The 56,253-nt window shown below is 59.5% G+C and carries 53 protein-coding genes and 1 tRNA gene; 25 read left to right on the plus strand and 29 right to left on the minus strand.

Annotation, left to right across the window (positions count from 1 at the left end; translation table 11 throughout):
- Positions 1–157: 157 nt before the first annotated feature.
- The 16 genes from RBR25_RS05370 to RBR25_RS05445 all read right to left on the minus strand — a co-directional run bounded on the left by RBR25_RS05370 (position 158) and on the right by RBR25_RS05445 (position 19,335).
- A complete protein-coding gene (locus RBR25_RS05370; protein WP_092058556.1) occupies positions 158–520 on the minus strand; it encodes a hypothetical protein in 363 nt (120 codons plus the stop codon).
- 25 nt (positions 521–545) lie between these two features.
- On the minus strand, positions 546–3,950 hold the full coding sequence (locus RBR25_RS05375) for a pilus assembly protein (RefSeq protein ID WP_432818512.1): 3,405 nt from the start codon (positions 3,948–3,950) through the stop codon (positions 546–548).
- A 70-nt stretch (positions 3,951–4,020) separates the two neighbouring features.
- Positions 4,021–4,620, minus strand: coding sequence for a pilus assembly PilX N-terminal domain-containing protein (locus RBR25_RS05380; RefSeq protein WP_432818513.1), 600 nt, complete (start codon positions 4,618–4,620; stop codon positions 4,021–4,023).
- A gap of 26 nt (positions 4,621–4,646) precedes the next feature.
- Positions 4,647–5,075 carry a type IV pilus modification PilV family protein gene (locus RBR25_RS05385; protein ID WP_432818514.1) on the minus strand — a complete coding sequence of 143 codons (429 nt, stop codon included), beginning with the start codon at positions 5,073–5,075 and terminating at the stop codon, positions 4,647–4,649.
- Between the two features lie 6 nt (positions 5,076–5,081).
- Positions 5,082–5,774: a prepilin-type N-terminal cleavage/methylation domain-containing protein gene (locus RBR25_RS05390; RefSeq protein WP_432818515.1), complete on the minus strand. Its 693-nt coding sequence runs from the start codon at positions 5,772–5,774 to the stop codon at positions 5,082–5,084.
- A gap of 51 nt (positions 5,775–5,825) precedes the next feature.
- A complete protein-coding gene (locus tag RBR25_RS05395; RefSeq protein ID WP_432818516.1) occupies positions 5,826–6,341 on the minus strand; it encodes a GspH/FimT family pseudopilin in 516 nt (171 codons plus the stop codon).
- Positions 6,342–6,750: 409 nt separating this feature from the next.
- On the minus strand, positions 6,751–8,352 hold the full coding sequence (locus RBR25_RS05400) for a hypothetical protein (RefSeq protein ID WP_432818517.1): 1,602 nt from the start codon (positions 8,350–8,352) through the stop codon (positions 6,751–6,753).
- A 122-nt stretch (positions 8,353–8,474) separates the two neighbouring features.
- Positions 8,475–9,902, minus strand: coding sequence for a hypothetical protein (locus RBR25_RS05405; protein WP_432818518.1), 1,428 nt, complete (start codon positions 9,900–9,902; stop codon positions 8,475–8,477).
- Positions 9,903–10,077: 175 nt separating this feature from the next.
- Complete coding sequence (locus tag RBR25_RS05410; protein ID WP_432818519.1) at positions 10,078–11,901, minus strand: FG-GAP repeat domain-containing protein; 1,824 nt, start codon at positions 11,899–11,901, stop codon at positions 10,078–10,080.
- Between the two features lie 181 nt (positions 11,902–12,082).
- Complete coding sequence (locus RBR25_RS05415; RefSeq protein ID WP_432818520.1) at positions 12,083–13,450, minus strand: hypothetical protein; 1,368 nt, start codon at positions 13,448–13,450, stop codon at positions 12,083–12,085.
- 92 nt (positions 13,451–13,542) lie between these two features.
- Positions 13,543–13,683 (minus strand): hypothetical protein, encoded by a 141-nt coding sequence (locus RBR25_RS05420; RefSeq protein WP_432818521.1) that lies wholly within the window; start codon positions 13,681–13,683, stop codon positions 13,543–13,545.
- Positions 13,684–14,142: 459 nt separating this feature from the next.
- Positions 14,143–14,643 (minus strand): TlpA family protein disulfide reductase, encoded by a 501-nt coding sequence (locus tag RBR25_RS05425; RefSeq protein ID WP_432818522.1) that lies wholly within the window; start codon positions 14,641–14,643, stop codon positions 14,143–14,145.
- A 279-nt stretch (positions 14,644–14,922) separates the two neighbouring features.
- Complete coding sequence (gene mce, locus RBR25_RS05430) at positions 14,923–15,324, minus strand: methylmalonyl-CoA epimerase (RefSeq protein WP_432818523.1); 402 nt, start codon at positions 15,322–15,324, stop codon at positions 14,923–14,925.
- 120 nt (positions 15,325–15,444) lie between these two features.
- Positions 15,445–16,455, minus strand: a complete 1,011-nt coding sequence (gene meaB, locus RBR25_RS05435) for a methylmalonyl Co-A mutase-associated GTPase MeaB (protein ID WP_432818524.1) — start codon at positions 16,453–16,455, stop codon at positions 15,445–15,447.
- Between the two features lie 80 nt (positions 16,456–16,535).
- Positions 16,536–18,680: a methylmalonyl-CoA mutase gene (scpA, locus tag RBR25_RS05440; protein WP_432818525.1), complete on the minus strand. Its 2,145-nt coding sequence runs from the start codon at positions 18,678–18,680 to the stop codon at positions 16,536–16,538.
- A 94-nt stretch (positions 18,681–18,774) separates the two neighbouring features.
- Complete coding sequence (locus tag RBR25_RS05445; RefSeq protein ID WP_432818526.1) at positions 18,775–19,335, minus strand: helix-turn-helix domain-containing protein; 561 nt, start codon at positions 19,333–19,335, stop codon at positions 18,775–18,777.
- A 267-nt stretch (positions 19,336–19,602) separates the two neighbouring features.
- On the opposite strand from RBR25_RS05445, the gene RBR25_RS05450 reads away from it, so the two are divergent.
- The 4 genes from RBR25_RS05450 to RBR25_RS05465 all read left to right on the plus strand — a co-directional run bounded on the left by RBR25_RS05450 (position 19,603) and on the right by RBR25_RS05465 (position 22,943).
- Positions 19,603–20,691 (plus strand): hypothetical protein, encoded by a 1,089-nt coding sequence (locus tag RBR25_RS05450; protein WP_432818527.1) that lies wholly within the window; start codon positions 19,603–19,605, stop codon positions 20,689–20,691.
- A 67-nt stretch (positions 20,692–20,758) separates the two neighbouring features.
- On the plus strand, positions 20,759–21,505 hold the full coding sequence (mqnB, locus tag RBR25_RS05455) for a futalosine hydrolase (RefSeq protein WP_432818528.1): 747 nt from the start codon (positions 20,759–20,761) through the stop codon (positions 21,503–21,505).
- Complete coding sequence (locus RBR25_RS05460; RefSeq protein WP_432818529.1) at positions 21,502–22,338, plus strand: 1,4-dihydroxy-6-naphthoate synthase; 837 nt, start codon at positions 21,502–21,504, stop codon at positions 22,336–22,338. The genes mqnB and RBR25_RS05460 overlap by 4 nt, the downstream gene beginning before the upstream one ends.
- Before the next feature lie 392 nt (positions 22,339–22,730).
- Complete coding sequence (locus tag RBR25_RS05465; protein WP_432818530.1) at positions 22,731–22,943, plus strand: hypothetical protein; 213 nt, start codon at positions 22,731–22,733, stop codon at positions 22,941–22,943.
- Between the two features lie 244 nt (positions 22,944–23,187).
- Here RBR25_RS05465 and RBR25_RS05470 read toward each other — a convergent pair whose 3' ends face one another.
- From RBR25_RS05470 to folK, 9 genes are all read right to left on the minus strand, one after another.
- Entirely contained in the window at positions 23,188–26,064 is a 2,877-nt protein-coding gene (locus tag RBR25_RS05470; protein ID WP_432818588.1) for a biotin/lipoyl-containing protein, read from the minus strand.
- A 60-nt stretch (positions 26,065–26,124) separates the two neighbouring features.
- On the minus strand, positions 26,125–27,849 hold the full coding sequence (locus tag RBR25_RS05475) for an acyl-CoA carboxylase subunit beta (RefSeq protein WP_432818531.1): 1,725 nt from the start codon (positions 27,847–27,849) through the stop codon (positions 26,125–26,127).
- A 542-nt stretch (positions 27,850–28,391) separates the two neighbouring features.
- Positions 28,392–29,984, minus strand: a complete 1,593-nt coding sequence (gene serA / locus RBR25_RS05480; protein WP_432818532.1) for a phosphoglycerate dehydrogenase — start codon at positions 29,982–29,984, stop codon at positions 28,392–28,394.
- A 247-nt stretch (positions 29,985–30,231) separates the two neighbouring features.
- Positions 30,232–32,283: a BCCT family transporter gene (locus RBR25_RS05485; RefSeq protein WP_432818533.1), complete on the minus strand. Its 2,052-nt coding sequence runs from the start codon at positions 32,281–32,283 to the stop codon at positions 30,232–30,234.
- 48 nt (positions 32,284–32,331) lie between these two features.
- Positions 32,332–32,910 carry an HD domain-containing protein gene (locus RBR25_RS05490; protein ID WP_432818534.1) on the minus strand — a complete coding sequence of 193 codons (579 nt, stop codon included), beginning with the start codon at positions 32,908–32,910 and terminating at the stop codon, positions 32,332–32,334.
- Between the two features lie 102 nt (positions 32,911–33,012).
- Positions 33,013–33,885, minus strand: coding sequence for an EamA family transporter (locus RBR25_RS05495; protein WP_432818535.1), 873 nt, complete (start codon positions 33,883–33,885; stop codon positions 33,013–33,015).
- Positions 33,886–33,952: 67 nt separating this feature from the next.
- Positions 33,953–35,074 carry a ribonuclease D gene (locus RBR25_RS05500; protein ID WP_432818536.1) on the minus strand — a complete coding sequence of 374 codons (1,122 nt, stop codon included), beginning with the start codon at positions 35,072–35,074 and terminating at the stop codon, positions 33,953–33,955.
- 75 nt (positions 35,075–35,149) lie between these two features.
- Positions 35,150–35,404: a YHS domain-containing protein gene (locus RBR25_RS05505; protein WP_432818537.1), complete on the minus strand. Its 255-nt coding sequence runs from the start codon at positions 35,402–35,404 to the stop codon at positions 35,150–35,152.
- 4 nt (positions 35,405–35,408) lie between these two features.
- Entirely contained in the window at positions 35,409–35,906 is a 498-nt protein-coding gene (folK, locus tag RBR25_RS05510; RefSeq protein ID WP_432818538.1) for a 2-amino-4-hydroxy-6-hydroxymethyldihydropteridine diphosphokinase, read from the minus strand.
- Positions 35,907–36,030: 124 nt separating this feature from the next.
- Here folK and RBR25_RS05515 point away from each other — a divergent pair, with 124 nt between their 5' ends.
- The 4 genes from RBR25_RS05515 to RBR25_RS05530 all read left to right on the plus strand — a co-directional run bounded on the left by RBR25_RS05515 (position 36,031) and on the right by RBR25_RS05530 (position 40,233).
- Positions 36,031–36,435 (plus strand): VOC family protein, encoded by a 405-nt coding sequence (locus RBR25_RS05515; protein WP_432818539.1) that lies wholly within the window; start codon positions 36,031–36,033, stop codon positions 36,433–36,435.
- Positions 36,436–36,474: 39 nt separating this feature from the next.
- Positions 36,475–37,437 carry an AAA family ATPase gene (locus RBR25_RS05520; RefSeq protein WP_432818540.1) on the plus strand — a complete coding sequence of 321 codons (963 nt, stop codon included), beginning with the start codon at positions 36,475–36,477 and terminating at the stop codon, positions 37,435–37,437.
- Between the two features lie 113 nt (positions 37,438–37,550).
- Positions 37,551–38,297, plus strand: coding sequence for a DUF58 domain-containing protein (locus tag RBR25_RS05525; protein ID WP_432818541.1), 747 nt, complete (start codon positions 37,551–37,553; stop codon positions 38,295–38,297).
- Positions 38,284–40,233, plus strand: a complete 1,950-nt coding sequence (locus RBR25_RS05530; RefSeq protein ID WP_432818542.1) for a transglutaminaseTgpA domain-containing protein — start codon at positions 38,284–38,286, stop codon at positions 40,231–40,233. The genes RBR25_RS05525 and RBR25_RS05530 overlap by 14 nt, the downstream gene beginning before the upstream one ends.
- Before the next feature lie 36 nt (positions 40,234–40,269).
- Here RBR25_RS05530 and pcnB read toward each other — a convergent pair whose 3' ends face one another.
- Positions 40,270–41,553, minus strand: coding sequence for a polynucleotide adenylyltransferase PcnB (gene pcnB / locus RBR25_RS05535; RefSeq protein ID WP_432818543.1), 1,284 nt, complete (start codon positions 41,551–41,553; stop codon positions 40,270–40,272).
- 164 nt (positions 41,554–41,717) lie between these two features.
- Between pcnB and miaA the strand changes: the two genes are divergently transcribed.
- From miaA to RBR25_RS05570, 7 genes are all read left to right on the plus strand, one after another.
- Positions 41,718–42,629, plus strand: coding sequence for a tRNA (adenosine(37)-N6)-dimethylallyltransferase MiaA (gene miaA / locus RBR25_RS05540; RefSeq protein WP_432818544.1), 912 nt, complete (start codon positions 41,718–41,720; stop codon positions 42,627–42,629).
- 58 nt (positions 42,630–42,687) lie between these two features.
- Positions 42,688–43,293: a nucleoside deaminase gene (locus RBR25_RS05545; protein ID WP_432818545.1), complete on the plus strand. Its 606-nt coding sequence runs from the start codon at positions 42,688–42,690 to the stop codon at positions 43,291–43,293.
- Positions 43,294–43,352: 59 nt separating this feature from the next.
- Positions 43,353–43,427 (plus strand) — tRNA-Gly (locus RBR25_RS05550).
- A gap of 966 nt (positions 43,428–44,393) precedes the next feature.
- Positions 44,394–45,326 carry a protein translocase subunit SecF gene (gene secF, locus RBR25_RS05555; protein ID WP_432818546.1) on the plus strand — a complete coding sequence of 311 codons (933 nt, stop codon included), beginning with the start codon at positions 44,394–44,396 and terminating at the stop codon, positions 45,324–45,326.
- Positions 45,327–45,443: 117 nt separating this feature from the next.
- The gene (locus tag RBR25_RS05560; RefSeq protein ID WP_432818547.1) at positions 45,444–46,412 is read left to right on the plus strand and encodes a calcium/sodium antiporter; all 969 of its coding nucleotides are present in this window, start codon (positions 45,444–45,446) and stop codon (positions 46,410–46,412) included.
- Positions 46,413–46,459: 47 nt separating this feature from the next.
- On the plus strand, positions 46,460–47,524 hold the full coding sequence (locus RBR25_RS05565) for an AI-2E family transporter (RefSeq protein WP_432818548.1): 1,065 nt from the start codon (positions 46,460–46,462) through the stop codon (positions 47,522–47,524).
- A 149-nt stretch (positions 47,525–47,673) separates the two neighbouring features.
- A complete protein-coding gene (locus tag RBR25_RS05570; protein WP_432818549.1) occupies positions 47,674–47,877 on the plus strand; it encodes a tautomerase family protein in 204 nt (67 codons plus the stop codon).
- Between the two features lie 45 nt (positions 47,878–47,922).
- Here the strand turns inward: RBR25_RS05570 and RBR25_RS05575 are convergent, their stop codons facing one another.
- The gene (locus RBR25_RS05575; protein WP_432818550.1) at positions 47,923–48,393 is read right to left on the minus strand and encodes an HAD family hydrolase; all 471 of its coding nucleotides are present in this window, start codon (positions 48,391–48,393) and stop codon (positions 47,923–47,925) included.
- A 154-nt stretch (positions 48,394–48,547) separates the two neighbouring features.
- Here RBR25_RS05575 and RBR25_RS05580 point away from each other — a divergent pair, with 154 nt between their 5' ends.
- The 7 genes from RBR25_RS05580 (at position 48,548) to RBR25_RS05610 (ending at position 53,486) form a co-directional block, all read left to right on the plus strand.
- The gene (locus RBR25_RS05580) at positions 48,548–48,832 is read left to right on the plus strand and encodes an ArsR/SmtB family transcription factor (protein ID WP_432818551.1); all 285 of its coding nucleotides are present in this window, start codon (positions 48,548–48,550) and stop codon (positions 48,830–48,832) included.
- A 33-nt stretch (positions 48,833–48,865) separates the two neighbouring features.
- The gene (gene trxB / locus RBR25_RS05585; protein WP_432818552.1) at positions 48,866–49,816 is read left to right on the plus strand and encodes a thioredoxin-disulfide reductase; all 951 of its coding nucleotides are present in this window, start codon (positions 48,866–48,868) and stop codon (positions 49,814–49,816) included.
- A 131-nt stretch (positions 49,817–49,947) separates the two neighbouring features.
- The gene (locus tag RBR25_RS05590; RefSeq protein WP_432818589.1) at positions 49,948–50,079 is read left to right on the plus strand and encodes an Rdx family protein; all 132 of its coding nucleotides are present in this window, start codon (positions 49,948–49,950) and stop codon (positions 50,077–50,079) included.
- Positions 50,080–50,101: 22 nt separating this feature from the next.
- Positions 50,102–50,734, plus strand: coding sequence for a class I SAM-dependent methyltransferase (locus RBR25_RS05595; RefSeq protein ID WP_432818553.1), 633 nt, complete (start codon positions 50,102–50,104; stop codon positions 50,732–50,734).
- 96 nt (positions 50,735–50,830) lie between these two features.
- Positions 50,831–52,039: a 30S ribosomal protein S1 gene (rpsA, locus tag RBR25_RS05600; protein WP_432818554.1), complete on the plus strand. Its 1,209-nt coding sequence runs from the start codon at positions 50,831–50,833 to the stop codon at positions 52,037–52,039.
- The gene (locus RBR25_RS05605) at positions 52,036–52,710 is read left to right on the plus strand and encodes a YkgJ family cysteine cluster protein (protein WP_432818555.1); all 675 of its coding nucleotides are present in this window, start codon (positions 52,036–52,038) and stop codon (positions 52,708–52,710) included. The genes rpsA and RBR25_RS05605 overlap by 4 nt, the downstream gene beginning before the upstream one ends.
- Positions 52,711–52,799: 89 nt before the next feature.
- Positions 52,800–53,486: a PilZ domain-containing protein gene (locus tag RBR25_RS05610; protein WP_432818556.1), complete on the plus strand. Its 687-nt coding sequence runs from the start codon at positions 52,800–52,802 to the stop codon at positions 53,484–53,486.
- On the opposite strand, the gene RBR25_RS05615 is transcribed toward RBR25_RS05610, so the two are convergent.
- Positions 53,483–53,854 carry a DUF2784 domain-containing protein gene (locus tag RBR25_RS05615; RefSeq protein ID WP_432818557.1) on the minus strand — a complete coding sequence of 124 codons (372 nt, stop codon included), beginning with the start codon at positions 53,852–53,854 and terminating at the stop codon, positions 53,483–53,485. The genes RBR25_RS05610 and RBR25_RS05615 overlap by 4 nt on opposite strands.
- 122 nt (positions 53,855–53,976) lie before the next feature.
- On the opposite strand from RBR25_RS05615, the gene RBR25_RS05620 reads away from it, so the two are divergent.
- From RBR25_RS05620 to RBR25_RS05630, 3 genes are all read left to right on the plus strand, one after another.
- Positions 53,977–54,432, plus strand: coding sequence for a FecR family protein (locus RBR25_RS05620; RefSeq protein ID WP_432818558.1), 456 nt, complete (start codon positions 53,977–53,979; stop codon positions 54,430–54,432).
- A 17-nt stretch (positions 54,433–54,449) separates the two neighbouring features.
- The gene (locus RBR25_RS05625) at positions 54,450–55,052 is read left to right on the plus strand and encodes an OmpA family protein (protein ID WP_432818559.1); all 603 of its coding nucleotides are present in this window, start codon (positions 54,450–54,452) and stop codon (positions 55,050–55,052) included.
- Between the two features lie 67 nt (positions 55,053–55,119).
- Positions 55,120–55,545 (plus strand): septal ring lytic transglycosylase RlpA family protein, encoded by a 426-nt coding sequence (locus RBR25_RS05630; RefSeq protein ID WP_432818560.1) that lies wholly within the window; start codon positions 55,120–55,122, stop codon positions 55,543–55,545.
- Positions 55,546–55,648: 103 nt separating this feature from the next.
- Here RBR25_RS05630 and RBR25_RS05635 read toward each other — a convergent pair whose 3' ends face one another.
- Positions 55,649–56,215, minus strand: coding sequence for a DUF1318 domain-containing protein (locus RBR25_RS05635; protein WP_432818561.1), 567 nt, complete (start codon positions 56,213–56,215; stop codon positions 55,649–55,651).
- Between the last annotated feature and the right edge of the window lie 38 nt (positions 56,216–56,253).

Below are 56,253 nucleotides of genomic sequence, written 5' to 3' on the forward strand. Positions count from 1 at the left end.
AAACCGGGTACCTGCCTCAGATGTACTGAGGGGAAGAATGGACAGGAGCCGTATACGAGGCCCGTACGTACGGTTCTGTGAGAGGGATGAGGCGAGCTTGATCTGCTCGCCTCACCCTACTCGATTGCCCAGAGAAGCGGGTAGCTTTCGCGGAGATTTAGTCTGCTGCTGGTCGTAGCAGGCGGATTTCGTCGGCGGTGATCTTGCCGTTTTCGATTGAACCGGTCACTAGAACCCGGTCGCGCTTTTTGAAGGTGGACAGGTTAATTTCTTTGTCCTGCGCATCAATAAACCGGGTATCCCACACTTTAATCCCTTTCTCGATGTGCGATTTCAGGTGAATTTCCTTTTCGGCAATAATCGCCAGATTATCGTCTGGAACAATGTACATGACTCCTGCGTCCAAGCGGTAAGGTTGTTGACTCGCGGTTTCAGCGGCCATTAAAAGATTTCCTCTTGCGACAATGAGGAGGAAAGCCCCGAGAAACAGGATGAAGATATTTTTTTGAATTTTATGCATGCTGTCTCCTTGATGAAAGTGTGAGTTAATTAAGGTTTAACTGCCGCCAGAAAAATCGCTCAACTACATTTTTCTTCAAGTCTGGCCAAGGGTCAATATCGTCATCCTCATCATCATCATCTGAGGGGCCTTGTGTTCCGACTAAAACGATCGGCCCCTCTTCTGTCACGATTAGTGTCGGTGCTGGTGGAATGCCGGATTTTGCCAAGGGTAAACGTCGTTCTTCAACGAGGTTAAAGGCGTCTGCGCCGGTAAGATAATCCAACGCATAAAGATAGCCTGTTCCACTGCTGCCTGGGCTGGCACAGGGATCATTCCCGGCGTCACAGCTTCCATCGGCATTTGATTCAGGGACGAAGGTAGTGAAAAGGACAATACCAGAGAAAATAAGAGGTGATGAAACCAGCTTTTCACCTACAGAACTGCCATTTTTCTCGATCAAGCGCAGGAACCATCCCCTGTTGTTTGGTTTCTTAAGAGCAGTCTTTACGAAATTATTAAAATCAATACGCACTTGTTCATCTACTTGCTGGTCATGGATCCGATTGTCAGTGACATCAAGAATGAAATATTCTTCATCAGTAATTATGTGATTGTCGGATTTTGCTTTTACTGTACCATTGTCATTTTTATCGACATAGGCTTCGATGATTGTGGGTGAATTGTCAGGCCACTGCCAGTTGTTTTTTATGGCGTAGAAAACATTAACGGTGCCTGTTTCATTCGGGCGCGAACGGTCGCCGGTGCCAAAGAATACGAAGTCGCCTACTCGGTATTCGGTACGAATCTCTTCGCTAGAGCCGCCGGTTTCGTTGGCGGGGTAGGTAAAATTAACCGGATAATATTCGTAGGTAATTTCTGGAGCGTACCAGATTTTCTTGCCTGGGGCGCTATACAGTTTCAATTTCTGCTCCCAGTTCCCATCTTCTTGGCCGTCGTATTTGCCCTCAAAATCAGCGCTTTTGCTGGCATCACGATTACGATGGAAGATGTCATCTCGGAACGCGAAAAGATTTCCATTCAGATCACCGGCGTAGATGCGGGTGCTGGTTCCTGTGTATGGGCTGGGATAAGCGGCGGCGTCAATAATGGAATGGGTCATAGAAGCATAGTTAGAGTGACTGAACAGGCAGTTACTGAACAACGCGCCCGTCTGTGCGTCAATGGCAAATACGGCGCGGCCTATGCTGTCTTCTGTTGCTTTTTCTTCCCCTTCCTTGTCTTGGTTGATGTCGTAACCGCCTGATAGGAAGAAAACATCCTTGGTTTTGTAGGTAGAGTTATCCATGTAGCCCATGCGGCACGGTTGGGGTTCTGCCCAGGATTGTCCCAAAACCTCTTGGCCACTACCGAGGTGGTCCGCATCGATACTGTATTTATATAGCGGTGCACTGTGATTGGTCACATCCAAAGTGGTGTAGCTGAAACCGCCGCGCCGCTGACCGAAGATGAGTAATTTTTTGTCAGGGGTATTGGCACTACCATCGTCGTCATAGTGATACAGACTGGCGTTGCCATCGACAAAGTAGAGCAGATCATCTGCACTGCTCAGCAGGTTGATATTGGATAACAGATCAGGCGGAATAAAGCCCCAAAGCTCTTCGCCTGTGCTGTCATCAAAACAATGCAGCAAACCATCGTTGCCACCGACAAAAATGACGGATTTGTCGCCGGAACCATCGTAGGCGCCATCGTTGTCGATATCGTAATGTTCCACCAATGGCTGAAAGTGCAACAGGCTGCCCAAGGGCCAGTCATCAGCCACGCCTTGATGCACGGCATTTATGTCATCGAGGCTGAGACCTAAGCCCGGTGGGTCGGCCTCCGTGGCGGCTGTTAAAACCGTGTTGGTGGCCGTGAACAGGTTGCTGCTGTGGTTAAGGGCGCTGTTGCTGCCCGTGTAGGTGTACAGTACCCGATCTGTTGTACGGTCGCGCAGAAGTTCGCCGGCGCCACCGGCTGCTACATTTGGCCCGTCGGCTGCTGTGCACCAATAGGAGGTGGCGCTGTCGAAAATGGTGCCCTTGTCATTGGCTGCCGGATTACCAAACTTGTCCAAAATGGCACCGTCATCGGAAAGGCCAAATTTTTTCAGATTTCCAAGCCAGTTGCTCTGATTGGTGGGTTGAAACAGGCCAAGATAGATGTGATTTCCTGAAAATACGCCGTCCGCAGTGCTTACGGGCACCGTGGAGGCCGTAAACATTTCATTAAGCTGACCAATGGTATCGATGATATTGGTCAGCGATTCTCCCAGTTCAGCGGCGCTGGTGGCGGTATAGTACTCGCCGCCACCACGGCTGGCGGTGCTTTCCAGAAGATCCTGGTCTGTCTGAAAGCCAACCGTGTAGGTTGTAACTGTCTGATCGGGGAAATCTCCAGCTGAACCGAGTTCTGGTAGAAGATCGTTGGCATTTAAAAATTCGGCGACATCATCCAAATAGCTGTTGTTACCATCAGTTCCACTTTCAGTCAAGCGCTGGTTGATAATGTAGTTTAAGCTGTCAAGTTTGTCATCATCGTGCGTTGGCTCTCCATCGGTAACCAAAATAATATAATTTTTCTGACATCGAAATTCGATGGGACTGCTCGCGTTGTAGTTTTGACAACCATCATTGTCTTGTGTACAGGAATAGCTGTATTTCCCAAGGGGATAGCTGCTGCCGGTAGATGTTCCATTGAACCAACTTTGTTTTCCGGCGAAGTAGAGCCCCGCTTCTGCCATGGTTTCAGATAACGGTGTCCAGGTTGTGGAATAAAGAGTTCCGACCGCGCCAAAATCATTCTGTTCATTATCAAGCATGACGGAGGTTCCGGGAGTATATGAACCGATCAGGGTCTGCAACTCTGCACCGCATTTAGCCACGATGTAGCCGCCATTATCAGCGTTGCCCCCTGTATTGAATGCCATCAGACCAAAATTAACTTTTTCATGGTTTTGATAAATCAGATTGGCGACTACCTCTTTGGCCACTTCCATGCGGATACGATAAGCACCGCCTGATGCCAAAAAGTTGCGATAATTACCAAGCCGGTAATCATGGGCTGAGCCCGAGTTTGTGCATGTAACAATTCCTTTTTTTAGGCGGAGCTTTCCTTTCCAGGAACCTGTGGTTTTAAGTTGTGTACGAGCGGGTTCACAGGTCCAGTTCGCCGAGTCAATATCGGAAAAATAGAAATCCCAACTTTTTCCATCCTTTTCATAAACCCGGTTGGTTTCATAGTTTCCTGAATAGGTTACATTGGGATCGTAAGGTTCTCCTGGAACGTCGTTTTCGTCCATGCTGCCTGAATTGTCCAGGATAATCAGCACGTTGGGCTTGAGGCCCTCACCAATGCCGGAAACCCCGTAGATGTCGATATCGTCTGCTTGGGCGGTAAGAGCCATCAGCAGCAGACTGACCAGAAATAAGAATCGTGAAAGTTTCATAGGGTACTCCTTGTTCGGGGTAACGCCTGCCGATGGCAAGGCAGTAAAAAGACCTCATAGTTATGGTGTCTTATTGTGGAAATGCGCGAATCAGGCCCTCTTGAAGAATGACATTACGATCGTTTCTGGGTGAATAAGCGGTTAAGGCATAGCGCCTTAACACATTACCTGCTCCGTAGCCGCTTCCAGGAACTTTGGATGCGTCGGTTTTATGTTCAAGTACCGGAATCTGATTTGCCGGATGATTGGCGGCACTGCCAAATACGTCCGCATCTTCCCACGTGCTGATAATTGCTGCTGGAGAATCGATTTTACGAGCTTTGTAGATGGCGATAACCTCCCCGGCGCTGTTGGTGATTTCACTGCGATCATCGATGCCGTTTCCGTTAGCATCTGTACCCAGGGTGCCGGGTTCTGGGAAATAAGCAGCCGTTGTACTGTCTTTAACAAACTCACTGGTCATCCAATCCCGGTAATTTATTTTTGCAACCGTCAACCCCATTTCCTGGTTGTAAAAGTTTTCTCTGGTGATGCGGTCGTTGGTAGAAATCTGCAATTCCACTGTGGTGATGTTGGTGGCTAGAATGCCAATCGTGGTCAGGATGATCAGAAATAGCATGGCGCTGATCAGTACAAAGCCTTTTTCGTTGGTTTGTAGACGGTCGTTCATGAAATCCTCGTTTGGCGGAAATGCCATTATGGGGTCTTTATGGTGGACAGGATGAGTTCCTTGCTCTGCCCCTTGTCAAACCAGATGACGGTGACATCTACAGTTTTGCTGTCCGCTACCGGGGTATTTTCCTGGACATTCCAGATGATGTCATAGTTGCCACCGGCATCCAATTGATGGCCGTCGGCAACTTGATCTGCGCCATTGGTGAGGGTATAGATGCCGTTTGTGTCTTCTTCAAGGCGGTTGTCGTTATAATCCCAGCTGAAAATCTGTTCGATCTGATTACTGGCGATGTTGGCTGCTTCTGTAACCCGGTTGGCAACGGAGTTGCCCTTGATGGCCGAAATCTGCATCAGGGCCAGCCCCAGAATGCCGACGGCAAAGATTACCAGGGTGATGAGTACCTCAATCAGGGTGAAACCGGAAGAATCGGACAAAAGTTTTGGGCACATGATTCATCACTCCATGTTGCGGCATTGCACCGTGATGATTTGGAAGCGTCGGCGGAAGTTGTCGTTGTATGGCCCCCAGACGGCGCCGGATGCCGCGGTATAGGTTTGGGTATTGGTGAACTGCATGTCAGGTCGATCTGCGCGGGCCAAAAGGGAGGTTTGCACACTGCGGATTCTGCGAAGATTCGCAGCGATGCTGGTATCAAGAATTCCGCCATCTTGATCAAAGTAAAGAAACTCGATGGCCTGAATGTTGTCTGTTACTGGCTGTAAGCCTCCCCCGGTATCTCTACCAAGAGGAGCTACATCATTGTTGTCTACTATGCCATCGGGTTCGCTATCAAACTCATCTTTGAATCCATAAATAACCGATTCATTCGGGTCTTCGATGTCGCCGTCAGCATTAAGATCCTGCGTAAATCCAAAATGCCCAATCGTAGCGACTTCAATCCCGGCTCTGTCTGTTCCTGTGGGGTCGTATCCCGCCATGCGCATTTCGCGCACCATAAAATCTATGCCTGCACGGATGTTTTGCTGTACTTCTGCAACCTGATCTTGGGCCAGATAGCTCTTCTGCTGCGACTGGAAGGCCGCATAAACTGCTGTCAGCAACAGGCCGGATATGGCCAGAGCGATAAGGATTTCAACCAGAGTGAAGCCCCGTTGTTTCATGTGCGAAGCTAAGGGTTTATTCTTCATGACATTCATTCCTATTCAGGTTATTGCCAGCTGCCATCGGCGTCGGTGAAACTATGGGTTATTGGTTATTGCGGCATAACCGGCTATAGAGAGAGCTACATCGAACGAGCGTGATCTGGCGTTTCTGATTGTGACGGTACCTATTCGGTTTCCCAGAGGTAGTCCGCGAGAATTATAGCCCGTTCTCGCGCCGTTAAAGGTTGCAGTAACCAGCGAGCAGCCGGGCGGCATGGTGATCTGGAACAGCAATCGTTCACCGCCGTCTTGAACGGCATTGCCGGGAGTGCCTCCACCTTCACCGTCATCGATAAAAACGGTGTAGCCGCCGCCCGTAGCCGGAAACACAACGGTGGTGAATGCGATGCCGATACTGGTGTTGCGTTTGACGGCCTCAGATTTTGCTTTCTGCATGTTGGAAAACAGTTCTCGCGCGGCGCCACTCAACCGGTAGTTCGGCAGCCAGTTCATGATGCCGGGAATGGCGATGGCTGCGCTGATGGCGATAATGGCGACCACGATGATCAGTTCCATCAGCGTGAACCCGGTTTGTCGGTTGCGTTGTTTCATGGCTTGTGTCCTTTTTGAATCGCTCATCATCACAAGAGGGCTGTGGCCAACTTTTATGAAAGTTTTGTGCCAGCGCCCAAGTTGCTGATTTATTTCGTTTTGGGGTGCGCGAATCGTGCAATTCCTGCATAGTGTACGCAATTTTTGCACAATAAGGCCAGTGCGGTTCGGCTGCTTTCGGGACCTGGGGATTTTGAGACGGGGAGGGTGAAAAGCGCATTCCTGCCTCAGGCATCGACGCACTTCGTCCCTTAGGTAAACTCGGCGAGCAAATTTATACGATGTGACGGTGATCGCCCTGGGGTTACCAAAAGGGCTTTTAGTCCTTCAGATAAACGCCCAGGGCGCTTTGGAATCAGAACAGACTGGGAGGTCTGTGGAGGGAGCAACCATGAGAGCGGATTTTGTGTTAGTGCACCAACTGCAGCCAGGCACGCCCGCTGCCATTTTCCTGTTCATTGAGCAACAGAAGAACGGCTAAATCTTTTCCTGAACGTTCGACCAGAGCAAAGTCGATGATGAAGGCTTCCACCCCGGCGAAGGGCCGTTCCAAGTGTAGCCCTTGGCGATCACGTACGATACGCACCACGGCATCCTGGCCATTCGGTTTGCCGAGCAGTGGTAAACCCGAACTGCGTTTTCTTTCGATGGTGTAGGCAGCCCCATCGGTACCGAAACTGACTCGACGCGGTAGGGGAAAATTGCGTTCACGCACTTGGTCTTCCTTGCTGAACCCCGAGCGGTACTCGGGGGTTTCCAAGGGAATAGCGATCTCGGGGCCGCGGAATTCGCCGAGGTCTGCCAGTAGGGTTGTTCCCGGTACCGCCTTTCCGGAAACCCGATCAACCACCTGCATGCGTCTCGCCTCGTCCCAGCCCAGGGCCTCGTCGGCGCTGAAGGGAGAGATGTCATAGAGGCTTCCCCCGCCCCAAGGGCACGGCTTTTTATCGGGGATAAAGGTGTTGTCGGCTGTTTCCACAAGAGGAAACACCGGCCCGACAAAGGGATCGTAAGCGCCGCGATTCTGGGTAAAGGCACGGTTTTGTACTGCCCGGACATAACTTCCCAAATCTTTTCCACGCAGGGACAATCCGGCATCGTTCACATTAAAAATCCAGGTATGCAGATGGGATTCGGTTCCCTGATAAATGCCCCGATGATCCTGTGCCCAGTTGCCGATTATTTCCGGTTTTCCGTCGTTCTCAAGATCAGCGAGGTCGAGGTGCAAGGGGCGCAGAGGAGACAGCGGCGCTTCGATTCGTTCACTTTCCGCCAGGCCGTCTTTGCTCAAACGCAGTCTTTTCAAGGCGGATCCGTCTTGTACCACCAGCTCCAGCTGTTCTGGCGTGGGGGCATCAAGAATCACCAAAGCCGCCGGTGCCCCGGCGATCTCGACAGGGCCCTTCGGCAATCCGGCAGCCTCTGCGTCGGAAGGACTCAACACCGTAACGTCGGTTTTCACCGGCGGTAAAATCAAACGGTTTGGCTTTTCGGTTGCTGTGGCGGGCATGGGTGTGGGCGGCGGGGTCACCGCTTGGGAAACCGGCTGAACGGGCGGCTCAGCTACCAAGGGCGCGGCGATCTTCACCGGAGCAGGAACCGCGGCGGTGGTGTGGAGGGCCGGAGATGTTTGCGACAGGTTTGAGGATGTCGCCGGTGTTACGGCGATTCGACGCTCGAAAGCGATAATTGCTTGGTCGGCGGCCCGGCTCAGGGCGAGAACCGTCCCTTTGTCCTCCAGGCGATGGTCCAGGATGAGCCCCTCTTTGACGACCGCATTGGGGTTGGCCGGGATGACGACGAAACCGCGCTCCAGCAACAGTTCAAGTAACTCCTGCACAGCCGGTGCAGTGAGGGGCTCTGCGATGTTGGTGCGCAGAGTGACCAGCTTAGGGCCATCCCAGAGGGACAGAGACCCTTCTATTTTGGGCCAGTCGCCGGCCTGAGCTGAAAGGGTAAAGAAGAGAGGAAGGATCAGTACAAAGAAGATGAAACGTCGGAAATATGGCATTGAAACTGCTCCTTTGCTGTCCGTCCGCGCGAAACTGGCCGGATCACCGTCGTGGGAAGGAAACTGCGGAGGTCCCAAAGAGAACCTCCGCAGTCGGTAAGCAGGGTGCCGCAGTGATCACCCTAGTAGGTCCAAGACAGGGTCAGGGCGTTGACCATGGCCAAGTCGTCGCCGAACTGATCCTCAATCCCGTCTCCGGGGATAAAGGTGCTGAAGATGTAGTCAATGCTGAAGTTTTTATTGAAGGCATACATCATTTGCAGGTCGAAGGTGGTCCCGGCATAGTCGTCAACTTTCTTGCCGGGGTTCTTCTTGTTGGTCAGATTGTCGGTCTCGTCGTACCAGATGAAAAAAGCCTGGGTTTTATACATGAGGTTGTTGACAAGAGAGGAGAGATCCCCCTGGGTGCCGACGGCAACAAGCTTCTGGCCGGGGTTATCGCCGGAACCGGCATTGCCGATCCCGCCGTACTGATGGCTGCCCAGCGCGCGTTCCGGCGAGTAGGAATAGAGGGTAGCACCGTAACTCTGGCCGAGGTCTTCGCTGAGAATGCTGCCGTCCATCCCCATAAGCCCGGTGAAACGGCCGATGTCGGTGATTCCGACCCAGCCATCGACGTCGTTGTCGGTGGCATCATCGTCACCTTGGGTGTAGCGGAAGGCGACGTAAGGATTGAACGCCTTGCTAACTGGAACTTCGACCCCGGCGAAGAGTGCCCAGGATGAGATGTCACCGCCGCCTGCGCTATCATCGAAATCACCGTCGGCTCCGACGATTTCAAAAAAGGGCTTAATGGGACCGGTGGTTCCGGTCAACTCCAAGCCGTAATAGTGAATCTGGGCCATCCTCCAGTCATTGTCGCTATAGGCGTAAAGAGGACTCAAGGTCAGGCCGAACTCGCCGGGGGCGGGCTTGGCTGCTCCAAGGGTGTAATCCAGCTTGACAGAGTAGACCCGCCAGTCGTTTTCATCTGCGGATTCGTAAGGCTGTGTTGTCTGCCATGAGATATTGTTTTGAATCGGGATGTAGAGAACCTCATATTTGGCTGCATCACTTAACTTGCCGCGAAAGCCGAGGAAGGGATGATCGTCGCCGTAGAGCAGACCGCCGGTCTTGATGTCGAGAGCGCGGATATCCCAACCGGTCTGTAGTTCGAGTTGAGGGAGAAAGGTGTAGAGCAGTTCCAGGCGTTCGATGCCGAATTCACCGCCGGTGTTAGGAGAATTATATTTCTCCGCCCCGATATAGTAGGAACGATCGGCGGTGTCTTTTTCGTAAACAACATCCGCTTCAGCGATCATTTTGATTTTCCACTTGTCCCCTTCGGCTTTCCAGCCGAGACGGATCTCACCGCGAATGTGTTCCCCTTTGGTGAGGCCGGCCTCGCTGACAATCGACTTGTCCGAGGTGCTGTCCTGGAAGTCAAAGTTGCTATAGAAGGTCGGTTTGACCTTGGCGGTGCCGAAGAACTCGATTTCCGCCTGGGCCTGGGTGGTGAGCAGGAAGAGCCCAAGCAGGGCGCATCCCAAGATTTTTCTTTTTCCGTTCATCTCCTGTTCTCCTGTTCGATTCGCAATGTGGATTGAAAGAGTAGGCCGTTTAGTTTGACGAAGATGGCAGGTTCTCCGAAAAAAACGGCCTACGATGAGTTGGAAGTTGGCAGAACTCAAGTTGTCTGAATCGGTTATAAAAAGCCCGGCTTCCGCCGAGCTTGATGGAACAGTATCAATTCCCTGTTTGCAAGGGAAGGGCTAAAAGGGTGCTGTTTCCGGTTTCTCCGAAAAGGCTGCCAGGTTGCGAAGCAACCAGCAGGGCGCGGTTTTTGGCGACCGTCAGCCCTTGCAGGGGGACATCAAGTTCGCCCCCCATGGAGCCGCGGACAAAGCGGCCGTTTTGGTATTTGAGCACGTGCAGCCAGCTTTTGCTGATGCCGGGACCGATTCCGGGAGCGCGAAAAGCGCTGCCCTCGGCGGCGACGGCGACCAGTTCGGGACGGCCGTCACCATCGAGATCGGCGGCTGTCGGTGCTACCTCGAAGGAGGCCGTGGTGGTCAGCTGATCGGCGGCACCGGGGTTAATGGCATAGGTGAATACTGACTGGCTGCCCCCAATGGTCTTCGCTGATTCGTATAGTTTTTTGTTGCCGTCATAAATATAGAGGACCCGATTGAAGACATAGACGGCTTCCTGACGACCATCGCCGGTCAGGTCGACTAAAGTACTCCCCTGCACGGGAAAAGAACCGGGAAGATCGAACCCGAGGTCAACCCGCTCGATTTTGTCACCGCGCGACTGCAGTTCGTAGATGCGGGGACCGAAAAAGACGTCGCGATCGAACTCCTGGGCCAGGAGCGTTTCTTTGATCCCGTCGCCGTTACGGTCGAAGCTGCCGAGCAGATAATTTAACCCTTGACGAACCGGAACAAGAGAACTGCCTGTGAATTCGAAAATCGAGCCGGAGATCTTCTTGCCGGTTTGAGGTCCAAAAGCGACATTCTGATCGACAGCTTGGGTCGCCGCCAGATAGAGCGGTCCGGATGGTTGCGGCTGCCACCAATGCAGGGACAACAGTTTTCCAGGTTGGCTGGGTTTCTCTGCGGCCAGCGGCTGCAGGGTTTCAGTCACAGCGAAGATTTCGATCTTTCCCCCGTCGGTGGTGGCCAGCAGCAACCGGTTGCCGTCCGGGGAAAAGTCGGCCATCAGGGTTTTCCCTGGGAGATCGCCGACATTGACAAAATTACTATAAGCGACTTCGTAAGCGACATTCCCGTCCATTTTTTGCGGGGCTGCTTCCAAGCGGTAGGGGGCCGCAGTGGTATTCCCCTGTTGTACTTTCTGCTCAAGGGCCTGAAGCCGTTCTTCCAGCCCGGAGGCCGGGATGGCCGATGTCGCCGGTAACGATGTCGAGGCCGCCAGAATCGGCGTCGCTGGTGACGGAACATTCAGCGGCGCCGGATAGGCGTGGATGGTCTGGAACCCGATGCCGCGCACATCCAGGCCGTCGTTGCGCAGGATAAAGATCAAAGCCGGTTCGTCTGTTGTCGGTGGGCTAGGTTTCTGAGGACGGTTGGCCTGGGCGACGGCGTAATCCAGCCAATTAAGATGGGGCAGCGCTGCTTTCAATTTGGCGAAAAAGGCCTCTCCCTGTCCAGTATAATCCCAGAGAGCGGCGGATACCTGGCCATAGCGACGCACAATATCCCCCCGCCCGATGCCCTGGACCGGTCCCACCGGCCGCACATAGGAATAGCCGGAACGTACCCGGGTGACCACAAGCAAGCCCTTTACCTCATCGAGGGTGCCCAAGACCTTGTTGGTGACCGGGTGAACGATTTTGGTTCCCGTTTGGATCACGCTGAAAAGGTCACCGGCCACCACGCCGTTACCGGCATCCTGGTCAATGATGAATTCATCCTGAACCGGCATGATGACCACGCCCGAAAGATCCTTGAAATCCTTGGCGACGGCGTCGACGGAAGCGTGCGCCTGCAGGGCGCCGAGCAGCAGAGGAATGAGAACCAGCACAGAGAGGAAAGATCGTGGTATCAAGGTTGAATCTCCTGTCGGTTAAACGTTGGTAACGGGTCAGGCAGGTGAAGGGGCAAACAAAACGGCACGAAAAAGGGCCATGCCATTGTACTGATGAAGACGTCCTTGTCCATGAAAAAGAACAGGCCGGACGTTTCGTCCGGCCTGTTCTTAAAAGCTTCGGTAGAGCGAGTTCGCCGGGTTAGAAGCTGTAGCGAACGCGCATGGTGCTGCGGTAGATATCGGTATCCGATTCGCCGTCCTGCTGATCGGCCATTTCCCAGTAATCCATGCCGTCGTCGGCGAAGAGATAACCGAGGTTGAGGGCAAGTTCGACATTCGGGTAGAGGGCGTACGAGACATACGCATCAATTTCGGTGCCGAGTTTGTCTTCTTTGCTGTTGTCGGCCAGGGTCAGATCCTCGGCGGTCATCACATACATGAGCGCTCCGCCGACCTTGAGTTTGTCGGTCGCTTGGTGGTCAACTGCAAGCTTGTTGAAGAAGATACCTTTGTTGAGGATGTAGGGCGCTTCGGTGAAGTAGTTGTCGTCCGTATAGCCACCTTCGAAGAAGATAACGCTGTCGAACCGGTCAAGGTCGGTCGCAATGAAGTTATCCATATCGGTGTCCGTATCGTCGTCGTCGCCTGAAGCATACCAGCTGGTATAGGTCAGCTTGGTTTTCCCGAAGGTGAAGCCGAGGTCGGCATGCAAGAGGTAGCCTTGGATGTCGGAGTCTGCTCCGGTAGCATCCTGAGCATCGCCGTCCTGGAACATCAGATCCCAGTTGGCGAAGAGGTTGCCGGCAGACATGCTTCCGTCGACACCTAACGTCAACAGGTCGTAATCGACGTTATTAACCTCTTTTAGCAGGTACGAATAAGTGGGAGCGGCCGCATCATCACCGGGGTTGGCCATCTGATAGAGAGCGAAGAGTCCCAGCTTCACTTCTTCTGCAGGTCTCATGTCGCCGCGGAGCAGGAAGGCATCGGCGTCTTCAAAAAAATCGTCTTCCTCATCATCGTTGAAATATTCTTTGCCGCGCATCCAGGCCAAGGTGTAGTCGACAGGACCAGCATCCCCTGTGAGTTTAACGCCCATGGCGGTTTCATGCCAGAGAAAGCTGTTGACGCTGAAGGGTTGCAAGCCGATGACCAGGCGGGTTTTGTCGCCGGCGGGGAGCTGAATGTCGGTATAAGCGAAGCGGGTCTCGATATTGACGCCGTCGCCGGAATAACCGGCACCTCCACCTTTAGTGTAGTTCTGGCCAAAACGCATAGCCCCCAGTTCGACGGCGTAAACGGCCTTGACTTTACCGTCGTTGGTCGAAGCTTCGGTTTGCAGGCGATATTTGATCTCACCGAAGAACTCATCGACATCATCCTCATCAATCGAGCCTTTCGTTCCCGTATCTTTAACCCCTTCTACACCATTATATAAGCCGGCCTGATTGGTGTAGAGATTGAAGCGATGGTTCATATCGCCGCTGAACTTGAAGTCGGCTGCCGTCGCCGGCAAGGCCAGGGCCAAGGCGGCAGCGACCATCATGAATATTCTGATTTTTCTCACTTTTGCCTCCTGATGTGAATAGCGATCAAAAAATTGGGTGGCCGACCGTCCTGATACCGGAAAGCCTGTTGGGTCTGGTTCGCAAGGTCGAGTTAGCCTCCCAGCGCAGCTTCGAATTCGTAACCGCAAGCAGGGCACTTGACTTTGGTGGTGGTACCACCTTTGGTCGTGGCGCAAGCCGAAAGTGAAACGGCCAGCATGGTTGCCAGCAACAGGGTTATCATCTTCTTCATACTTTTCACCTCCCTTCGTCAGAGTCCATTGATGGACCAGATTCTATGACTGTCGATCTGGTGAAACCGGATGGCGTCGCAAAAAAACGCCAACTGCTGCGTTGCTGTCCTCGTCTCGCCGCTTCAACGTACCTAATGACTACGTTTCATGGCTCGACCATGGCGCGCCTTGAATTTGGCGCTTCTTGCCCGCCCATCCCGAAGGATGTTTTGTGCGATAGCATCAAGCCTAGAACAAATAAAACGTACATCAGTCATACAGCAAGGAGAATGCCAATAGAAATAGTCCCAGAATACCTTCAATGAAAACTTTTAAGTGGTTTGAATAATTTGACTATTTTCTGTGTTTGGCCTTCGGTTGAAAGTTTTTCGGCATTTCTTCTACTGTGCTGCTTTTGCAACACTGTTGCTGGGCATCAACGAAAGATCGATTATTAAAGGGGCTGCCAGTCAGGACTTCTAGGGTTTCGGGCTCACCGGTAGTTTGTCAAATTCAGCCTTGATCTGTCCGGCAGTGAGAATGTTCCCGTCCCGCATGACCTTGAAATCGCGGTTGATGAGAATGACCCTCGGGATCAGGTAGACATTGTAAGCTTTGAGCGCCTGACCGTCGTCGACCATGGTGTAGTGAGGGAATCCGTATTGGGTCTTGTCCTGGTACGCGCGCACCATTTTTCCCGAGTCTTGCAGGTAGACCTCGACCACGCGGATATTTTTCTCTTTCAGGTAGGCGGCGGCCTGGATGAATTCGTTGCTCTGCTGCAGACAGGTGGGGCACCAGGTGGTGGCCAATTTGAGAATGATCAGCTCCCCCTTGAGGTCGGAGAGTTTGAAGGGGGTGCCGTCGATATCCGTGAGTTGAAAGTCGGGGGGCGAGGAGCCCGGTTCCACGGCCGAGGCGGAGACCGCGGCAATGAGGACCGTGAACAGTACTGAAAGGGACAGCAAAACCTTTTTCATGAATTTCTCCTTGATATGAGAAATAAGGCGAATATGCCGCCGTTCAGTCTAGCAACGCGTGCCGCCAAGTCAATCGCTGGGTGCACTGTCTGTTCGGGTTCTTCGGGCTTTTGGAACTCCAGCAAATAGCTGTTTTATCAAGCAGGTGCTCAGTATATTTTCATCCTTCTTAAAGTCAAGGTAAAACTTTTCTGCTACTATAGATTACTGTAATTGCTTATCTATTTGTCATAGATAAAAAAAAACGATGTTATTTTAGGAGAGATCGCGACTCAAAATTCATGCCGGTTGACAGATTTCGGTAAGGACTCCGCCCGTGGCTTTGGGATGAAGAAAGGCGATGAGGCTGTGATGGGCGCCGTGACGGGGGCTTTCGTCGATCAGGCGGACGCCGCTCGCTTTCAGGCGTGCGAGGGTCGCGACAATATCCTCCACCTGATAGGCGATGTGATGGATCCCTTCGCCGTTCTTTTCGAGAAATTTCGCTACCGACGAATCGGGCGAGGTCGGTTCCAGCAGTTCGATGCGGCTTTCCCCCACGCCGAGAAAGGCCACCCTGACCTTCTGTTCGGCCACCTCCTCGGTTCCCTCGAAGGGCATGCCGAGTACGTCGCGATAAAAGGAGAGAGAGGTGTCAAGACTTTTCACGGCGATACCGATGTGATTGATCAACAGGGTCATGATGGCTCCTGATTGTTAGGGTTGGATTAGGAAAGGGCTAAGGTTTATCTGCGGCGGGGGGGGAACCCTTGGGCCGCCCCGGTTTCGTCATTGCTCCACCAGGAAACGCAGGGCGGCGTCTTAAGGTCGCCTAAACGCCTCCAGCAGGCGGCGGGCGGCGGCGCCGGGGGTGGTGACGCCCTGGTCGACGGCGTCCTGGAGGCGAGGGAGCAGGGCGTCGACCTTGGGGTCGTGCAGAAAAAGCTGTTTCAACTCGTCCATGACGAGAGTCCACATCCAGTCGACGGCCTGCCGCCGACGCTTTTCGGCGAATTCGCCGCTCGCTTCCATGGTCCGGCGAAATTCGCGGATGGTTTCCCAGGCTTCGGCGATTCCTTCCCCGTGCAGAGCGCTGCAGAGCAGGGCCGGTACCTGCCAGTTCGCGCTTTTCGGCTTGAGGAGATGCAGGGCGTTGACGTATTGGCTCCGGGCCAGTTCGGCGCGGGGGCGGTTTTCCCCCTCGGCTTTATTGATGAGGATGGCGTCGGCGATTTCCATCACCCCTTTTTTGATCCCCTGCAATTCGTCGCCGGCCCCCGGCAATTGCAACAAAAGGAAGAAATCGACCATCGAGGCGACGGTAATTTCCGACTGGCCGACGCCGACGGTTTCAACGATGACCACATCGTAACCGGCGGCCTCGCACAGCAGCATGGTTTCGCGGGTTTTGCGGGCCACCCCGCCGAGGGTACTGCCGGCGGGGGAGGGGCGGATGAAGGCGTTGGGATCGCGGGAGAGTTCTTCCATGCGCGTCTTGTCGCCGAGAATGCTGCCGCCGGAGATCTGCGAACTGGGGTCGACGGCGAGAACCGCGACCTTGTGGCCGGAACGGGTGAGGTGCAGGCCGAAGGCTTCGATGAAGGTGCTCTTGCCGACGCCGGGCACGCCGGAGATGCCGATGCGCATGGCCTTGCCCGAGGCGGGAAGAAGCCCTTCGAGGAGGGCGGACGCCGCCCGGAAATGGTCAGCGTTGCTGCTTTCGATGAGGGTAATGGCCTTGGCCAGGGCGCGCAATTGCCCCTGTTTTACCCCTTCGGCAAGATCGTGGATTTTGTGCAAGAAAAACCTCGGTTCGCTGTAGGGGCGACCCATCGGGTCGCCCCTACGGTCATATACGCGTAAGGGCGACGCATGCGTCGCCCCTACCTGGAAAACAGAATGATCTGTGCCTGTTACCGCCGTTTTTCCTCAATGGCGTCGAGGGTCTGGGTGGCGGAGACGGTGATCGGGGTGCCGGGTCCGAAGATGCGTGAAGCCCCGGCAGCAAGCAGTTCGTCGTAATCCTGGCGGGGGATGACGCCGCCGCAGACGATGACGATGTCGTCGGCGCCGAGTTTCTTCAGCTCGGCGGCGAGTTGCGGCACCAGGGTCTTGTGGCCGGCGGCGAGACTGGAGACGCCGACCACATGCACGTCGTTCTCCACCGCCATTTTCGCCGCTTCTTCGGGGGTCTGGAAGAGCGGCCCCATGTCGACGTCGAAGCCGGCATCGGCGTAGGCGGTGGCGACGACCTTGGCTCCCCGGTCGTGTCCGTCTTGGCCCATCTTGGCCACGAGAATGCGCGGCCGGCGCCCTTCGGCGGCGGCAAAAGCGTCGATACGTTTTTTCAGTGCGGTAAAATCCTGGTCCTTTTCCACGACGGATCCATAGGCTCCCGAAACAAGTTTGATTTCGGCCCGATGTCGGCCGAAGACTTTTTCCATGGCGTCGGAAATCTCTCCTACCGAGGCACGCAGGCGGGCGGCTTCGACGCACAGGCCGAGAAGGTTGGCTTGCGGATTCTCGCACACAGCGGTGATGGCGGCAAGGGCCTTTTGACAGGCGGCCTCATCCCGTTCGGCGCGCATCTTTTTCAGCCGGGCGATCTGCCCTTCGCGCACCGCCGTGTTGTCGATATCGAGAACGTCGATCGGTTCTTCCTTGGCCAGTCGGTACTTGTTGACGCCGACGATAACCTCCCGTCCCGAGTCGATGGCCGCCTGCTTTTTCGCCGCCGACTCTTCGATACGCAGTTTCGGCATCCCCGACTCGATGGCCTTGGTCATGCCGCCCAATCCATCGATCTCGGCAAGAATCTTGCGCGCCTCGTCGATCAGGGCGGCGGTCAGCGATTCGACGTAGTAGGAGCCGCCCAAGGGATCGACGACGTTGGTCACGCCCGATTCCTCCTGAATGATGAGCTGGGTGTTGCGGGCGATGCGGGCCGACTGGTCGGTGGGCAGGGCGATGGCTTCGTCGAGGGCGTTGGTGTGCAGCGACTGGGTGCCGCCGAGAACCGCCGCCAGCGCTTCGAGGGTGGTGCGGATGACGTTGTTGTAGGGATCCTGCTCGGTGAGGCTCCAACCCGAGGTCTGGCAGTGGGTGCGCAGCATCAGCGATTTGGGATTTTTCGGCTGGAACCGCTGCATCAGGTCGGCCCAGAGGAAACGGGCGGCACGCAGCTTGGCGGCTTCCATGAAGAAGTTCATGCCGATGGCGAAGAAGAAAGAGAGGCGTGGGGCAAAGGTGTCGACGTCAAGCCCCTTGGCCAGGGCCGCCTTGACGTACTCGATGCCGTCGGCCAGGGTGAAGGCCAACTCCAATGCGTTATTCGCCCCGGCTTCCTGAATGTGGTAGCCGGAGATGGAAATGGAGTTGAACTTGGGCATGTACCGGCTGGTGTACTCGATGATGTCGGAGATGATCCGCATCGACGGTTCCGGCGGGTAGATGTAGGTATTGCGGACCATGAACTCCTTAAGGATGTCGTTCTGGATGGTCCCGGCCAGTTTTTCCTGGGCGACGCCCTGCTCCTCGGCGGCGACGATGTAGTTGGCCATGATCGGCAGGACCGCGCCGTTCATGGTCATCGACACCGAAACCTGGTCTAGGGGGATGTCGGAGAAGAGGATTTTCATATCCTCCACCGAATCGATGGCGACTCCGGCCTTGCCGACATCGCCGACCACCCGGGGATGGTCCGAATCGTAACCGCGATGGGTGGCCAGGTCGAAGGCGACGGAGAGGCCCTGCTGACCGGCGGCAAGGTTGCGTTTGTAGAAGGCGTTCGATTCCTCGGCGGTGGAAAAACCCGCATACTGGCGCACGGTCCACGGGCGCCCGGCGTACATGGAGGCCATCGGCCCGCGCACGAAGGGAGCGATGCCGGGAAGGGTGTCGGCGCTCTCCAACTTTTCCACATCGGCCTTGGTGTAGAGCGGCTTGACCCGGATGCCTTCGGGGGTATCCCACTGCAATTTATCCAGATTGTCGGCCTTGAGTTCCTTCCTGACCTGCGCTTCCCAATCGCTGAGGGACTTTTTCTCGAACGAGCTCATTCGCGGAAAACCTTTCTGTGTAGCGGTGAGGAGTGAGGGGTGAAGAGTGAGGTGTCTGTCCTTTCTCCTCACTCCTCACTCCTCACGTTCCTAATCAACGGGTGACGACGGCGACAACCTGGACTTCGTTGCCATCGTAGGAGAGCAGTCGGTGACGGAGGGAGGAATCGAAGTAGATGGCGTCCCCCTCTTCGAGGACAATCCGTTCCTCGTCGAGAAGGATTTCCGCCCGCCCTTTGAGGATGAGCAGGAACTCTTCCCCTTCGTGGTTGTAGAGGGTTTCCTCACCGGCCCGTTCGGAAACGGTCACCAGGAAGGGTTCCATCTTCTTGTTGTGCTTGCGGAAGGAAAGGGCTTCGTAGGTATAACCGTGGCCGGTGCCGGCCTTGGAAATAACCCGGTTGATGACTCGCCGGGCATCCTTGCGTACCACCTCGTATTTGTGCTCTTCTTCCTCTTCCTCGAAGAAGTGCCCCATTTTCACGTCGAAAAAGCGCGCCAGCTTGGAGAGAGTGGCGATCGGGGGAGAGACGTTGTTATTTTCGATCTGTGAGATGAGCGCGGGGGAGAAGCCGGTTTCGCGGGCGACATCCTGCAACGTCAGTTTGCGCGCCTTGCGGAGCTTCTTGATCTTCGCGCCGATTTTGTATTCCATTGAATCGTCCCGTAAAAAACAAAAAGTGGTTTTATTCCAATCGGATATATCGAAAAAGGGGGATGTTGTCAATAGAATTAATTTACCTTAGATAAAAACATTTATTCAAACTAAACAGCTATTTAGGACTCCCGGCAAAGCCTCCGCGCAGGGGGTGGCCGTTGACATTTCCGGGGGAATCCTCTAATTTGAGTGGGAACGGAAGGCCGTTTCATCCGCGCCTTCCGTTCCTTTTCGCGCTTCACTTCAACGAGTAAAGGATTCCTCTTGTCTTCTGCCCCGTCCCTGCAACTCCCCCTGGGTCTGCGTCTCTGGCCGCCACAGCCCGGAAGCCCCACTCCGATCTATACCGAGGGCTATGTCTTTGGCCCCCTGGAAAACACCACCGATTCCTATCGCTTCTCGATCATGGTCGACGCCGACCGGATTCCCGGTCTGCTCGCCGCACTGGTGGCGCGTCTGCCCGAGGAGATGTTTTTCATCCTTGAATACTACGACAACGAAGCGGCCGCCTCACAGGAGGAAAATCCCGCTCCGACCATCTACTATTCCCCCTATCTGCCGACCGCGGAAATTCTCGAAGCGATCGAGTCTTATCTGCCGCGCCTGATTCACGACGGCTTTGTCGGTTTTGGCCTGGCCAACAACCGCGAGGGGATTGAGATCTTCTATTCAGAGGAAAAGGTTCTGACCTGCTTCACCGGCAATCATCTGCGTATTACCGACCTGCTGGAGAGTCGGGGCATCCGTCACGATCCCCATCTGCTCTTCCCCACGGACAGCGGACACGACCATCTGTCGCTCATGTGTCTGCCGCGCCGGTCACTCCCCGCGCCCTTCGCCGAAATGAGCGACAGCGACCTCGATTACGCCTGTTTCTGCGAGGAGATCGGTGATCTCCTCGATATGTACCCGGTGGCCGACGATTTCGCTTTTTTCCTCTCGAAGAAGGAGCAGGACCAGATCGAGGCGCTCTTGATTGCACATCCGGATTACGAGGAGTTTGCCGAGGAGGATTTCGGCGGTCTGCTCCTCGACTGGAGCGACTTCGTCAGCGAGTGCGTCGCCGGATTTGAGGGGGATCTCTGGGAGTATCGCCAAGGTCTGCGGCTGCGCGACCTGATCGAGTTCGTCATCAGCGAAACGACACCGGCGCTGGCCGAAAAGATCCGCGAAATCGTCGCCGAAAGCGATGAACGCCTCCGGGAAAATCTGGTCGACCGGCGCAAGCGTCTCGACCCGCCGGAGGAAGGCGCTCCTACAGGCGGGAATCTTTTCTGGTACCAGGGGATCGTTCGTAACCAGGGGGCGCCCCTGCGCCGCGACCTGATCCGCCAGGGCTGGTATCAGTCGTGAGCCGCCCTGCGTTTTCCACCGCCTCTACCAGCGACCTGTCCCCTTTCCTCTCCTCCCGCCGGTGCCCATGATCGCCCTGCTTGCCGCCGTTCCTCTGGAGACCAGCCTGCTGCGCCGCTTTCTCAGCCCCTGCGAGGTGCGCAACTGCGGCGGGCACGAACTCTATCTCGGTTCACGGCTGGGGCGCAGCGTCGCCCTTATGCACTGTGGTGTCGGCAAGGTCAACGCCGCCGCTGCGACCACCCTGCTCCTCGCCACCTACCGACCGGCAGCGGTGATCGTCCTCGGCTGCGGGGGCGCCTTCCCCGGTTCGGGGTTGGGGGTGGGGGATCTGGCCGTCGCCGGCGAAGAGATTTATGGCGACGAGGGGGCGCTGACCCCCGGCGGCTTTCTCGATATGGAAGCCCTCGGCCTGCCCCTGGTACGGCGCGGCGTCCAGAACTATTACAACCGTTATCCCTGCTGCCCCTGGTTGCTGGAAAAGGCCCGCAACCTCTTCAATTCACCGGCACGGGGCCGCTTCGCACAGGTCGCCTTCGGCCCTTTCGTCACCGTCTCCACCTGCTCCGGCACCCTCGCCGCCGGCGAGGCCCTGGCTCGGCGCACCGGCGGCATCTGCGAAAACATGGAGGGCGCCGCCGTTGCCCAGATCTGCGCCCTGCACGACATTCCCTTTCTGGAGATTCGCGGCATCTCCAACCTGGTGGAAGACCGCGACCCGGCGCGTTGGAATCTCAAGGCGGGGGCGGAAGCCGCGCAATGGGCGGTGCAGGAACTGCTCAACCGCTGGCATGACCGCAAGGAGAGCGCATGACCCTGACCCTGACCCTCGGCTATTCCCCCTGTCCCAACGACACTTTCATTTTCGATGCCCTGGTGCATCGGCGCATTCCCCTGGGGGATCTCCACTTCCGCGAGCGGCTGGAGGATGTGGAGACCCTCAATGCTCTGGCCTTGGCGGGGACTCTCGACATGACCAAGATCTCCTATCATGCTCTCGGTCATCTGCGCCGGGAGTACGCCCTGCTGCGCGCCGGCGGCGCTCTCGGACGCGGCTGCGGGCCGCTGGTGGTGGCCCGAGAAGCGGGGGATATGGCGTCTCTGCGCGAGCGGACCATTGCCATTCCCGGTCGGCTGACGACCGCCAACCTGCTCCTGCAGCTTTACGGCAAAGGTTTCGAGCGGGTAGCGATCATGCCCTTTGACCGGATTATGGCCGCCGTGGCGGGGGGGGAGGTGGCGGCCGGGGTCATCATCCACGAATCGCGTTTCACCTATCCGGCCCTGGGGCTCCATAAAATCCTCGATCTCGGCCAGTGGTGGGAGGAGACGACCGGTCGGCCCATTCCTCTCGGCGGCATTCTGATCAAGCGTTCCCTCGGCCCGGCTCTGATTCGCGAAGTCGACGAGGCGCTGCGCCGTTCCGTCGAATTTGCCTTCGCCCAACCTGAACGTTCCCGGTCCTACATCAAGGAGCATGCCCAGGAACTGGCGGATACGGTCGTCGCCAGCCATATCGGCCTCTACGTCAATCCCTTTTCCCTCGACCTGGGCGAGGAGGGGTTGGCGGCGGTGGAAAATCTGCTGGCACAGGCCGAAGCGCGGGGGCTGATTCCTCCCTGCGAGCTGCCGCTTTTCGGATACTGAGCCGGGTTGTCGGACCCTGTGACAACCAAGATACGGGATATTTTATCGATGACAGGGTTTGTCCCTTCCCGTTTTCCTTCCCGAAGGGACGTGGCCGCTCGATTTTTTTGTTGCCGTTTTTTCTCCCGCCGGCCAAGCCGGAAACCTCTTCCATTCTGTCGATAAATTGCTAATCCCCCGTTTTTTCTGGGCTACAAGACGCCTGCCGCTTTCGTCGTTTCGCCCGATCCCTCTTCCGAAATTTCTAAAATAACCCCTTTTCACTGCTTAACATACTGTTTTAGCTGATTTTTTCGCTCTCATCTCCTTGCGCGGGAAGGGTCTTTACCTATACTCTATAGAAAAGGCAATGAATGAGCACAGGCCCACAAGCCCGACGAAAGGAGAACGCCATGAAGTGTCCGATCTGTAAACACCAATCCTTCAAAGCGGTGGATCTGCATTCCGAGGGCTTTTACGAAGACATTCTCGAGTGTAAGGTCTGCGGCACGGTCTGGTCGGTGAATCACGGCGTCGTCGAGGTCATTAAGGATGTCCACAAGGACTCCTTTCTCGAAGGTTCCTCCGAGTGCGTGGATGGGGACGATTACATCCTCGCCACCTGAGCGGCTGATGAAAAACGCCCATCTGCGGCGTTGCCTTCATCCTCGTCTCTACAACGTACCTGCGGGTACGCTTCACTCCTCGAATTTCAGGGGCCTTGCATCTGGGCATTTTTGATCAGCCTGGAATGGGCGGGTTCCTTATGAGACGAATCTGAAAACGAAAAAACCGGTCCGCCCCCGAGGGGCGGACCGGCCATGAAGACACGGGCCCCGGAGTGATCCGGGGCCTTTTTGCATTCATTTGTCAGAGAATCGCCTTGAGATAGTCGTTGGTCGTGTCCCGCTTGAGCTTTTCCACTTCCTTGGGATCGACCTCGACGAACTTCTCGTCGGGGGTGACCTTGAAGATCGGCTGCCCCTTTTGCACGATGCTGCCGTCGCCGTTTTCGATGAGCACCTTGTCGACGGTGCCGGAGAAGGGGGCCGGGACCTTGTTGAACATCTTCATGACTTCGAGGATAAAGAGCGGCTGCCCCTTCTCGAAATGATCCCCTTCCTTGACGAAAGGCGGCATGCCCGGGGCTTCCTGGGCATAGAACATGCCGCCGCCGGGGGTGACGATTTCGTCGGCCTTGGTGGCGGGGGGCGGGACCAGCATCTTTTTCATCGCCGCCTGCAGGTCCAGGTCGGTGAGGTAGTCGGGGATGGTGACTTCCAGATTTTCTTCGACCTTGAAGTCGAAGAAGCTGGTTCGGTTGGCGATGAGGAAGAGCAGGCCGAGGAGTTCGTTGCCGACTTCGAAACCGAGATGGGCGGCCTGGATTTGCTCCCAGGTCTCCGGATCGTAGCCCCCCTGCGGGGTCTCCTCGCCGAGCAGGGCGTTGAGTTTGACGAATTCTTCCGCTTTCAGCCCAAAGACCTTGCGCAGTTCGTCGTAGAAGCGCAGCGCCCGTTGCAGCAGCTCGTGGTCGTGGGACCAGATGATTTCCGCCGCCGGCGCGCCTTCCCGCCAGTTCATATGCAGGTATTCGTAGGTTTCCTGGAGGATGGCCAGAGGGTTGCGCAGCCAGATCAGCTTGCCGTTTTTGATCTCCAGATTGTTCCGGTTGATGCTGAGCCAGCCGGAAAGGAGGTGGGGGTCATGAAGGAGAATCTCCATCGGCCGGGTGAGCAGGGTGCCCTTGCGGTCGAGGGTTTCAGAGATGGCCTTGGCCGTCTCCGGGTCGGTGCCGTAGAGCTTGGAGAAGTGTTTCTTCACGGCTAAAAAAGCGTAGACCACGTCGAGTTTGTTCGCTTCCTGTTTGAGCTTGCCGACCATGGTCAGGTACGGGACGACGAAGCGGGTGGTCGGCTTGGCCATGACGTTGCGGCTGAGGAACCAGTTGACCAGACCGTAATGGAAGGTCAGGTTGGTCGCCAAGATGGTGCCGGTCAGGGTGGTGGAGCGCAGCACCTTGGCCAGATGCTCGTAGCTGTCGAGGCGGTTCTCGCCTTTGGTTAAAAGCAGGGCGATGTTGGAGTCGTAGGCGCCGGCTACGGTATATCGCATGAATTGGCCGGTGTCGGGATTGACCAGACAGATCCCCTGATCGTCGCGGATCTCCCCTTCGATCGGCTTCGACCAGTAGCGGATTACCCCGCCGGCGCTGGGGGAGAGGGAAACGTCGGTGGCGTTGAGGCGGGCTTCGACGCCGGCGCCGAAGCGGAGCAGGCGCTCGGGACGGGGCAGGCGCTCCTTGTGCAGAGCGAGAAGGGCCATGGCCTCGACCAGCGACTCGACGATGAAAAAATCCTCCTTGTTTTTGGGATTGGTGAACTTGAGGCTGTAGACCAGTTCGGTGACGCGGTGCTCCACTTGGATGCGGGTGTTGACCTCCATGAAGTAGTAGCGGTCGCGGTCGACGATGCACTCGAAGGTCGAGGCCGAGTCGAGGCCGACGGCCTGGCCGAAGCGCTCCGACTCCTCCTCCATGCGCTTGAGGATGCGCAGATCCGTTTCCAGAGCTTCGGCCTGGACATGAAGCCCAGCTTTCTTAGCCTTGGCGATCTCCAGGGCCAGGCCTTCCTGGGTGACGGAAACTTCGAGCAGCTTCTGCTCATGCATCTGCAGCGAACAGTCGCGGCCACCGAGGGCGATGCACCACTCGCCGTTGCCGAGGAGCTGAATTTCGTTGTGACGGGTCTGCTCGATGTTGAGCTCAATGAGCAGGTTTTTGTTGTCGCCGACCCCGGCGGCCTTGACTTCGTTGAGCACTTCCCGCACCAGGGAGGGGGCTTCAGCGGCGGCCTTCTTGATTTCCGCCTCACTCGGTTTCTTCTTGGCCAGCATGGTGGCGCCGAGAATCCGTTGCCCCTTGCCACCGCCGCCACCGATGGCCTTCAGGCGAATACGGCTGCTGGGATAGTTGCGGAACATCTCGGCGCAGGACGCCTCGACCTGGGCGCCGAGCTCGTCGATGGTGAAGAGGTCGATCCCCTTCTCGTAGGAAGCCATGAGGATGTGGTCGGCGAGGGCTTCGAGGGAGAGGTTTCCATCCGCCAGCACCTTGGCGTCGCACTTGAGCCCTTCGACTTTGACCAAAGCCAGCAGCGCCTCGCGGCTCGGATGCTTGGCCGTCAGAGTGCGGGCGCTGACGTTGTCGATGCCCGGGGTGACCGAGACACCGACATTCAGCGCCGTGCGCTTGGCCTCATCCTTCTTGCCGGCACCGCGCTGGGTGGCGGAGCAGGGGCCAATAAAGCGCAGACCGGCGTCCTCGATGGCGGCGACGAACTCATCATCCTCGGCCATAAAACCATAGCCGGCAAAGATCGAATCGTAACCGTTGTCCTTGGCGATCTGGATGATCTGGCCGATCCGCTCGACCCGCTCTTCCTTGCTTGCGCCGGAATAGTCGGGGACGCGATGGACCCGGGTCGGGTCGGTGAGCATGCGCAATTCGGGAGAGAGGGCGTTGGGGTAAACGATGGAGTCCTTCTCCGAGAGGAGGATGCCGTAATGGCTGATCCCCATCTCTTCGTAGACCATCATCGCCTCCAGGCGGATCGGGCCGCGGCAGACGATGAGAGGCTTAAGCGCCTCGCAGGAAAAGGATCGTACCCACTCGGAGTCCGCGCGCCCGAGGCGCCGGTCACGGTGAATGAGAGGGTTGTTTTTATAGTAATCGTTGCTCTGTGCCATGGGGGTCTTCTCCGACTCGAAGCCTGGGTTCGCTTTCATCAACATGGGATCGCTCCGCTCTTAATGGAATTCGCGCTGCACGTCCTGCCAGGGAGCAGGCTTATAGTGGCGGAGCAGAAAGTTGAGGTTTTCGCCAAGAACCTTGCGCAGGTCCGTCGGCATGACGATGGAGGAGATGGAGCCGAGGGACAGACCCTCCTTGGGGTTCATCAGTTCCTTTTCGTAGCGCAGGTTCAGCTCCGCTTCCTGGGCCTTGAGCCATTCGGCGGCTTCCCGTTCGGCGTCCCGTTTGGCCTCGCCGGCATCCATGCCGGCAGTTACCCGCTCGGCCGCTCCCTTCTTGGCCAGTTCAGCGGCACCGGAGCGGATCTTACGCAGCTCGTTTTTGTAGACAAACTCCTTGCCCGCCGGACCCATGACCGCCAAGCGGGTGGTGGGCAGGGCCAGAACCAGGTCGGCGCCGGTCGGGTAGTTGTTGTAGGAGGCGTAAGCGCCGCCGAAGGCGTTGCGCAGAATCAACAGGATGCGCGGGGTGCGCACGTCGATGATCGAGTCGAGCATGGAGCGGCCGGCCTGGACGATACCCCGGGTTTCCTGTTCGCGTCCGGGGAGGAAGCCGGTGGTATCCTCCATGAAGATGATGGGGATGTTGTAGATGTTGCAGAAGCGCACGAAGCGGGCAATCTTCACCGCCGAGTCGCAGTCGATCTGGCCCGAGGAAACCGCTGAGTTGTTGGCGACGAAGCCGACGACGTGGCCGCCGAGACGGCCGAAGACGGTGATCGCCTCGCGGGCCCGTTTCGGTTGCAGCTCGAAATAGTCGCCGTGGTCGACGATCTGCTGAATGATGATCGAGACGTCGAAGGGGGTGTTGAAGCCGGTCGGCGAGTTGAAGGCCTTCTTCAGCAGGGTGTTGATCTCCCAGGTCTTGCGCTCCAGCGGGTCGCTGGTCGGCTGGAAAGGGGCCATGACGCCGTTATTGTCGGGGATGTAGCTGAGCAGGCGGACGGCGGCGCGCAGAGCAGCGGTTTCGTCGGCCACGGTCAGGTCGGCGACGCCCGAGGCGCCGTGAACCATGGGACCGCCCAGCTCCTCGGGGGTGATGTCCTCACCGAGGACCGACTTGACCACGCCGGGGCCAGTCAGGCCGAAGAAGGTGTCCTCGGGCTGGATGACGAAGCTTCCCTGACGGGGAAGGTAGGAGCCGCCGCCGGCGTTGAAACCGAACATGCACATGATGGTCGGCACCACCCCGCTGATCTTGCGCAGAGCAGTGAAGGCCTCGGCGTAGCCGTCAAGACCGCCGACCCCGGCGGGCACGAAAGCGCCGGCCGAGTCGTTCATGCCGATCAGGGGGATCCCTTTCTCGCCGGCCATGGTGAAGAGGCGAGCCAGTTTGCGGCCGTTGGTGGCGTCGATGGAGCCGGCACGCACGGTGAAATCATGGCCGTAAACCGCCACGTCGCGGCCGCCGATGTTGAGGATACCGGTGACCAGGGAAGCGCCGTCGAGATTTTTGCCCCAGTTTTGAAAGAGGATGTTCGGCTCGTTTTCGGTCAGCACCTTGATCCGCTCCCAGACGGTCATGCGCTTCTTGAAGTGCTGCTTTTCAATTTGACCGATGCTGACCGACTTGATCGGGCGCCGAATCAGGTCGTGTCCTTCCTTCATCGCCTCTTCATAGCCGCCGGTGGCGCGGGAAATTTCGCCGGGAATGGTGAATTCAACCTTCTCGGGCGGATCAAGGGGGTTCTTCAGTGAAGGCTTGATGATTTTCTGCGACATTGCGGCCATCCTTGTGAAGTTGGAAATTGTCCCGTGTGGGCGGGGCGACGAGAGAACAAATATCTTTAATATTTTGTTATTTGTAAAACATTGTTTCTGGAAGATGCCATATAAAGCAGAAAAACCGACGGATTGTCAAGCGATTTTTTATTCAGGATAAAAACTGCACGGGGTGTTTCTGCTCTTCTCGGGGCGGGGTTGGAAAAAGGTCCGGTGGCTATCGGCCGGTTTTCCCCTTCTCATTTCGAAAATCCTAAGAGAAGAAATTTTCAGCATTTCGCGCCCGCTTGGGGGTTTCCGCCGGACTTTGTCGAAGGCCGGTGATGGGCATGGAAGAGCGCGGATGATCACAAAAATTACTAAGGATAAAACTTTCTTTCATTTTTTTCTTATTGGTGAAAATTTTAGAATGATATTTGGAAAATGAGCGCTGCGGGATTCCGTTCCCGCTCCATGTAACAAAAGAGGCGGCTCCCGGGAACCGCCTCTTTTGTTGCTGAGAAAATGACTCCGCCGAAAACCTTCCCGCGCGAAACGGCTTCTTATTCGCGCATATGCACGGCTTTGAGGAAGCGTGCGTTGACAGCCTTGGCGACCTTTTCCAGGGTCGCCTCGTCGGCGGGGCTGTCGATGGAGAGGACGACCATCGCCTCGCCGGCTTTGGAGCGACGCCCCAGACTCATGTTGCCGATGTTGACGTTAGCCTCGCCGAGAATGGTGCCGATCTTGCCGATCAGTCCCGGCTTGTCGTCGTAGCTGATGACCAGCATGTGCGGCTCGGGGGTGAAGTCGGTTTGGAAGTCGCGCATCTTGACGACCTTGGGAAGCCCTTCGAAGAGGGTTCCGGCGATGGAGCGCTTGCCCTCGGGGGTTTCGATGCAGATCGTCACCATGCTGGAGAAGGATTCGGATTCGGTGTTGCGCACCTCCTCCACGACGATGCCCATGGTCTCCGCCACCAGCCGGGCGTTGACCATGTTTACCTCCTGATCGGTCTGGCGGTTGAGCAAAGAAGCCAGGCCGCAAACGGTCAGGGGCGCGCAGTCGAAACGGGCGATCTTGCCGTTGTAGGTGAAAATCACCTTCTGGGGATTGGGAGGGGCAAGTTGGGCGACGAACTCGCCGATCTTGCTCACCAGCCCCATGAAGGGCTTCATGTGCTCCATCAGGTCAGGATCGAAGCGCGGGATGTTGACCGCGTTCTCCATGGGCCGACCGTCGAGGTAGTTGATGATTTCGCGGCTGACGTCCACCGCCACGTTCTTTTGCGCTTCAAAAGTATTGGCGCCGAGATGAGGGGTGACGACCATGCGCGGATGGGCGATGAGCTTGCGCAGCACCTCGGTGGCGGGGGGCTCCTCACTCCAGACGTCGAAAGCGGCGCCGGCCGCTTTGCCGCTCTCCAAGGCGTCGAGCATGGCCACTTCGTCGATGATCCCGCCGCGGGCGCAGTTGACCACGATGACCCCGTCCTTCATGGCGGCGAAATGCTCGTGGCGGATCATCCCGGTGGTCTCTTCGTTCAGGGGGGTATGTACGGTGATGATGTCGGCGTAACGAACGATGTCCTCTAGAGGGACGAGCTTGACGCCGTGGTCCTCGGCGCGCTTTTCCGAGATGTACGGGTCGCAGGCCAGCACGTTCGCTTCGAAGGCCCGGCAGCGCAGGGCGACGCGGCCGCCGACTTTGCCCAGGCCGATGATGCCGACGGTCTTGCCTTTGAGTTCGTAACCAGTGAAGGGGGAGCGCTTCCATTCACCGCCCTTGAGCGAGGCGTTGGCGACGGTGACGTTGCGACAGCGGGAGAGAAGGAGGGCCAAGGTGTGCTCGGCCGCCGAGTTGACGTTGCCGAAGGGAGCGTTGACGACGATGATCCCCTTCTTGCTGGCGTTGCCGACGTCGACGTTGTCGATGCCGACCCCGGCGCGGGCGACGATACGAAGGTTTCCGGAATGTTCGAGCAATGCCGCGTCGACGCGGGTACCGCTGCGGGTGATCAGGGCGTCGTAGCTGCCGATGATCTGGTGCAGTTCAGGCACCGGGAGGTTTAGGCGTACGTCAAGCTGGACCCGGGGATCTTCAAGGAGGGGCTGCAGGCCCTCTGGAGAAATTTCATCGGTGATAAGAACCTTCATGGGGACTCCTTCGCGAACAGGGATGAGAGGGCCGAACCCCCTGATGAAGCAAAAGAAAGGGGGATTTTAGACCTTCCTCCCCCCCCTGTCAACGACGTATACCAAGATGTCCGGCCGAGGGAGAAAGGACGTCGGCCGCCCATTTTGGGCCGGTGCCGCTACTCCCGTAACCGGCGGGTGGACGCAGGTCGATTTCGCCTGCCTTCTCCCGCCGGGGTTTGGGTAAAACTCCATGGAAAATAATGGTTTACGGTTCTGACGAGGCTACCCCTTGGAGCATCTCGTCGTGCTCGTTCATGTTCCAGGGGAGAGTTCCCGGAGTCACATGAAGGAAGTGCAGATATTTTTCAAACTGGCTGAGGATGTCGTCGATGATCTGAGTACCGTCATAACCGTAAATGTTATAGGACTGTCCACCCCGGCGGAGAAAAACTTCGGCGCGATAGTAATGGGGGGATCTGCTTTCGTCCGGCGGCAGTTCCGGATAGGCGAAATCCGGAACCAGGTACTCGCAGAGGCGGATGTCGTAGAGAAAATCCACACGCTCTTTACGTGAGACCTCCAGGTAGGCCCGGACATTCTCCTCATCGTAGGTCACTTCGGCCTGCCAGCCCTGCCTGGCCAACTCCTCCTGCACGTGCTTCATGCTTCCCATGACTTGATTGGTGATGAACGTGGTTACTTCCGCCCGGTCGGGGAAGCGGACCAGCCCCGCCAGTCGGGCTTTCCAGCTGCTCTTGTCTCCTCCCAATCCATGTCGGGTTCGACGCATGTGGCTTTGCAGGCTCACTTCGGTATGTCCCTCAATCACCAAGGCACGCCACATACCGAGCGCCGCCAGAAGCATGATGACGGCAAAGGGCAGAGCGGTGGTGATCGCCATGGCCTGCAGGGCCTTGAGCCCGCCCGCCAGTAGCAGCGTCGAAGCGACCACCCCTTCGGTAATCGCCCAGAAGGCTCGGTGCCACACCGGTGAATCGTCTCGGCCACCGGCGGACAGGGAGTCGATGACCAGCGAACCCGAGTCGGAGGAGGTGACGAAAAAAGTGATGATCAGAAAGACCGTCACCAGGGAGATCAGCGAGGTCAGGGGCAGATGTTCGTAAAGCTTGAAAAGGGCCATCGCCTGATCGGCCTGAACATGATCGATCAGGCGATGGTAGCCCTCGTTCATGATCAGGTGCAGGGCGGTGTCGCCGAAAATGGAAAACCACAGGAAGGTGAAGAGGGAGGGAACAAGCATGACGCCGAAAACGAACTGCCGGATGGTGCGGCCACGGCTGATCTTGGCAATGAAGAGTCCGACGAAGGGCGCCCAGGCGATGGTCCAGCCGAAGATGAAGAGCGTCCAGTTGCCGATCCAGTCGCCGCGCACATAGGCCTGGAGATTGAAGGTTCGTTCGATGATGTTGTTCAGATAGCTGCCGGTGTTCTGGAGAAAGGTCTCAAGAATGAAGAGGGTCGGCCCAACGACAAAGACAAAGGTCATAAGTAGAATGGCCAGGACCATGTTGAGAATCGAAAGCCGCTTGACCCCCTTGTCCATGCCGGCCAGTACCGAAGCCAGGGCCATAGCGGTAATCAGGGCGATGGCCGTTACCTGAACCCCGGAGGAAACGGGAATCGCCGGCCAGAGATAACTTATTCCGGCATTGATCTGCGCTACCGACAGACCGAGGGTGGTCGCCACTCCGAAGAGGGTTCCGAGGATGGCAAAGACGTCCACCGCGTGACCGATGGGGCCATGGATGCGGTCGCCGACGAGAGGATAGAGGGCCGAGCGCATGGACAGGGGCAGGCCGTGGCGAAAGGCGAAATAGCCCAGAACCAGTCCCACCAATCCGTAAATTGCCCAGATATGGAAGCCCCAGTGAAAGAAAGCGATCTGCATGGCCTGCTTGGCCGCGTCGACCGTGGCTGCGGCCCCCTGGGGCGGGGATGCATAATGAAGGACCGGTTCTGCCACCCCGAAAAAGAGCAGAGCGATGCCGTATCCCGCGGAGAAGAGCATGGCGAACCAGGCGGGAAAACTATACTGGGGTTCGGAATGATCCGGCCCCAGCTTGATGTTGCCCCAGCGCGAAAGCGCGACCAGCACGACAAAAACCAGAAAGATTGCCACCGAAAGCATGTAAAACCAGCCGAAAGTCCGGGTAATGAAGGACAGAGCACCGGCGAAGAGCTCGCCGGCCAGGGCCGGATTGCTGATGGTTCCCATCACCAGAAGAAAAATCACCGCAACCGCCGGCAGGAATACCGGGAGCAAAATCGAGGCGTGCCAAGTCTCCTTTTTCATCATCTCTCCTTTAGGCTGCATGGGCCGTGGGGGATAGAGGGAGCGCTCTCTTTATGCGTCGCGTTTGCCGTTGACCCACCAGTGCTCGTCTCCGTCGAACCACCAGCGGGTCGAGTCGGTCTCCCAGATGGTTTCGGCCAGTTCCCGGGCCAGTTCGGTTTTCAGCCGGCGCACGGAAAAGGGGTACCACTCGTCGGCGTAGCGGTTGCCGAGATCCTTGTATTCCTTGAGGGCGAGAATCATCTCCAACTGATCGGCGTCATGGGCGAGGAGCGCCTCGCGGCTTTCGCGGGCTTCGAACTCTTCCATCGTTTCCCGGTAGGCATCCCCGAAGGGAAGGGTTTTGGCAAGATCGTCCACCGCCCGGCTTTCGTCGGTCTTCACGTATTTCTTGTTGACGTAGTTGAGATCGCCGGTGCGGGCTTCGGGGATGTCGTGGAAGAGGCAGAGCTGCACCACCCGGCCGACATTGGCTTGGCCGTCGAGCATGGCCAGGGTGTAGCCGATGACCGTAGTGCGGAAGGAGTGTTCGGCCACCGATTCGGCGCCGCTGCCGAGAAACTGGAAGCCGGTGCGGGGGGTGCGCTTGAGCATGCCGACTTCGAAGAAGAAATGGGCGAGGTTTTTCATGCGGGGTCCTTGTTGTGTTGGGAAGCTCTCATAGGGAAGGATAACATCCGCCGGCGAAGCCGCCAAGGCCGCCTTGCGCGCGCGGGGATTTTTCCTCAGATTCTACCCGAGTCGCACCAGAAAGACCCCGGCGAGTATCACCAGCGCTGCCAGCACGCGGATGCGGCCGCAGCTTTCGCCGAGAAAGAGGACGCCGAAGAGGACGCCGAAGAGGAGCCCGACCTGACGTACCGGCACGGCGTAGCTCAAGGGGGCGAGTTTGAGGGCGTAGCGGAAGGAGATGAAGGAGCCCATCATGATCGGCCCCGAGAGGAGGATCAGGGGCAGGCTTTGCCGCCATTCCTCGGCGATGCGCCGGCGCTGCCCCGGACGCAGCAGGTTGGCGGACATCAGCAGGAACATGAAGACGACCAGCAGGTAGGTGAAGTAGAGGGGGTGATAGGCCATGACGCCGGTTTTATCGATGACCGCGCCGACTGAGTAGACGAATCCGGCGGCCAGAGCCGCCTGTACCGAGGGGTTGCCGAGGTTGCGAAAGGGGCGCAGGGCCTCGGCGAGGGAGAAGCGCCCAAGTTGCACGCAGTAAGCGCCGAAGATGATGAGGCCGATGCCGGCGGTGCCTAGGGGGGAAAGGGTTTCGCCCAACAGCAGCACTCCCCAGATCGGCACGTAGATCATGGAAGTCTGGGCTAGGGGGTAGGCCAGAGAGAGATCCCCCCCCTGATAGGCGCGGCCGGTGAAGAGGTGATAGACGACGAAGCAGATCGCCCCGGCCAGGCCGAGCAGGAGAATCCGCCCGGTCAGGGGCGGGAAGGGCTCGTTGACGAACAGGAGGGTGAGGGTGAAGAGTCCGCCGGAAAAGCAGAACATCCACCAGATGAAAGCGGTCTTGTCCCGGCTGCGTTTGACCAGCAGGTTCCAGAGCGCGTGCATCAGCGCGGAAAAGACGACGAGAAGAAGGGCCAGGCTGCTCATGGACGGATTCTAGCCGAAGCCCTTTAAATTAGCGAGAATAAAAAATAATCGATAAAAATTACCCACATTAAATCAAGGCCGCCAGAATTTCCGCGCCCAGTTCCCGCCGCTGCCAGTTTTTCAGCCCCGCGACCTGCTCCAGTTGGGTTGGGGTTTTGGGTACTTGCCGGGCCAGGGTTTCGAGCAGGCCGTTGTTGATCAGCACCCCGGGGTCGATTTCCAGCGCCTCGGCCCGCTTTCTGCGCCAATCCTTGAGAGCCGCCAGACGTTTGTCCACCGCCGGATCCTTCTCCGCGCGTGGCGTGCGGGGATAGACCGGCAGCCGCTCGGCGGGGAGCGCCTGCCCGGCGGCGACGGCCGCCAGCAGCTTCTTGCCGTAACGCTCCACCAGTTTTTCGAAGAGTCCCTCCACCGCCGCCAGTTCCTCCAGGCTTTTCGGCGCCTTGCGCGCTACCTCCAGGAGTTGTGCCCCACCCAGCACCTTGAAGGGGGGACGGTCGCGGCGCTTGGCCTCGGCCTCCCGCCATTGCAGCAGCTCTTCGAGAATCGCCAGCTGCCGCCGGTCGAGGGTGCCGGCGCCCTTGGCGCGCAGGAACAGGGGCCCGTCGTTGTCGGCGAAGCGGGCCTGTTCCAGTAGGGCGAACTCTTCCGCCACCCATTCCAGCCGGCCCTTTTCCCGCAGGCGTTCCTCCAGCAGTTCCGCCAAACCGTGCAGATGACGGGTGTCCTCCGCCGCGTAGCGGATCATCTCGCCGGAGAGGGGGCGTTGCGACCAGTCGGCGCGCTGGAACTGCTTGTCGAGGGTGACGCCGAAATACTTGCCGAGGATGTCGGCCAGCCCGACCTTCTCTTCGCCGAGAAACTGGCAGGCGATCATGGTGTCGAAGAGCCCGCGCACCGCGAAGCCGAAATCTCGGTTCAGACAACGGATGTCGTAGTCGGCGGCATGGAAAATTTTGCGGATGGCGGGATCGGCCAGCACGGGCGCCAGCGGCGAAAGATCGTCGACCGCGAGGGGATCAATGAGCAGGGTCCGTTTCGGTGTGGTGAACTGGAGCAGGCAGACCTTTTCCCGGTAGTTGTGCATGGAGTCGGCTTCGAGATCGACGGCGACGATCGTTTCCCGCGCCAGTTCGGCGGCGAAGCGGGCGACGGCGGCGCGGTCAGTGAGAATCAGGGTGTCGGGCATGGTGTCTCCAAAAGAAGCGGGCCGGGGGCGAATGCCGCGCCGACCCGGAAAGGATCGCAGACGGGCGGGGAAGAATCAGCGCTTTTTCGCTTTGAAGGCGTCCCGGCAGCGAGCCGAGCAGAAGTAATAGCGCTCGCCGTCGATGATCTCTTCCAGCGCGTCCCCCTTAGGCAGGTAGGTGCCGCATTGGGGGTCACGCACCATCTCTTCCCCCTGGCGGGTCTTCTCCGGCGGAATGGCCGGGGTGCCGCCGCCGAGGGAGCGGCGCAGCAGGGTGTAGAAGGTATAGGCGAGAAAACCAAGGAGGGCGAAAATCAGCAGTTTGATCATGGCATCACCAGGGATCGGGCAGGGGTTGCACACCGGCCGGGTCGTCGAGTTCGGCGAGCAGTTCGCCGATCGTGCGATCAAGAAGCGGATGGCGCAGGTCGGCGGCCAGTTCCGCCAAAGGCGCCAGTACGAAACGGCGCTGGTACAGACGCGGATGGGGCAGGGTCAGTTCCGGCCCGGCGCGAAGCAGGTCGTCGTAAAGGAGCAGGTCGATATCGAGAGTGCGCGGCCCCCAAGGTTCCAGGCGCCGACGGCCGAAGCGGGCTTCCAGGTCGAGACCGAGGGCCAGCAGTTTTTCCGGGGAAAGCTCCGTCGCCACCCGCAGGACGGCGTTGAGATAGGGGGGCTGGCCGGGGGGGCCGCCCACCGCTTCGGTACGGTAGAGGGACGAAGCGCCGTCGACGCGGACCCCTTCTGCCTTGGCAAGGCAGGCGCGGGCGGCGCGAAAGGTGGCGAAACAGTCGCCGAGATTGGCGCCGAAGGCCAGGTAAGCGGTGTGCATGAAAACTCCCGGAAAGACGGAAAGACGATTAAAGCACAGCTTCCGACGACCGGTCAACCGTGCCGCCCCATGCTTGCCAGAAGATGACGGCCCGTGGTACTCCTGACGACAAAGGAGATGCTCCATGTATTTTACCCTGACTCTCGGTGTCGAAGACCTCGATCGCACCGCCTTTTTTTACGGCGAGATCCTCGGTCTGCCCGTGGAAACCCGTGTTCCGGGCCCGGGACATCCGCCTCTGCTGCTGTTGCGCCGGGGGGATGCCACCCTCCTCTTCCGTCCGCTGGAGGTGCTGGAAGCCCGCCATCCGGCTCTCTTCCAGAATTTATCTCGCCATCCCCTCGGGGTCGGCACGACCCTGGAGTTTACCCTCCCCGACCTGCGGCCGGTGCTGCGCGCCGTCGCCCGCTACGATCTGCAACCCCTTTATGAGCTGGAAGATGCCGAACACGACCGCGAGGAACTCTGGCTGCATGATCCCGACGGCTATCTGGTCATCCTCACCCGGGAGGGGGAGGGCAAGGCGTGATATACTTGCTTCCAATGTCCGTCAGGGGAAAGGAGCCGCATGCGCGATTCGCGAAGCAAGGATAAGCTCATCCACCGCGAGGCCGTCGTCGGCGTCATCGACACCCTGGCTGAGCGCTACCTGCGGGGGAAGATCCAGGCCATCCGCTTGGCCGTGATCGGCCTGCTCGCCGACGGCCACATCCTTCTGGAAGATATCCCCGGCCTCGGCAAGACCACCCTGGCGCTGGCCTTGGCCCGGGTGCTCGGGCTCGATTTCGGCCGCATCCAGTGTACCTCCGACCTCCTTCCCAGCGACATCACCGGGCTCTCCATCTTCGACCGCGAGCAGGGGCAGTTCAAGTTCGTGCCGGGGCCGATCTTCAGCAATCTGCTCTTGGTCGATGAAATCAACCGGGCCATGCCCCGCACCCAGAGCGCCCTGCTCGAAGCCATGGAAGAGGGGCGGGTGACGGTGGAGGGGGTGACCTATCCCCTGCCCGAGCCCTTCATGGTCGTCGCCACCCAGAACCCGGTGGAGCAGGTCGGTACCTACCCGCTGCCCGAATCCCAGCTCGATCGTTTCAGCCTCTGCACCGGCATCGGCTATCCGCCGGAGACGGTGGAAAAATCGATCATCCGTGAGGGCGGCATCCGCGAGCAGCTGCGCGACCTGCAACCGCTCATCAGCCGCGAGCAGATTCTCGAAGCCAAACAGGCGGTCAAGGATCAGGTCTACCTCTCGGAAAAGGTCGTCGACTATCTCTTCGCCCTGATTGCCGCCACTCGCGAAAGCCCGCTGATCCTTTCGGGGATCTCGACCCGAGGCGGCCTGACCCTGGCCGCCGCCGCCAAGGCCGCCGCCTACCTCGACGGCCGCGATCACGTCCTGCCCGAGGATATCAAGGCCGTGGCCTTGGCCGGCGGCGCCCACCGGCTCATCCTGCGTCCGGAACAGGAAACCCTCGGCAAACGGGAGGTGCTCAAATCGCTGCTGCAAAAGATTCCCGTGCCCCGGGTCTGAAACTCACCCCGGCCGGTGTCCTCTACATCCTGCTGACCCTGCTGCTCGGCTTCGGCGCGGTCAACACCGGCAACAATCTTCTCTATCTGCTGATTTCGGCACTGCTCGGCTTCATGGCGGTCTCCGGTTTCCTCGGCAAGGGAAACCTCGGTCGCCCGCATATCCACCTTCTGCTCCCCGACGAGATCTATGCCGGGCGGCCGGTGACGGCGCGGCTGCGGCTGCGCAACGACAAACGCCTGCCGGTTTTTCTGTTGCGGGTCAGCATTCTCGACGGCAGCGCTCTCTTTCTCGTGGTCGGCGGCAGGGAGACCGCCGAGGCGGAGCTTGCCCTGAACTTCTCCACCCGCGGCCGCCAGACGATTGCTGGCGCCCGCCTCAGCTCGATCTTTCCCGTCAACTTCTTTGTGCGCTCCCGCTACCTGCCCCTCGATCAGCCGGTGCTGGTCTTTCCCGCGCCGCGGCCGGTTCCGCCGCCGGCAGCCGCCGGCGACGATCGCCGCCTCGGGGAGAAGGTCGTCACCGGACGCGGCCCGCAGGGGGAACCGGCGCAGATCGCCGACTATCGCGGCGGCGAACCTCTCAAGCTGATTCACTGGAAGCTCTCTGCCCGCACCGGCCGCCTGCTGGTCAAGGAGCTCGCCGCGACCGCCGTCGAGCCGGTGGTCATCGATCCCGAACAGTTGCCGGGGCGCGGTCTCGAAGAGCGCTTGCAGGGGGCGGCCTATCTGGTCAATCATTACATTCGGCGTGAGCGGCCGGTGGGGCTGCGCCTCGGTGGACGGCTGCTGCCGCCGGGCGTGACCCGCGCCCATCGTCTGCGCCTGCTGGCGGCTTTGGGGGACCATGGTCAGGATTAGCACCCTTCTCGATCTTTTGGCGGCGCTGGTCAGCTTGGCCGGGGTCGCCCCTCTCTATCCCTATCTCGACGGCGGGGCGCGCCTCCTCTTTCCCCTCGCCCTACTCGCTGGGCTGCTGCGCAGTCGGTGGGCCGCCCTCGTCCTGCCGACGATCCCGGCGACCCTGACGGCCCTCGCCGTTCTCGTCTACTATCTCCCCCAGGTCAGTGGTGCCCGCCTGGTCGAACCGGCGGTCAACGTCCTTGTTTTCCTCCTTTGCCTGCGCCTGGTCACCGAACGCAGCGGGCGCAACTATCTGCAACTTTTCGTCCTGGCGATTCTCGCCCTGGCCGGTTCCTCGCTGCTCAGCCTCGAACTCGGCTATCTCTTCTATCTGACGGCGCAGGTGACGCTGGTCACCGTCGGTCTGGTCCTCCTCAGCTTTCACGGCGAGGATCCCGAACTGCGCCTGGAACGTCGTTCCTTGCGCCGGGTGCTGGCCTTTGCCCTGCTGCTGCCGGCGGCTTCTCTGGTGCTGATGCTCGGTTTTTTCGTCATTCTGCCGCGCACCGAACAGCCCCTCTGGCACTTTCTCAATCCCCCCGCCAGTGCCGAGGTCGGTTTCAGCGATCAGGTCCGTCCCGGCCATTACGCCGAGATGTCCGCCACCGGCGACATCGCCTTTCGCGTCGCCGGACCGCAACTGCCGATGGCGCAGCGCTACTGGCGGACCATCGTGCTCAACGCCCTGAACGGGCAGACTTGGGTGCGGGAAACGCCTCCCTCCGGCGCCATAACGAAGGTGGTCGGCGACGGGCGGGTGGAACTGGAGTTTTTCGCCGCCCCCCGTCAGGGACGCTATCTGCCGACCCTCGACCTGCCCCTGGCGCTTGCGCAAGTGCGTTCCCGGGAGCTGGGGGAGGGGGTGTATGCGACCCATCGTACCAGCGATCGGCAGATCCGCTACCGGCAAACGGCCGTGCCGGACGGCGTGCTGACAGAGCGGGGACGGATCGACCGCACTTTTTACCTGCGCCCGCCGACCCTCGTTTCCGCACGGGTCGCCGCCGTTGCCGAAGAGATTGCCGGTGAGGGGGGGGATGTGGCGGCGCGGGTCGCTTTGCTCGAAGGCTTTTTCCTGCGGCAGGATCTCCAGTACGCGACCAGCGACCTGCCTGAAGGAGAGGATCCGGTCGATGCTTTTCTCTTCGAGAAGAAGCGCGGCTATTGCGAATACTTCGCCTCGGCCTTCGCCCAGCTGGCCCGCCTCTCCGGGATTCCGGCGCGGCTGGTGGGGGGCTATTACGGCGGCGAGTACAACGCCTTTGGCGGCTATTACTCTGTAGCCGAGGCCACCGCTCACGTCTGGGTCGAGGTACTGCATAAGGATGGCCGCTGGCAGCGCCTTGATCCCACCCGGCTGGCCGCCAACGCCGCCGGCGATTTTCTCGACGCCCGCTCACGGGGACCCGGTCTGGCCCGGCGCCTGGCCGACGGCATCGACTATTTCTGGACCCAGGCGGTCATCACCTACGATTTTGGCCGCCAGTGGGAAGCGGTGAAGGACGTGCGCGACCGGTTGCGCGGGCGGAATACTCCGTCCGCCGCCGCTTCCGAGTCGCGCCCGTCGGGGGCGCCCCTGGCCTGGGCGCTGGTTCTGGCGGCTCTGGCCTGGGGCGGTCTGCGTCTGTGGCGGCGCGGCACCAGCCGCGAGGAACGCCTGCTGCGCAAATTTCTGCGCCAGACGGCGAAACGCCACGGCCTGGCGGCGATCCCCGACTCCGTCGGCCTGCGCGAACTGGCCGAGCGGCTCGACGATCCCCTAGCCCGGGAATTCGCCGAACTCTACGGTGGCGCGATCTATCGTGATCGGAAGCTGGAAGAGGGGGAGTACAGGAGACTGCAGGAAATTGTACGAGAGATGAGGAGGAGGGAAAGGCTGAAGACCGAAGATTGAAGGAAGGCCAAAGGGTTTTGCTTTTCCCTTCAGTCTTCAGCCTTCAGTCTTCGGTCTGCCTTTGCCTTTTCTCCTGGGCCTGCGGCGTTTGGGGCGGGGGCTTTCGCTGCTTTTGCGTTGCAGCAATTCTTCGTCCCGGCGCAGGGCGAGCCGCCATTCCTCGGCCAGGGCGGTTTGCTCCGGGTCATCGGCGTGCCACAGGGCGAAGAGTTCCAGCGACTGGGGGGTCATGGGGTGCTGGAGGAAGCGCCGTTCGCCGCGTTTGCCGAGGCCGCGGGCGAGACGGAAGCAGCCGATCAGCATTTCCCGCGCCTGATGGCGGGTGCCGTGGCTGATGTGGAAGTAGTTGCAGTGGGGGGAGAGAATCAGTCCGGCGATGCGCACCGCGTCGGTGACGGTGGCTTCTCCCTCGGGGGGGCAGGCGCGCAGGAAACGGTCGAGGAAGAGGGCGGCAAGGGCGAAGTGCTCCTCGATGGGGGTGCCGGCGGCGGTGCGGAGGTCGATGCGATCAAGCAGGGTAAAGGTCGCTTCTTCCGCCTCGTAGCCGGCGAGCAGATGGGGGAGCAGCCCCATCCCCTGGGCGTTGCGCAGCACCTGTCCGGCAACCCGGTGGCGGAAGAGCTCCATCAGCTCCTCGCGGATGCGGGCCGGGGCCGCCTCGGCGATGAGCGAAGCGCGCAGGTAGATTCCCTGGCGCACGCTGTCGTCGAGGGAGAAGCCGAGGCGGGCGGAGAATTCCAGGGCGCGCAACATGCGTACCGGATCCTCGGTGAAGCGCACCAGCGGATCGCCGATGACCCGCAGGCGGCGCGCCGCGAGATCGGCTAGCCCGCCGACGTAGTCGATGATGGAGAAGGTCTGGATATCGTAGAACAGGGCGTTGATGGTGAAATCCCGGCGGAAGGCGTCTTCCTGCGGGGTCCCGAAAACATTCTCGCTGAAAAAGAAGTGATCGGCGGGATCTTCCGGCAGGTCGTCGGGCTGGGCCTGGCGGCGGAAGGTGGCGACCTCTACAACGTCATGGGCGCCGAAGCGCACATGGGCGAGACGGAAACGGCGCCCGACGAGAAAGCAGTTGCGGAAAAGCTTCTTGACCTGATTGGGGGTGGCGTTGGTACCGACGTCAAAATCCTTGGGAGTGCGTCCCAGGAGCAGATCGCGTACGCTGCCGCCGACCAGATAGGCCTTGTAGCCCTGGCGTGACAGGCGATAGAGCACCTTGAGGGTATTCTCGTCGATGTTTTTGCGGGAAATGCCGTGCTCGGCGCGGGGGACGATGACGGGCGGGGTGGCCGTCGGATTTTCCGGGGTGTCGCTCATGGTCGAAAATAGTGATCGCTTTCGAAGGGGGAAAAACCGCGCCAATGTAGCAAAATCGCCAGGGAAAGTGAAGTTTTAAAACGGCCGCCTTGCCAGGGGAGGCGCGAATCCCTAGAATGCCCTCTGAACACGACCTTCGATATGAAAACGGAAAGCTGCCGCTCATGAACAATACGCCACGGAACCTGCTGGTGATTCTCGGCCCGACCGCCTCGGGCAAAACCCGCCTCGGCGTCGGCGCCGCCCGTGCTTTGAACGGGGAGATCCTCTCTGCCGACTCCCGTCAGGTCTATCGGGGGATGGATATCGGCACCGGCAAGGATCTGGCCGAGTACGGCGAGATCCCCTATCACTTGATCGACATCGTCGATCCCGGCGCCGAGTTCAACGTCTTCGAGTTCCAGCGTCGCTTCTTCGCGGTCTTCCCCGAGATTCACGGATGGAACCGGCTGCCGGTTCTGGTCGGCGGCACCGGCCTCTATCTCGATGCCGTGCTGCGCGGCTATCGGCTGGTGCCCGTGCCGGAAAACCCCGAACTGCGTCGGCAGCTGGCGTCCCTCACGCTGGATCAGCTCGCCGTGCGCCTGGCGGCGTTGCGCCCCCGGTTGCACAACACCACCGACACCCTCGACCGCGAGCGGCTGTTACGTGCTATCGAGATCGCCGAGGGAGAAGAGAGGGCGAGCGCTGAATTCCCCCCGCTGCCGGAACTGCGGCCGCTCGTCTGCGGGATGCGTTGGGAGCGCAAGGCCCTGCACCGGCGCATCGACGCCCGCCTCAAGGAACGCCTCGCCCAGGGGATGATCGAGGAGATCGAGTCCCTGCACCGTTCCGGCGTACCCTTTGAAACCCTTGAATTTTACGGGCTCGAATACCGTTTCGTCGCCCAATACCTGCAAGGGCAACTTAACCGCAACGACCTGAGCCAAAAACTGGCCAGCGCCATCCACCAGTTCGCCAAGCGCCAGGAAACCTGGTTTAGGCGCATGGAGCGCCAGGGGACGACGATCCACTGGCTCGACGGCGCCGGCGACCCCCTGTCGGAACTTCTCGTCCTCTGGCGGCAGGCTTCCTGACCCGAAAAGCATTTCCAAATTAATCAACAGTTTCAGCCTTGCATAAAGGATTTCCCCTATGACGATCTCCGAAATTTGTCTGCGCCTGCCGGACTGGGTGGAGGATCTCATCCCCGATCCGCAACGCCTTTTCCCCACCGTCGAGGAGCGCATGGATCTTGCCATCGCCTTGGCCCGGCGCAATATCGAAAGCGGCGGCGGTCCCTTCGGCGCGGCGGTGTTCAACCTGGAGAGCGGCCGTTTGATCGCCCCCGGCGTCAATCTCGTCATGCCCGGTCATTGCTCCTCGGCCCACGCCGAAATCGTCGCCCTCTCCCTGGCGCAGCAGCGTCTCGGCCTGCATCAGCTCGGTCTGGAGGGCGGCTGTTTCGAGCTGGTCAGTTCCACCGAACCCTGCGCCATGTGCCTCGGCGCCGTTCCCTGGTCGGGAGTGGTTCGCTTGGTCTGCGGCGCTCGCGATGAGGATGCCCGTGCCATCGGCTTTGACGAAGGGGATAAACCCGCCGACTGGCCGAATCTGCTGCGCCGCCGGGGGATTGAGGTCGTCCGCGACGTTCGCCGTTTTGATGCGACGGCGGTATTGCACGCCTATGTCGAGCAGGGCGGGGAAATCTACAACGGCGGCCCGGGCTTCCGGGAAGGAAAAAACGAAAAAACTGGTTGACAGCCCCCCGGCCTTTTTGTTATTAAACCCATCCCGACGGCGAAAGCCGCCGCGATTGAGCGGGAATAACTCAGTGGTAGAGTGCAACCTTGCCAAGGTTGAAGTCGCGAGTTCGAATCTCGTTTCCCGCTCCAAAAAAACAACGAAGGCCCGGTCAAATGACCGGGCTTTTTTTCATTTCCTTTCAGGGGCTTGCGGTTCTCTCCCCCGTTCTTGAGGACCCCGGCCGCCGCGCGTCTCCCCTGCACTGTTTCAGGCCGAAATCCCACGGTGCCCAGATTGTGCCCAAATCGTGCCTTGGCTACTCCGCAAGCGGGTGCCGGACCGGCATGAAAATGACTTCAACCCCAATGTCACACCGAGGCGCACCGCGCTTCGGAGCAGCCGCCAGGGAGGGTGATGGCGTCGATCTGGCCAGCGCCGGGCCATCCTCGAACAGGGGGGGGCGCATCTTTTAATTCTCTGGACTTCCTCGCGACGCTCATCTACGATGCGCCCACACTCGATGGTCGCGGCAAAGGAAAGCGGACGGCGGGCATGTCAGGGCAAACCCTTTCACGGCAAAATTTTTCTCAGGTGGTTCTCCTCTGGACCTGGCTGGTTGTCACCTTCAGCCTGGCTCTGGGTTCGGGCTTTCCCTCCGCTTCCTCCAATCTCTCCCGCCAAGGCGATACCCTCACCACCCCCACAACTTCGCTGGAACTGGTGGGGACGCCTACGCCGAAATCCAAATCCGTTCAGCCACTCATCGAGAGCCTTCCCGCTCTTCCCGCAAGCGGGGTTTTCATAACCGATTCCAGGTCGGCGTTCCCGTGCTGTCTCTGGAATGATGCCCCTTCGCTTTCCCCGCCCGCTGCCTGGCAGTCGCCGTCCCTCCCCCGTCCTCCCCCGCACGCATAATCCCAAGTTTGTAGGCCAACTCGCGATCCCTCGCAAACAGGGAAAGTCCCGTGGCGCCTGCCGCCGTTCGGGCGGTGTATTCCGACGCCTTTTGGGCGTGCGTGATCCGTCCTCTGTCGGTGAGACTCGCGCCCTCGTTTGCCTTCGACCTTTCGCCGGGGGGCGGTTTTCTCCCCCTCGGCAGTGTCCCGGGAGACCTTATGCAGATCATTAATCCCAAAAGTAATTTTGATTTCGTCGGTAAAAACCTCATTGCTGTCATTCTGTGTCTGCTGGTGATCCTCGCCGGCGTCCTCTCCCTGGTTCTCAAGGGCGGCCCCAGCTACGGCGTCGACTTTTCCGGCGGCACTCTGGTTCAGGTCCGTTTTTCTGACCCCGTTCCGGCGTCCGTCATCAAAGACTATCTGGCAGACCTGAAGCTGGATTCCCTGACCATCCAACAGTTCGGAGACGGGGCGAACGAATTTTTGATCCGGGCGCAGCAGACCGGGGATGAGATGAGCCATTTCACGAAAAAAATCGAACAGGCTCTGAAAAACGGCTCGGACGACAGTGGCCTGGAAGTGTTGCGCAGCGAGATGGTTGGCCCGCAGGTGGGAAAGGATCTGCGTCGCAAGGGGCTGCTGTCTCTGGGGTACGCCATGATCGGTACGCTGATTTATCTCTCCTGGCGGTTCGAATATCGCTTCGGCGTGGCCGCCATAGTGGCGCTGGTCCATGATGTGCTGGTCACCCTGGGGTTTCTCTCGATCTTCGACATCGAGATCGACCTGACCATTGTCGCGGCGCTGCTGACCATCATCGGCTATTCCCTCAACGACACCATCGTCATCTTCGACCGCATCCGCGAAAACCTCGTCCGGAATCTGGACGAAACCTTTCCGGAGATGGTCAATCGCAGCATCAACGAAACCCTGTCGCGCACCATTCTGACCTCGGGAACGACCCTGCTGGTGGTGGCTTCCCTGTATATTTTCGGCGGCAACGTCATCCACGGCTTCGCCTTCGCCATGCTCGTGGGTATCCTTGCCGGAACCTATTCCAGCGTCTTCGTCGCCGGCGCCCTGATTCTCTTCTGGGAAAAGCGCCGCCCATCCCTGAGCCGGCGGCCTGAGGCGAAACCCTTTGGATAATTGATAAAAGGCTGGAGCGGAGGAGTCTCTGATCCGGCCTTTCATGGAGTGGTTTTGATGAGCAAAAATCCCCGCCGGTTGTAAACTGATCGGAACATTCTTTCTGGAGGAATCGTTATGCTTGTCCCGTTTTTCGCCGTGCTTTTCGGGTTGGCTTTACTCGTTTGGAGCGCCGATCGCTTTGTCGACGGTTCCGCTTCCGTTGCCCGGCATTTGGGCATGCCGCCGCTGCTGATCGGCATGGTGGTGGTCGGTTTCGGCACCTCGGCGCCGGAAATGGTCGTGTCGGCGCTGGCGGCGATGCAGAACAGTCCGGGCATCGCTCTGGGCAATGCCTATGGTTCGAACATCACCAATATCGCCCTGATTCTCGGGGTCACCGCCCTGATCAGCCCCATCGCCGTGCATTCGCAGGTGCTACGCAAGGAATTGCCGATCCTGACCGCCGTGACCCTGCTGGCGGGCTATCAGATCTGGGATGGCGAGCTCACCCGCCTGGATGCCTTGGTGCTGTTGGGGGTGTTCGCCGTACTCATGGGCTGGACGATTCGCCAGGGGATGGGAAAGAAGGCCGATGCGCTGGGGCAGGAGATGGATGCGGAACTCTCCGGGCAGACCATGCCGATGAAGCGAGCGTTCTTCTGGGTTGGCATCGGCCTGCTCCTGCTCATCGGCAGTTCCCGCCTCCTCGTCTGGGGGGCGGTGGCGATCGCCCATGGCTTCGGTGTCAGTGATCTGATCATCGGCCTGACCATCGTCGCCGTTGGTACCTCTCTGCCTGAGTTTGCGTCTTCGGTGATCGCGGCGCGCAAGGGGGAACACGATATCGCCTTGGGCAATATCCTCGGTTCCAACCTCTTCAACACCCTGGCGGTGGTCGGCATCGCCGGGGTGATTCGCCCCATGCCCGTGGCTGCCGAGGTCTTTTCCCGCGATATGCTGGTTATGACCAGCCTGACCCTGGCGCTTTTCCTCATCGGCTGGGGGGTGCGCGGCCCCGGGCGCATCAACCGTTTCGAAGGGGTCGTGCTGCTGGCCGGCTATGTCGGCTACACCCTCTATCTGGCCGTCGGCGCCCTGGGGTAGCGGCCCGTCCCTTGCTTCCTCCCCCCTGCTGTGCAAAGGAAACCGCTATGCCCACGCCTTCGCCCATCAGCCGTCGCCTGGTTCCCTGGCTGGCCCTGAGCGGATTGACGCTTCTCGCCTTTCTGGTCATGACTCCTTTTTTGTCGCCGTTGGCCTGGGCGGGAGTGCTGGCCTACGCCTCCTGGCCGGTGGCCCAATGGCTGCGGAAAAAATGCGGCGGCGGCGACAGCCTGGCCGCCGGGCTAATGACGGCGCTGGTGGCGCTCACCCTCTTTCTTCCCCTGTTCTGGCTGGGGTGGCTGGCGCAACAGGAGGTTAGCAGGCTCTACCCCCTCTTCCAGGAATTCGTTACTTTGCCGCCGCCGGTCCCCGACTGGCTGCGGGGGGTGCCCGGCCTCAGCGATTGGCTTTCCCAAAAACGGGAGCTGCTGCTGGCCGATCCCCACTCGGTGATCGCCGCCGGGAAAATCTGGCTCAAGGCCCATTCCAGCCAGGCGGCAGCCCTGGTTGGCGGACTGGGAAGGAACTTGGTCAAGCTGGTCCTGGTGGTGCTGATTCTGTTCTTTTTCTACCGTGACGGCACCCGGATCATGCTGGAACTGCGCCATGTGCTGGAGCGCTATCTCGGAGCGAGGGCCCACGGCTATCTCAAAGCGGTGGCGGACACGAACCGCGCCGTGGTCTATGGCGTGCTGCTGACCGCCCTGGTACAGGGGAGCCTGGCCGGCGCGGGATACTGGGTGGCCGGGCTGGACTCACCGGTGACCCTCGGCACCATGACGGCCCTCTTCGCCCTGATCCCCTTCGGCACCCCGCTGCTCTGGGGTGGGGCGGGACTGTGGCTGCTTTCCCAAGGCAAGGTGGGAGCGGCGCTCGGCATGTGGGCCTGGGGCGCCCTGGTGGTCAGCCAGGCCGACAACCTTTTGCGCCCGCTCTTCATCAGCAGCGTCAGCGCCATTCCCTTTCTGCTGGTGCTGTTCGGCGTTCTCGGCGGGATTCTCGCCTTCGGTCTGGTAGGACTGTTCGTCGGCCCCATTGTTCTTGCGGTAGTCTGGGCCGTGTGGCGGGAATGGGCGGCGCATCTGGATGACATTGACGTTACAGAAAACTAATTGCTCGTTGCTACCCAATAACGATAACGCATCAAGCTGATGCTGGTCATGTCCGGTTCGGATTGCGACAAGTTGTCGCCCTTGGCCATTGCCGCGGATCGCCGTTATCCGCCGCGCTCATCAACGGCACCGTAGAAAGGAGCCGCATCATGCCGTACGTCAACATCAAGATCACCCGGGAGGGAGTCACTCCCGAGCAGAAAGCCAGGTTAATCGCGGGGGCGACCCAACTGCTGGTCGACGTCCTCGGCAAAAATCCGGCGACGACCGTCGTCGTCATCGACGAGGTTGATACGGACAACTGGGGCGTGGGCGGCGAGACCATCACGGTTCGACGGAAAGCCGGGAAATAGTCTTTCGTGCCGCCGATTTCATCGGGGGCGTGGCGACCTTCCCGTTCAGTTGCGCAGGGTCGCTTTCAGTCGGCCGTCCTTGCGGAGCAGATCGAAGGCGTCGGTGATACTGGTGCAGACGACGTCGGCATTGAGCAGGGTCGCGACGCTTGCCCCTTCTTTCTGGATCAGGGCGATGCCGAGCGCGGCGGCCTTGAGCATCAGTCCGTCGTTTCTGCCGTTGCCGACACAGACGACGGCGTCCGCCCCCAGGCTTTCGACGTAGGCGAGCTTTTCCCGGTCCTGATGGCCGTCGCCGATGATCTGTACCCGGCAAGGGAGGGCCTGGGCCTGGGCGGCGACCGTGCCGTGGGTGTCCGCCGTGAGGATGTGGATGTGCAGGTGGCGGGCGAGTTCGGCGATGCCTTCGGCGACGCCGGGGAGCAGGATCCCGTCCTCGGCCAAGGTGCCGTTGTAATCGAGAACCAGATGGTGCAGGACGAAGGTCGGCCCGTTGGGGATGGCGATACGCAGCATGGTGGAGCCTTTCGCGAAAAGGACCGGGACAGGATAGGCGACATTGGCCGCGGCTGCAAGCGTGTCAAGGGCCTCCGCCGCGAGAAAAGGGGTGACAGGGACGACTCTCCTTGGTATAAGGATATTCGAATATATTTTTGGAGAGGAGCCGCCTGTGGTGATCGAAAAAGACTGGGTTGTCGTGTTGAAGGCCCTGGCCCATCCCACCCGCCTGCGCATCGTCGCCGAGCTGTTGCAGAGCACCAAGTGCGTGACCAGCATGCAGGATCTGCTTCCCGCCTCGCAGGCCAACATCTCCCAACACCTCGGCATTCTCCGTGGTGCCCGCATTGTCGATTTCACCCAGGACGGCGCCCAGCGCTGCTACTATGTCTGCCGCCCGGAGCTGGTCGGCGGCCTGCTTGACCTTTTGCGGGACGCTCCGGCGCCCCCCGCCTGAATCCCCTGATTTTCATCGGAAAGGAATCTGTTGATGAGCGCTACCGAACACCATCGTCTGATCATTCTCGGTTCCGGCCCCGCCGGCTACACGGCCGCCGTCTATGCGGCCCGGGCCAATCTCAATCCGCTGCTGATCGCCGGTCTCCAGCCCGGCGGCCAGCTGACCACCACCACCGAAGTCGACAACTGGCCCGGCGACCCCGAAGGGGTGCAGGGGGGCGATCTGATGGAGCGCATGCGTCTGCACGCCGAGCGCTTTGATACCCGTATCGTCTACGACACCATCGTCGCCGCCGATCTCCAACAGCGCCCCTTTCGGCTCACCGGCGACAGCGGCGAGTATACCTGCGACGCCCTGATCATCGCCACCGGCGCCTCCGCCCGTTACTTGGGCCTTCCTTCCGAGCATGCCTACATGGGCAAGGGGGTTTCCGCCTGTGCCACCTGCGACGGCTTCTTCTACCGCAATCTGCCGGTGGCGGTTATCGGCGGCGGCAACACCGCCGTGGAGGAAGCTCTCTACCTTTCCCACATCGCCGGCCACGTCACCGTCGTCCATCGCCGCGACCAGTTCCGTTCCGAGAAGATCATGGCCGACAAGCTCAAGGCCCGGGCCGCCGAGGGCAAGGTGACGATCGAGTGGTTCCAGGTGCTGGATGAGGTTCTCGGCGACGAGCGCGGTGTTACCGGCATCCGCATCAAGGATGTGCGCGATGGCTCGACCAAAGAGGTCGCCGTGCAGGGGGTCTTCATCGCCATCGGCCATTCCCCGAACACCGCCATCTTCGCCGGCCAGTTGGAGATGAAGGACGGCTACCTCAAGACCCGGGGCGGCGCCGACGGTTTCGCCACCCAGACCAGCATCCCCGGGGTCTTCGCTGCCGGCGATGTGCAGGATTACATGTACCGGCAGGCCATCACCTCGGCCGGCACCGGCTGCATGGCGGCCCTCGACGCCGAACGCTATCTCGATAGTTTGTAACACATTCCATATAAACCAAGGAAAGGAGTCCATCCATGCAGATCAAAATCCTCTACTGTCCTTCCTGAGGACAGCAGCCCCGAGCGGCGAGTCTCGCCGCGGATCTCAAAACACAATTTCCCGCCGCCGATATCGATATCGAAGCGGGGCCGCAGCGGAGCGAGTTCGCGGTCGTCGTCGACGGCTCCCCGGTTTTCTCCCGGCTGGAGCAGCGCCGCTATCCCGAGGTCGAAGAGGTCGTGGCGATTCTCCACGAAATCTAGTCCTCCAACCCTGGGAGCGGTCATGGATCAGGAAACCGAAGCGGCCCGCTATCGCGCGGCCTGTGAAAAGAGTTTCTGGCGAGCGGTCTTCGCCGCCGAACTGGAGTATGTCCTTCGTTATCTGCATCCGCAAGACGCCATTCTCAGCGTCGGCTGCGGTCCGGCCACGATCGAAGGAGCGTTGCTCGACCGGGGCTTTTCCGTGGTCGGTCTCGACGTTTCGGCCCAGGCGCTGGAAGGGGCCCCTGACGGACTGCGCACCGTGGCCGCCCGCGCCGAAGAGATGCCTTTTGCGGCGGGCTCGTTCGATGTGGTGATCTCCATCGTTTCCCTTCAATTCATCGAGGACTACCAGACGGCCATCGCCAAAATTGCCCGGGTGCTGCGCCCCGACGGCCGGGTCATTGTCATGCTGCTCAATCCGTCCTCGCACTTTTTCAAGACCAAGCAGGCCGAGCCCGATTCCTACGTGCGCAAGATTCGCCATACGAACCTGGCGCTTCTTGAACGGGAGATGGCCGGACATTTCGCCTTGGAGGGGGAATATTTCCTCGGGATCGAGGGCCACGAGATCTTTGCCAGCCGGGATCCGGCGACAGCGGCGCTTTATGTGCTGCGGGGAACCCGGGGCGGGACTTTCGCTTGCACCAGGTAGTGCTTGTGTCGCGGGGGCGAAGGCGGGTACAATCCCTGGGCATGTCCGGCGGGGCGCGGGTTCCGGCGGCAAATTCACTCTAAAAGGATCTGGGCGATGGTTGACGAGATGGACGATAGGGAAGATACCGGCGAGGAGAGTTTCGCCGAACTGTTCGAGAAGAGTTTTTCCGCCCCCGGCGGCGGCAAGCTGGAGCCGGGAAAGAAGGTTGAGGCGACGGTTCTCAGCATCACCAAGGATTGGGTCTTTCTGGATGTTGGGCAGAAGGGGGAAGGGGTTCTCGACCGAAAAGAGCTGCTCGACGCCGACGGCAATCTCAAGGTTGCCGAGGGGGATGTGCTCACCGCCTATTTCCTTTCCCGCGCCGGGGGCGAGCTGCGTTTCACCACCCGGCTCGGCGGCGGCAGCGGCAACGCCCAGCTCGAAGAGGCTTGGCGCAGCGGCATCCCCGTCGAAGGAACGGTAGAAAAGGAGATCAAGGGCGGCTACGAGGTCAAGCTCGCCGGCAGCACCCGGGCCTTCTGCCCCTTTTCGCAGATGGCCTTGCGCCGCACCGAGAACCCCGAGCAGTTCATCGGCAAAAGCCTCTCCTTCAAGATCAGTCAATACGCCGAACGGGGACGCAACGTGGTGGTTTCCCATCGGGCGATCCTCGAAGAGGAACAGCGTCTTCAGCGTGAAACGCTGCGCGCGACCCTGCGCGAGGGGATGTCCGTTCCCGGCGTCGTCACCCAGCTCAAGCCCTTCGGCGCTTTTGTCGACATCGGCGGCATCGAGGGTCTGGTTCCCATCTCCGAGGTGGCCTGGGGGCGGGTTGAGGATATCAACGAGGTGCTGTCCATCGGCCAGAAGGTTGAGGTCGCCGTCAAAAGTCTCGACTGGGACGCCAACCGCTTCTCCTTCAGCCTCAAGGAGGCTCAGGCCGATCCCTGGAGAACCGTCGCCGAGAAATTCCCCGAGGGGACGGTTGTCACCGGTAAGGTCGTGCGCCTTGCCCCCTTCGGCGCCTTCGTCGCCCTCGGCGAGGGGATCGACGGCCTGGTGCATATCTCCAAGCTTGGCGGCGGCAAGCGTATCAACCATCCCCGCGAGGCGGTCAAGGAAGGGGAGAGCCTGACCGTGAAGGTTGAGAAGATCGAGGTCGAGGCGCGCCGCGTCTCCCTGGTTCCGGTGGGCGGGGAAGGGGCCGCCGAAGCCGAGCCCGAAGAGGATTTCCGTCAGTACATCCCCCAATCTTCCGGGGGCGGCATGGGCACTTTCGGCGAACTGCTGAAAAAACAGCAGGAGAAGAAGAAACGGCGTTGAGAGATCAGTCCGCCATCCTCGACGACTACCGGGCTCTGCTGGAAACGGTGGATGCCTGGTTCGCCCGCTGCCTGGAGACAGCCGGCCGGCATATTCACTGCCGGCCGGGCTGCTCCGGCTGCTGCCGGGGGCTCTTCGACATCACCCTGATGGACGCCGCCCTACTGCGCCGGGGCTTCGAGCTGTTGCCGGAGACGGTGCGGGCAGCGGCGCTGACCAAGTCCCGGGCGCGGCTATCCGAACTGCAAGAGCGCTGGCCCGGCTTCGGTCCCCCCTATCTGCTCAACCATCTCCCCGATGCGGAATGGACCGAGATGCCCGAGGAGGATGCCACGCCCTGTCCTTTGCTCGGGGAGGACGGTCGCTGCTTGGTCTACGCCTTCCGGCCCATGACCTGCCGTCTGCACGGTCTACCCAACATCGACCGTTCCGGTGAAAGCTTTTCCGACACTTGGTGCACGCTCAACTTCACCGCCGTCGATCCTCTCGCCCTGCCTGAGTTGCGCTGGAACTTCCGCCGCGCTTTTGAAGCGGAGCTCAATCTCTTTGGCGAGTTTACCTACTCTCTACTCGGCGCCCCGCGCAAGGAGCTGGATACCTTCATCCCCCTGGCCCTGCTCATGGATTTCGCTACACTCCCCGGTTCTTGCGGAGGGGCTCTTTCCCGATGATTTTCTTGCTTTTGTCGCCGGACCCCTGCTAATTAAGAAAGAAAGGCTTTTCTCCGGCTCCGACCTGACCCAAAGAGACGAAAGACGCCATGACGGTAGCTCATGTGCCCGAAAACCTGCGCATCCTGCTGCTGATCCGGGACCAAAAGACCGAGGAGCTGTGTCGCGCCGAACTGGCGGCGCACGCCGTCGACTGCTGCCGGGCTGAGGATCTGCGGGATTTGGTCGCGATGATGGACGGGCGAACCGCCTATCATGGCGTCATCGCCGATATCCGTTTTTCCATGAAGGCCGACGCCGAACTCAAACAGCAGTTGCGGCGTCTTGAGAACATCTATCCCTTCCTGCGGGTCAAGCCGGCCGCGGACGGCAGTTTGCACGGCATCAGTTCCTTAAGCGGCTCCGTCAGCCTGGAGGAATTTCTTGGCCAGTGTCGTACCTTTCCCGCCCGTTCCCTGCGCGAGGAAGAACGCCGGGAAGAGTACGTCTCGGCTTGGCTCTCCGTCACGCCGGACTTCGCCGTGGCCGAGACTTCGGTCTCGCTCAATCTTTCCTGCCGTGGTGCTTTTTTCTATTCGGCGCGGATCTGGGAGGTCGGTACGACCCTCCGGATACGCTTCCCGGGTCAGGGTCAGGACTTGGACTTCGCCGCCCGGGTCTGCTGGTGTCGCCCTTGGGGAGGAAAGAGCGACGGCCTGCCGGGAATCGGGGTCGAGTTTCTGGAGGTCTCGGAACGGCAATGTGCTTTGCTCAAGGCTTTTTTGCGGAGCGGCTAGGGGGATTCCCGGCGCCGTGCGCGGATCAACCCGGCGTAGAGCCACAGGTTGAGGACGAGGACTCCCAGTCCGAGGAGGATCTGAAGGGGGCGGCTCAGGCCGTCGGGATAGATCAGTGCCGTCAGATAGTGGTCGATGCAGGAGCCGGTGTAGCCGGCCTCACCGGCCAGGCGGCGGCAGTGGTTTTCCAGGTCGGTGAGAGGGCAGAACCAGCCCGTCAATTCCACCAGCGTCCCCCAGACGCCGGCGGGCAGGTGCAGCCAGGCCAGCCACGGCCGGCGGCGGACGGCGAGGGCGCCGAAGAGGACGAAGAGGATGAAGCCGAGATGGCTCAGCAGGGTCACCTTGGCCAGCAGGGTATAAAGCATGACGGGTCCGTTTCCGACGGCGGAAGAATAAAGGCGCGCAAGCGATTGACGAGGGGCGGAAGTCGTTTATAGATTAAAGCGGTACGTCCCGATGGACAGGGATTTTCCGGCTGGAGTTGACGATGAAAAAGATTCTTTTCTTCTGTATGGCCCTGCTCATGCTCGGCGCTTTCGCCGGCGCACAGACCGAACCGGCCCATATCGGTCGCGTCAAGGGGACCAGCGGTATGGTCTCCATCCAGCGCGCCGGAGCCCTGAAACCGGCCTTTCCGAACATGAAGGTCTATCTCAACGACACCCTGTTGACCGGTTCCGACGGCGCGGTGGGCATTCTCCTTGAAGATAACACCCTCCTTTCCATGGGACCGATGAGCCGGCTGGCTCTGGACAAGTTCGACTTTTCCCCGGCCCGGAACAAATATGCTCTGCAACTGCGCATGGAACAGGGGACGTTCGTCTATCTCTCCGGCCTGCTGGGCAAGCTGGCACCCCACGCCGTCACTTTGGAAACCCCGTCGGGGACCATCAGCATGCTCAAGGAAAGCAACTTCATGGCCCGTTTCGGCGGCGACGAATAAGTCATCAAGGGGATGTTATGAAAGGGATTCATCGATTCTTCGCCGGCGTGGCGCTGGCGGTCGCCGTGAGTGGGTGCGCCGGAAAAGACAATCTCATTGTGCTGACTCCGGACGACTCCGGACGGGTCGGCGCCCTCAAGGTCAGCAATGAAGGAGGCGAGGCGGTCCTCGATCGCGACGGGCAGGCGCTTCATCTCGGCGATCGCCACACCCCGCCCGGGGCCCCCGTACCGGTCTCCGCGCAGGAGCGTGCACTCTTCGCTGCCGCTCTGGCCGCACAGCCCCAGGCGCCGGTCAGCTATCTGCTCTATTTTGAATTTGATTCCGATACCCTCACCGCCGAGTCGTGCCAGCGGCTTGCCGATATTCTCCACGCCGCCGAAGAGCGCCACTCCCAGGATGTTCTGGTCATCGGCCACACCGACCGGGCCGGTGACGCCGCCTACAACGCCGCTCTCTCCCTGCAACGGGCGGAGGTCGTCCGCGCCCTGCTCGTTGACAAAGGGATCGGCGGTGAATTCATCCAGATCTCCTCCCATGGCGAGGGCAATCCCCTGGTCCCCACCGCCGATGAAGTCGCCGAAGCCCGCAACCGTCGGGTCGAGGTGGTGGTGCGCTGAGTCCTTTTCCGTGGTCAGGCACGAATCTTGTTGCCGAAAAATCCCGGTCTGTAGTAAAAAACAGCCTATGCAAAAGAACGATGTGATCCTCCGGGTTTTCCGGAAAATCCTTTGGCCCTGCCTGCCGGTGCTGCTGCTGGCTTTAACGCCCATTTCCGATGACGCCTGGGGCGCTTCGGGCAAGCCCGCCGGCAAGGGTGACCTGGCGATTGCCACCTTTTACGCCAAGCATTTCGCCGGGCGCCGCACCGCCTCCGGGGCCGTCTACCGGCACGAGAAATTCACCGCCGCGCATCCCCATCTCCCCTTCGGCACCCGGGTTCGCGTCGTCAATCCCGTCAACGGCCGGGAAGTGACGGTCACCGTTAACGACCGCTGCCGCGCGCAGAAAAAAACCACCATCGATCTCTCCCGCGCCGCTGCCCAAGAGCTCGGCATTCTCGGTCGGGGCGCGGGCAAGGTACGCATCGCTCCCATCGACAAAGAGTCCTAGCCGACCGCTGCACGTCCCCTCCCGTTTCGTAAAATCCACGCCGCAATAAAGAGAAGAGGCCGCATTCCGCCGGGGAACGCGGCCTCCGTCGTTGTCGGCGCAGCTATTTTTTCGTCCAGTTGCCGTTTTCGTCTTCCAGCATCCAGCCGGAAGCAGCCTGGGCGCGCCAGGATTCGGCAAAGATCGCCTGAACCTCACCGGCCTGATCAGGAAAGCCGTTGGCCCGAGCGATCTCCGTGTACAGACGCTGCCGGTCGCTGTTTTCGACGGTCACCAGGCGCGTCGCTTCCCCCCGTGCGCGCAGATCGAGGCCTTCGGTGGTGCGCACTTTGAGCAGGCCGTCACGGCCGATGCCGACCTGACCGCCGTCCAGATAGGGGAAGAGCGCGCTCGCCCGGGTTTTCATCGCTTCGCGCAGGGCGCGAATTTCCGGAGTGCTGACATTGATGTCCTGGGCGGCGTAGGCGGCTGCCGGACCCAGGCGCAGGAAACTGCTCGGTTCGCCCTGAGGCGGTGCGGGAGGGGCTTCTTCGGCTCGTTCCCCCCAGACCTCATTGACGATCTTGTCGGCGGCGCCGCGCACTTCCTCGGCGGGGAAATAGATGTTGATGGTCACGCAGGAAACGACGGCCGCTGCCGCCAGAAGTGCGAGATAACGCAGTTTTTTCATGAATATTCTCCCTTCGTTTGGGGATGCCCGCTCCGTGG

Origin of the sequence: Trichloromonas sp. (genome assembly GCF_034006665.1) — a bacterium.
GTDB lineage: Bacteria > Desulfobacterota > Desulfuromonadia > Desulfuromonadales > Trichloromonadaceae > Trichloromonas.

Bases quoted from the DNA above. Each gene is read 5' to 3' on its own strand.
- meaB (WP_432818524.1), bottom strand. From the start codon at position 16,455: ATGGGTCGCCCCTACAGCGAACCGAGGTTTTTCTTGCACAAAATCCAC.
- RBR25_RS05620 (WP_432818558.1), top strand. From the start codon at position 53,977: ATGAAAAAGATTCTTTTCTTCTGTATGGCCCTGCTCATGCTCGGCGCT.
- RBR25_RS05570 (WP_432818549.1), top strand. From the start codon at position 47,674: ATGCCGTACGTCAACATCAAGATCACCCGGGAGGGAGTCACTCCCGAG.
- folK (WP_432818538.1), bottom strand. From the start codon at position 35,906: ATGCACACCGCTTACCTGGCCTTCGGCGCCAATCTCGGCGACTGTTTC.
- RBR25_RS05610 (WP_432818556.1), top strand. From the start codon at position 52,800: ATGACGGTAGCTCATGTGCCCGAAAACCTGCGCATCCTGCTGCTGATC.
- RBR25_RS05500 (WP_432818536.1), bottom strand. From the start codon at position 35,074: ATGCCCGACACCCTGATTCTCACTGACCGCGCCGCCGTCGCCCGCTTC.
- miaA (WP_432818544.1), top strand. From the start codon at position 41,718: ATGAACAATACGCCACGGAACCTGCTGGTGATTCTCGGCCCGACCGCC.
- RBR25_RS05530 (WP_432818542.1), top strand. From the start codon at position 38,284: ATGGTCAGGATTAGCACCCTTCTCGATCTTTTGGCGGCGCTGGTCAGC.
- RBR25_RS05370 (WP_092058556.1), bottom strand. From the start codon at position 520: ATGCATAAAATTCAAAAAAATATCTTCATCCTGTTTCTCGGGGCTTTC.
- serA (WP_432818532.1), bottom strand. From the start codon at position 29,984: ATGAAGGTTCTTATCACCGATGAAATTTCTCCAGAGGGCCTGCAGCCC.
- RBR25_RS05485 (WP_432818533.1), bottom strand. From the start codon at position 32,283: ATGATGAAAAAGGAGACTTGGCACGCCTCGATTTTGCTCCCGGTATTC.
- RBR25_RS05420 (WP_432818521.1), bottom strand. From the start codon at position 13,683: ATGAAGAAGATGATAACCCTGTTGCTGGCAACCATGCTGGCCGTTTCA.
- RBR25_RS05405 (WP_432818518.1), bottom strand. From the start codon at position 9,902: ATGAACGGAAAAAGAAAAATCTTGGGATGCGCCCTGCTTGGGCTCTTC.
- RBR25_RS05385 (WP_432818514.1), bottom strand. From the start codon at position 5,075: ATGTGCCCAAAACTTTTGTCCGATTCTTCCGGTTTCACCCTGATTGAG.
- RBR25_RS05470 (WP_432818588.1), bottom strand. From the start codon at position 26,064: ATGGCACAGAGCAACGATTACTATAAAAACAACCCTCTCATTCACCGT.
- pcnB (WP_432818543.1), bottom strand. From the start codon at position 41,553: ATGAGCGACACCCCGGAAAATCCGACGGCCACCCCGCCCGTCATCGTC.
- RBR25_RS05635 (WP_432818561.1), bottom strand. From the start codon at position 56,215: ATGAAAAAACTGCGTTATCTCGCACTTCTGGCGGCAGCGGCCGTCGTT.
- RBR25_RS05615 (WP_432818557.1), bottom strand. From the start codon at position 53,854: ATGCTTTATACCCTGCTGGCCAAGGTGACCCTGCTGAGCCATCTCGGC.
- RBR25_RS05380 (WP_432818513.1), bottom strand. From the start codon at position 4,620: ATGAACGACCGTCTACAAACCAACGAAAAAGGCTTTGTACTGATCAGC.
- RBR25_RS05560 (WP_432818547.1), top strand. From the start codon at position 45,444: ATGCTTGTCCCGTTTTTCGCCGTGCTTTTCGGGTTGGCTTTACTCGTT.
- RBR25_RS05465 (WP_432818530.1), top strand. From the start codon at position 22,731: ATGAAGTGTCCGATCTGTAAACACCAATCCTTCAAAGCGGTGGATCTG.
- RBR25_RS05400 (WP_432818517.1), bottom strand. From the start codon at position 8,352: ATGCCATATTTCCGACGTTTCATCTTCTTTGTACTGATCCTTCCTCTC.
- RBR25_RS05490 (WP_432818534.1), bottom strand. From the start codon at position 32,910: ATGAAAAACCTCGCCCATTTCTTCTTCGAAGTCGGCATGCTCAAGCGC.
- RBR25_RS05625 (WP_432818559.1), top strand. From the start codon at position 54,450: ATGAAAGGGATTCATCGATTCTTCGCCGGCGTGGCGCTGGCGGTCGCC.
- RBR25_RS05425 (WP_432818522.1), bottom strand. From the start codon at position 14,643: ATGAAAAAGGTTTTGCTGTCCCTTTCAGTACTGTTCACGGTCCTCATT.
- mqnB (WP_432818528.1), top strand. From the start codon at position 20,759: ATGATCGCCCTGCTTGCCGCCGTTCCTCTGGAGACCAGCCTGCTGCGC.
- RBR25_RS05495 (WP_432818535.1), bottom strand. From the start codon at position 33,885: ATGAGCAGCCTGGCCCTTCTTCTCGTCGTCTTTTCCGCGCTGATGCAC.
- RBR25_RS05525 (WP_432818541.1), top strand. From the start codon at position 37,551: ATGGCGGTCTCCGGTTTCCTCGGCAAGGGAAACCTCGGTCGCCCGCAT.
- RBR25_RS05520 (WP_432818540.1), top strand. From the start codon at position 36,475: ATGCGCGATTCGCGAAGCAAGGATAAGCTCATCCACCGCGAGGCCGTC.
- RBR25_RS05505 (WP_432818537.1), bottom strand. From the start codon at position 35,404: ATGATCAAACTGCTGATTTTCGCCCTCCTTGGTTTTCTCGCCTATACC.
- trxB (WP_432818552.1), top strand. From the start codon at position 48,866: ATGAGCGCTACCGAACACCATCGTCTGATCATTCTCGGTTCCGGCCCC.
- rpsA (WP_432818554.1), top strand. From the start codon at position 50,831: ATGGTTGACGAGATGGACGATAGGGAAGATACCGGCGAGGAGAGTTTC.
- mce (WP_432818523.1), bottom strand. From the start codon at position 15,324: ATGACCCTGTTGATCAATCACATCGGTATCGCCGTGAAAAGTCTTGAC.
- RBR25_RS05595 (WP_432818553.1), top strand. From the start codon at position 50,102: ATGGATCAGGAAACCGAAGCGGCCCGCTATCGCGCGGCCTGTGAAAAG.
- RBR25_RS05390 (WP_432818515.1), bottom strand. From the start codon at position 5,774: ATGAAGAATAAACCCTTAGCTTCGCACATGAAACAACGGGGCTTCACT.
- secF (WP_432818546.1), top strand. From the start codon at position 44,394: ATGCAGATCATTAATCCCAAAAGTAATTTTGATTTCGTCGGTAAAAAC.
- RBR25_RS05445 (WP_432818526.1), bottom strand. From the start codon at position 19,335: ATGGAATACAAAATCGGCGCGAAGATCAAGAAGCTCCGCAAGGCGCGC.
- RBR25_RS05475 (WP_432818531.1), bottom strand. From the start codon at position 27,849: ATGTCGCAGAAAATCATCAAGCCTTCACTGAAGAACCCCCTTGATCCG.
- RBR25_RS05575 (WP_432818550.1), bottom strand. From the start codon at position 48,393: ATGCTGCGTATCGCCATCCCCAACGGGCCGACCTTCGTCCTGCACCAT.
- RBR25_RS05375 (WP_432818512.1), bottom strand. From the start codon at position 3,950: ATGAAACTTTCACGATTCTTATTTCTGGTCAGTCTGCTGCTGATGGCT.
- RBR25_RS05395 (WP_432818516.1), bottom strand. From the start codon at position 6,341: ATGAAACAACGCAACCGACAAACCGGGTTCACGCTGATGGAACTGATC.
- RBR25_RS05545 (WP_432818545.1), top strand. From the start codon at position 42,688: ATGACGATCTCCGAAATTTGTCTGCGCCTGCCGGACTGGGTGGAGGAT.
- scpA (WP_432818525.1), bottom strand. From the start codon at position 18,680: ATGAGCTCGTTCGAGAAAAAGTCCCTCAGCGATTGGGAAGCGCAGGTC.
- RBR25_RS05515 (WP_432818539.1), top strand. From the start codon at position 36,031: ATGTATTTTACCCTGACTCTCGGTGTCGAAGACCTCGATCGCACCGCC.
- RBR25_RS05565 (WP_432818548.1), top strand. From the start codon at position 46,460: ATGCCCACGCCTTCGCCCATCAGCCGTCGCCTGGTTCCCTGGCTGGCC.
- RBR25_RS05630 (WP_432818560.1), top strand. From the start codon at position 55,120: ATGCAAAAGAACGATGTGATCCTCCGGGTTTTCCGGAAAATCCTTTGG.
- RBR25_RS05460 (WP_432818529.1), top strand. From the start codon at position 21,502: ATGACCCTGACCCTGACCCTCGGCTATTCCCCCTGTCCCAACGACACT.